43 protein-coding genes and 1 pseudogene (1 of these 44 running past the window's edge) are annotated in these 57,671 nt (G+C 71.6%); 22 read left to right on the forward strand and 22 right to left on the reverse strand.

Going from position 1 to position 57,671, the window contains the following annotated elements:
- Positions 1–261: 261 nt before the first annotated feature.
- The gene (locus ACFV5H_RS05075; RefSeq protein ID WP_385058697.1) at positions 262–504 is read right to left on the reverse strand and encodes a hypothetical protein; all 243 of its coding nucleotides are present in this window, start codon (positions 502–504) and stop codon (positions 262–264) included.
- Positions 505–547: 43 nt separating this feature from the next.
- Entirely contained in the window at positions 548–1,285 is a 738-nt protein-coding gene (locus ACFV5H_RS05080) for an XRE family transcriptional regulator (protein WP_385193109.1), read from the reverse strand.
- 767 nt (positions 1,286–2,052) lie between these two features.
- Between ACFV5H_RS05080 and ACFV5H_RS05085 the strand changes: the two genes are divergently transcribed.
- Positions 2,053–2,316: a hypothetical protein gene (locus ACFV5H_RS05085; protein WP_385192915.1), complete on the forward strand. Its 264-nt coding sequence runs from the start codon at positions 2,053–2,055 to the stop codon at positions 2,314–2,316.
- Positions 2,317–2,356: 40 nt separating this feature from the next.
- Here the strand turns inward: ACFV5H_RS05085 and ACFV5H_RS05090 are convergent, their stop codons facing one another.
- Positions 2,357–4,300, reverse strand: a complete 1,944-nt coding sequence (locus ACFV5H_RS05090) for a tetratricopeptide repeat protein (protein WP_385058700.1) — start codon at positions 4,298–4,300, stop codon at positions 2,357–2,359.
- Positions 4,301–4,433: 133 nt separating this feature from the next.
- Entirely contained in the window at positions 4,434–5,294 is an 861-nt protein-coding gene (locus ACFV5H_RS05095) for a nucleosidase (protein WP_385192917.1), read from the reverse strand.
- 33 nt (positions 5,295–5,327) lie between these two features.
- Between ACFV5H_RS05095 and ACFV5H_RS05100 the strand changes: the two genes are divergently transcribed.
- On the forward strand, positions 5,328–5,867 hold the full coding sequence (locus ACFV5H_RS05100; protein ID WP_385192919.1) for a hypothetical protein: 540 nt from the start codon (positions 5,328–5,330) through the stop codon (positions 5,865–5,867).
- A 65-nt stretch (positions 5,868–5,932) separates the two neighbouring features.
- Complete coding sequence (locus ACFV5H_RS05105; RefSeq protein WP_385192922.1) at positions 5,933–8,323, forward strand: tetratricopeptide repeat protein; 2,391 nt, start codon at positions 5,933–5,935, stop codon at positions 8,321–8,323.
- Here the strand turns inward: ACFV5H_RS05105 and ACFV5H_RS05110 are convergent.
- Both ACFV5H_RS05110 and ACFV5H_RS05115 read right to left on the reverse strand, forming a co-directional pair.
- The gene (locus ACFV5H_RS05110; protein ID WP_385192925.1) at positions 8,320–9,015 is read right to left on the reverse strand and encodes a response regulator; all 696 of its coding nucleotides are present in this window, start codon (positions 9,013–9,015) and stop codon (positions 8,320–8,322) included. The genes ACFV5H_RS05105 and ACFV5H_RS05110 overlap by 4 nt on opposite strands.
- Positions 9,012–10,649: an ATP-binding protein gene (locus ACFV5H_RS05115; protein WP_385192927.1), complete on the reverse strand. Its 1,638-nt coding sequence runs from the start codon at positions 10,647–10,649 to the stop codon at positions 9,012–9,014. Before ACFV5H_RS05115 ends, ACFV5H_RS05110 begins: the two co-directional genes overlap by 4 nt.
- 157 nt (positions 10,650–10,806) lie before the next feature.
- Between ACFV5H_RS05115 and ACFV5H_RS05120 the strand changes: the two genes are divergently transcribed.
- From ACFV5H_RS05120 to ACFV5H_RS05135, 4 genes are all read left to right on the forward strand, one after another.
- Positions 10,807–12,204, forward strand: a complete 1,398-nt coding sequence (locus tag ACFV5H_RS05120; protein WP_385058685.1) for a cation:dicarboxylate symporter family transporter — start codon at positions 10,807–10,809, stop codon at positions 12,202–12,204.
- A 210-nt stretch (positions 12,205–12,414) separates the two neighbouring features.
- A complete protein-coding gene (locus ACFV5H_RS05125; protein ID WP_385192930.1) occupies positions 12,415–12,843 on the forward strand; it encodes a MerR family transcriptional regulator in 429 nt (142 codons plus the stop codon).
- 14 nt (positions 12,844–12,857) lie between these two features.
- Complete coding sequence (locus tag ACFV5H_RS05130; RefSeq protein WP_385193111.1) at positions 12,858–13,172, forward strand: thioredoxin family protein; 315 nt, start codon at positions 12,858–12,860, stop codon at positions 13,170–13,172.
- A 214-nt stretch (positions 13,173–13,386) separates the two neighbouring features.
- The gene (locus ACFV5H_RS05135; protein WP_385059171.1) at positions 13,387–15,615 is read left to right on the forward strand and encodes a HelD family protein; all 2,229 of its coding nucleotides are present in this window, start codon (positions 13,387–13,389) and stop codon (positions 15,613–15,615) included.
- A gap of 90 nt (positions 15,616–15,705) precedes the next feature.
- Here ACFV5H_RS05135 and glgB read toward each other — a convergent pair whose 3' ends face one another.
- From glgB to ACFV5H_RS05155, 4 genes are all read right to left on the reverse strand, one after another.
- Complete coding sequence (gene glgB / locus ACFV5H_RS05140) at positions 15,706–18,210, reverse strand: 1,4-alpha-glucan branching enzyme (protein WP_385059166.1); 2,505 nt, start codon at positions 18,208–18,210, stop codon at positions 15,706–15,708.
- 32 nt (positions 18,211–18,242) lie between these two features.
- A complete protein-coding gene (locus tag ACFV5H_RS05145) occupies positions 18,243–19,661 on the reverse strand; it encodes a maltokinase (RefSeq protein WP_385059169.1) in 1,419 nt (472 codons plus the stop codon).
- 111 nt (positions 19,662–19,772) lie between these two features.
- Positions 19,773–21,473, reverse strand: coding sequence for a maltose alpha-D-glucosyltransferase (gene treS / locus ACFV5H_RS05150; RefSeq protein WP_385192932.1), 1,701 nt, complete (start codon positions 21,471–21,473; stop codon positions 19,773–19,775).
- Entirely contained in the window at positions 21,470–23,632 is a 2,163-nt protein-coding gene (locus ACFV5H_RS05155) for a maltotransferase domain-containing protein (RefSeq protein WP_385192934.1), read from the reverse strand. Before ACFV5H_RS05155 ends, treS begins: the two co-directional genes overlap by 4 nt.
- A gap of 797 nt (positions 23,633–24,429) precedes the next feature.
- On the opposite strand from ACFV5H_RS05155, the gene ACFV5H_RS05160 reads away from it, so the two are divergent.
- Positions 24,430–27,078: a glycosyltransferase family 1 protein gene (locus tag ACFV5H_RS05160; RefSeq protein WP_385192937.1), complete on the forward strand. Its 2,649-nt coding sequence runs from the start codon at positions 24,430–24,432 to the stop codon at positions 27,076–27,078.
- A gap of 364 nt (positions 27,079–27,442) precedes the next feature.
- Here ACFV5H_RS05160 and ACFV5H_RS05165 read toward each other — a convergent pair whose 3' ends face one another.
- From ACFV5H_RS05165 to glgX, 8 genes are all read right to left on the reverse strand, one after another.
- Complete coding sequence (locus tag ACFV5H_RS05165; RefSeq protein ID WP_385057876.1) at positions 27,443–27,964, reverse strand: DUF1990 family protein; 522 nt, start codon at positions 27,962–27,964, stop codon at positions 27,443–27,445.
- 120 nt (positions 27,965–28,084) lie between these two features.
- Positions 28,085–29,740, reverse strand: a complete 1,656-nt coding sequence (locus ACFV5H_RS05170) for a M4 family metallopeptidase (RefSeq protein ID WP_385057878.1) — start codon at positions 29,738–29,740, stop codon at positions 28,085–28,087.
- A gap of 286 nt (positions 29,741–30,026) precedes the next feature.
- Positions 30,027–32,075 carry a M4 family metallopeptidase gene (locus ACFV5H_RS05175; RefSeq protein ID WP_385192940.1) on the reverse strand — a complete coding sequence of 683 codons (2,049 nt, stop codon included), beginning with the start codon at positions 32,073–32,075 and terminating at the stop codon, positions 30,027–30,029.
- Positions 32,076–32,456: 381 nt separating this feature from the next.
- The gene (locus ACFV5H_RS05180) at positions 32,457–34,271 is read right to left on the reverse strand and encodes an ABC transporter ATP-binding protein (protein ID WP_385192943.1); all 1,815 of its coding nucleotides are present in this window, start codon (positions 34,269–34,271) and stop codon (positions 32,457–32,459) included.
- On the reverse strand, positions 34,268–35,989 hold the full coding sequence (locus ACFV5H_RS05185) for an ABC transporter ATP-binding protein (protein WP_385192945.1): 1,722 nt from the start codon (positions 35,987–35,989) through the stop codon (positions 34,268–34,270). Before ACFV5H_RS05185 ends, ACFV5H_RS05180 begins: the two co-directional genes overlap by 4 nt.
- Before the next feature lie 30 nt (positions 35,990–36,019).
- Positions 36,020–37,870, reverse strand: coding sequence for an ABC transporter ATP-binding protein (locus tag ACFV5H_RS05190; protein WP_385192947.1), 1,851 nt, complete (start codon positions 37,868–37,870; stop codon positions 36,020–36,022).
- On the reverse strand, positions 37,867–39,816 hold the full coding sequence (locus ACFV5H_RS05195; protein ID WP_385192949.1) for an ABC transporter ATP-binding protein: 1,950 nt from the start codon (positions 39,814–39,816) through the stop codon (positions 37,867–37,869). The genes ACFV5H_RS05190 and ACFV5H_RS05195 overlap by 4 nt, the downstream gene beginning before the upstream one ends.
- A 150-nt stretch (positions 39,817–39,966) precedes the next feature.
- The gene (gene glgX / locus ACFV5H_RS05200; RefSeq protein WP_385192951.1) at positions 39,967–42,219 is read right to left on the reverse strand and encodes a glycogen debranching protein GlgX; all 2,253 of its coding nucleotides are present in this window, start codon (positions 42,217–42,219) and stop codon (positions 39,967–39,969) included.
- Between the two features lie 189 nt (positions 42,220–42,408).
- Between glgX and ACFV5H_RS05205 the strand changes: the two genes are divergently transcribed.
- From ACFV5H_RS05205 to ACFV5H_RS05225, 5 genes are all read left to right on the forward strand, one after another.
- Positions 42,409–43,629 carry an Ig-like domain-containing protein gene (locus tag ACFV5H_RS05205; protein WP_385057892.1) on the forward strand — a complete coding sequence of 407 codons (1,221 nt, stop codon included), beginning with the start codon at positions 42,409–42,411 and terminating at the stop codon, positions 43,627–43,629.
- A gap of 150 nt (positions 43,630–43,779) precedes the next feature.
- Positions 43,780–45,030 carry an Ig-like domain-containing protein gene (locus ACFV5H_RS05210; protein WP_385057893.1) on the forward strand — a complete coding sequence of 417 codons (1,251 nt, stop codon included), beginning with the start codon at positions 43,780–43,782 and terminating at the stop codon, positions 45,028–45,030.
- A gap of 149 nt (positions 45,031–45,179) precedes the next feature.
- A complete protein-coding gene (locus ACFV5H_RS05215) occupies positions 45,180–45,791 on the forward strand; it encodes a TetR/AcrR family transcriptional regulator (protein ID WP_385192954.1) in 612 nt (203 codons plus the stop codon).
- Complete coding sequence (locus tag ACFV5H_RS05220; protein WP_385192955.1) at positions 45,788–46,198, forward strand: DUF6069 family protein; 411 nt, start codon at positions 45,788–45,790, stop codon at positions 46,196–46,198. The genes ACFV5H_RS05215 and ACFV5H_RS05220 overlap by 4 nt, the downstream gene beginning before the upstream one ends.
- A 201-nt stretch (positions 46,199–46,399) precedes the next feature.
- Entirely contained in the window at positions 46,400–47,917 is a 1,518-nt protein-coding gene (locus ACFV5H_RS05225; protein WP_385192957.1) for a hypothetical protein, read from the forward strand.
- On the opposite strand, the pseudogene ACFV5H_RS05230 reads toward ACFV5H_RS05225, so the two are convergent.
- The 3 genes and pseudogenes from ACFV5H_RS05230 to ACFV5H_RS05240 all read right to left on the reverse strand — a co-directional run.
- A pseudogene (locus ACFV5H_RS05230) lies at positions 47,889–48,273 on the reverse strand (hypothetical protein); the annotation flags it as partial. The gene ACFV5H_RS05225 and the pseudogene ACFV5H_RS05230 sit on opposite strands and share 29 nt — an antisense overlap.
- Before the next feature lie 20 nt (positions 48,274–48,293).
- Positions 48,294–49,073, reverse strand: a complete 780-nt coding sequence (locus tag ACFV5H_RS05235; RefSeq protein ID WP_385192959.1) for a GntR family transcriptional regulator — start codon at positions 49,071–49,073, stop codon at positions 48,294–48,296.
- Positions 49,070–49,612 (reverse strand): GntR family transcriptional regulator, encoded by a 543-nt coding sequence (locus ACFV5H_RS05240; protein ID WP_385192961.1) that lies wholly within the window; start codon positions 49,610–49,612, stop codon positions 49,070–49,072. Before ACFV5H_RS05240 ends, ACFV5H_RS05235 begins: the two co-directional genes overlap by 4 nt.
- Before the next feature lie 157 nt (positions 49,613–49,769).
- Between ACFV5H_RS05240 and ACFV5H_RS05245 the strand changes: the two genes are divergently transcribed.
- The 6 genes from ACFV5H_RS05245 to ACFV5H_RS05270 all read left to right on the forward strand — a co-directional run bounded on the left by ACFV5H_RS05245 (position 49,770) and on the right by ACFV5H_RS05270 (position 53,793).
- A complete protein-coding gene (locus tag ACFV5H_RS05245; RefSeq protein ID WP_385193114.1) occupies positions 49,770–50,195 on the forward strand; it encodes an ATP-binding protein in 426 nt (141 codons plus the stop codon).
- Between the two features lie 102 nt (positions 50,196–50,297).
- On the forward strand, positions 50,298–50,828 hold the full coding sequence (locus ACFV5H_RS05250; protein WP_385192963.1) for a GNAT family N-acetyltransferase: 531 nt from the start codon (positions 50,298–50,300) through the stop codon (positions 50,826–50,828).
- Between the two features lie 172 nt (positions 50,829–51,000).
- Positions 51,001–51,768: an enoyl-CoA hydratase/isomerase family protein gene (locus ACFV5H_RS05255; protein ID WP_385050208.1), complete on the forward strand. Its 768-nt coding sequence runs from the start codon at positions 51,001–51,003 to the stop codon at positions 51,766–51,768.
- A 274-nt stretch (positions 51,769–52,042) separates the two neighbouring features.
- Positions 52,043–52,546, forward strand: a complete 504-nt coding sequence (locus tag ACFV5H_RS05260) for an ATP-binding protein (RefSeq protein WP_385050210.1) — start codon at positions 52,043–52,045, stop codon at positions 52,544–52,546.
- A 70-nt stretch (positions 52,547–52,616) separates the two neighbouring features.
- A complete protein-coding gene (locus ACFV5H_RS05265) occupies positions 52,617–53,531 on the forward strand; it encodes a MerR family transcriptional regulator (protein ID WP_385050212.1) in 915 nt (304 codons plus the stop codon).
- Between the two features lie 49 nt (positions 53,532–53,580).
- Positions 53,581–53,793, forward strand: a complete 213-nt coding sequence (locus ACFV5H_RS05270) for an EF-hand domain-containing protein (protein ID WP_385050214.1) — start codon at positions 53,581–53,583, stop codon at positions 53,791–53,793.
- 14 nt (positions 53,794–53,807) lie between these two features.
- Here the strand turns inward: ACFV5H_RS05270 and ACFV5H_RS05275 are convergent, their stop codons facing one another.
- Positions 53,808–54,365 carry a glycoside hydrolase family 25 protein gene (locus tag ACFV5H_RS05275; protein ID WP_385050215.1) on the reverse strand — a complete coding sequence of 186 codons (558 nt, stop codon included), beginning with the start codon at positions 54,363–54,365 and terminating at the stop codon, positions 53,808–53,810.
- A 224-nt stretch (positions 54,366–54,589) separates the two neighbouring features.
- On the opposite strand from ACFV5H_RS05275, the gene ACFV5H_RS05280 reads away from it, so the two are divergent.
- The 3 genes in view from ACFV5H_RS05280 to ACFV5H_RS05290 are tightly spaced (at most 8 nt apart) and all read left to right on the forward strand, a layout consistent with a single transcriptional unit that may run on beyond the window.
- Positions 54,590–55,633, forward strand: a complete 1,044-nt coding sequence (locus ACFV5H_RS05280; protein ID WP_385050217.1) for a sugar-binding transcriptional regulator — start codon at positions 54,590–54,592, stop codon at positions 55,631–55,633.
- An 8-nt stretch (positions 55,634–55,641) separates the two neighbouring features.
- Entirely contained in the window at positions 55,642–56,301 is a 660-nt protein-coding gene (locus ACFV5H_RS05285; protein WP_385050218.1) for a type VII secretion system-associated protein, read from the forward strand.
- Positions 56,298–57,671: the 5' portion of a hypothetical protein gene (locus ACFV5H_RS05290; RefSeq protein WP_385192966.1), read on the forward strand. It continues 2,130 nt past the right edge of the window; 1,374 of the gene's 3,504 nt are visible here — the first part of the coding sequence; it begins with the start codon at positions 56,298–56,300; its stop codon lies beyond the right edge, outside the window. Before ACFV5H_RS05285 ends, ACFV5H_RS05290 begins: the two co-directional genes overlap by 4 nt.

Raw genomic sequence — 57,671 nt, forward strand, 5'->3', positions numbered from 1 at the left:
CGGCCGCGCACACGCGGCCGGGCCCCGGGCCGTCGAGCGGTGGGGGCCACCCGTGCCCACTCACACCGTGATGACGCCGATCGAGGGCTGTCCCGGCAGGTCCAGGGCGGCGTGAGAGCGGACAGCGTCCCCCTGCGGCTTTTTGTTCGACGGACTTGATCCGGGCTTACATCCCGTCGTCACCGTCGACGTACAGGGACAGGCCCCGGGCGCCCAGCACGAGAGTGCCTCCGGCCTGCACCCTGGCCTTGAGGCGTTTGCTCACCACTCGGATTCCGCCCGCCTCATCGCCTCGTCACCGGCCGGCCCGAACGCGCGCTCGTCGGCCTCGACGGCCTCGCGCAGCTTGGCCATGGCGAGCCACTGCTCCAGCGCCTCGGAGACGACGGCCGAGAATCCGGACTTCCCGGTCCGGACCTCGACCTCCTTGATCAACGACTGCGGCAGGGAGACGGACCGCTTACCAGCCCGCTCCGGTGTGGGGGAGGCGGCGTGAGTGCTCATGCCTGAAACGTAGCGCCGCTGGTAGGAGAATTCCGCTTGCGCTCTAGCCTTGAAGGCCTGTCGGCACTCCCTTTGACCACAGCTCTTCGGCATGTTCGGTGAACCGGGCGAACATTCCGGTACCGCCGAACCTCCGCAGGTGCAGCAGAGGTGAGTCGTGCCCGACCAGTCGGGCCAGATGGGGCGTGACAAGCGCCTCGTCGTCGAAGCGGAAGACCGACAGCGAGACGTGACTGGTCGCGTCGCTCGCCGCGGAGAAACGTGCTTCCAGGCCCTCATGCGCACCGAGCTTGCCCAGGTGCTCAAGCGTGATCCGGATGCGCGTGGAAACAGTGAGAGCCACGTCTTCGATCTGCTCGCGGTTGCGCGTTGTCTCGCCGTCGGGGTCACCCAGCAGGAAACGCACACGGCACCCGCTGTCGAGCTTCCGACGCAGGGTTGACACGAACGCGGGCTGGTCGATCCAGAGGAAGTAGTTCGTGTACCCCGCGAAGAGGATGTCCGTCGTGGACTTCTCGACGAGTTCGGCCCAGACCGTCGACGGACAGGAGGACCGGTAGGGGTAGGAGTGGATGATCTCGCGGTCCCCACCGGACTTGATTCGTTCCTTCACCGCTTTCGGCCACAGCATCTCTTCGTCAACTCCCAACGCCTTGCAGGCGTCTTCCCGGTTCCTGGCGTGCGGGATCAGTTCGGCGTCCGCCATCCACCGTTCCACGGTCTTGCCGGAAACGCCTACCCGTACCGCTAACTGCCTGGGCGACAGATTGGCCGACTGCATAGCCGATCTCAGCGCGCTGTCCAAGACTTCCCCCGAGGACGTTTGGGCGTTTTCCCGCGCTACCGCTGAAACGTCTCAGATGTCGCCAAACCTGCGTCGAAAGCTCCTTGAGGGCACGTCAGCATGGCAGACGCAAGGACCCCGGCGACCGCGCGAACGGCCCCGGGGCGTGGCCAACGCTTACGAGGAGCGTCGACGACCCATGCTTATCACGCAGTTGCTCGACTGGCTGAGAGCGGTTCTGTTCGGACCGCGTACTTCCGGCAGGCACAGCCGACGCGCAGTGGTCTCCGTGGCGCCCCGGAGGTTGCAATTCCCTCTGTCCCCATGTGTGTTGGGTGCTCGACTGGTCGCCGTGCATCGGCTCCACATGAGAGGGCGCCCGACGCCACCGCAGACGCGGACGCAGTTGCTCCGTGACGGGGAGACGGAGGAAGCCTGGGAGCCGACGGGCGTACTTGTCCGGCCCTACGTGGCACATCTGGGCGTTTCGGCCAGGACCGACCGCACGGACGCTCAGGCATGGGCGGGACCCTGGGTGAATTCCTGGGGTGATGCCCGGTGACGATGACGATCGAGGTCTACCGGATCAACCCGCGAACAGGCGTCCGTACTCAGGTCCGGCCGTTGCGGACCGTCAAACCTGCCGATGTACCGGAACTCTTCGACAGGTTCCCGCCTTGCGCCTGCCCGCGTTGCCGGGCGAGGACGGATGCGAGGCTGCGCGCCCAAGTGGCGGAAGTGAACAGGCGGAGTCGGGGGGAACTGTGACGCGCTCGATCATCAAAGCGGTTGAATGGGCGTTGGGTCCGGAAACCGGTGAGGGTGCCCCGCGGGCCATCTATTCCGCCCTGTGCATGGCGTGCGGGGCAGAGGCGCCGGCGTCGGACGATTCCCCTGAGCCTGTGGAGGTCCGGGCGCTGAAACACACGGGCCTGAATCCGGCCCATCGGCAGTACAAGGCCATGGTCGAGACCTATTGGCGGGTGACCCCGGTGGAGGGCAACCCCTACCGGGAGCTTGACGCCTGAGTACACCCGGAGGCCTACGGGGGTGGGCTCGGGTGGGGAGTTATTCCGGTTGTTCGGCAGCGCGGGCGCGGGCCTGGGCGGCTTCGGTGGGGGCGTTGGCCCGGGTGTAGGCGTCGGCGGACCGGAGGTAGGCGGCGCGGGCCTCGGCTGGACGGTGGGCGTCCTCGTGAGCGAGGGCCAGGTTGTGGAGCGTCTGCCCCTCTCCGTACCAGTCTTCGAACTCCCGGCAGATCTCCAGGTCCTTGCTGTATGCCTCGATCGCCTCCTTTGCCCGGCCTGCCTCCTGCAGGGCGTTGCCGAGATTGTTCCAAGCTGTGGCCTCGTGATGGCGGTCTCCGGTGGCCTGGAACAGGTCACGGGCCAGGGTGTGGGCGTCGATCGCCTCTTCTGCCCGGCCCGCGTTTCGCAGGGCGCTGCCGAGGTTGTTCCACGCGATGGCCTCGTTGTGGCGGTCTCCGGCGGCCTGGCACAGGTCACGATCCCGGGTGTGGGCGTCGATCGCCTCTTCTGCCCGGCCCGCCACCTGCAGGGCGAGGCCAAGGTTGTTCCACGCATTGGCTTCACGGTGGCGGTCTCCGGCGGACTGGTACAGGTCGTGGGCCAGGCTATGGGCGTTGATTGCCTCCTCTGTCCGGCCCGCATGCCGCAGTGCGAGGCCGAGGTTGTCCCACGCATCGGCCTCGCCCAGCCGGTCTCCGACAAGCCGCGCGGCCTCCCGCGCCGTCTCCGCGACGGCGATCCGGTCGTCGAAATACCGCCGCCAGGCCAGGTACACCCCCAGACACAAAGCCAGCCGCACTGCCGCGCCTGCGAACCGCTCCTCCCGTCCCCACCCCACCGCCGCCACCAGACCGGACCGCTCACTGTCCAACCACGCCAACGCCTCCCCCCGATCCCCGAACCGCTCCGGCACCGGCTTCCCCGGCAGCCACCGCAACCGGTCATCAGCCGCATCCGCCCACCGCACGTAGAACCACAGCACTCGCTCCCGCGCCACCTCCCCCTCCTCCCGCAACCCCGCATCCCCCGCCACCACGCCCGCCCCGAACACCCGCACCAAGTCATGCAACCGCCACCGCATGGCGGAAGCCGTACCGTTGCCGCCTCCCACTGGCGTGACGAGATACCTGGCGGCCAGATCCTCCAGCAGCGACAGCACGGCCCCGGTGTCGAGGTCGACAAGAGTGGCGATCGCCTCCGTGCTGGTCTCCGCACCTGGCGCGAGGCAGAGCAAGCGCAGCAGTCGGGCCTGGTCGGGCGGCAGCCGGTGATAGGAGGTCTCCAGAACAGGCCGCAGGACGAGTGAGCGTCCATAGAGGTCGGTTCCGGGACTGCCGTGGTCGAGGACGGTGGTCGCGTCCCCGGCCTCTCGGATCTCGGCCACCAGAGAAGCAATGTTCCGATGGCGACGCCGGCGCAGCATCCCCGCCGCGATCTGGAGGGCCAGGGGTAGATGACCGCAAAGATCGGCCAGCTCGCGCAGGGCTCCGGGCTCACGCGTTGGACGGTCGTCCCGTTCGTCGGTGTCGTGCAGGGCACAGGTCAGAAGGGTGACGGAGTCGTCCGGGGCGAGTGTTTCCAGGTTGATCAGACGTAGCGGAAGGGCGTCGGTGCGGTCCCGGGAGGTGATAAGCACCCGGTGGTGGTCCGTGCCGGGCAGGAGCGGCAAGTACTGGGCGGGATCCGAGGCGTTGTCCAGGATCAGCAGCATCCTGTCCCGTCGTTCGGCGAGGAGCGCGCGGTATGCGTCGTACTGGCGGTCCGCCGTCGGCGGCAGATCCCCGTCCCGCACACCGAGTGCGTCGAGCAGGGCCAGGACCGCCTGATCAGCCGTGACCGGGTCGTCGTCGTACCCACGCAGGTCCACGAAGAGTGTTCCGCCCGGGAACCAGCCCTTGCTGCGGGCCCGGTGCGCCGCCTCCACCGCCAGTGCGGTCTTGCCGACACCGCCCATGCCCGTGACGGCGAAGATGAGGAGCGGCAGCGCGGCCGTGTCGTCCTCGCTGGGGGAGAGGTGCGGGAGCAGACGGTCCAGGTCTGCCGATCGGCCGGTGAAGCCCAGGGGGCGGGGTGGGAGGGCGGCGGTCGCTCGCGGGATCGGGCCGTGGATGGTCCCCTTACCGCTGCCCTCCACTCTGCTTGCCGGCGACGGTGCCGTGGAAGGTGCCGCCCCGGAAGTCGATGTGGTCTCCGCCGTACGTCGCTCCGCCGTCCCCGTGCCGATGGGGGCTCTCCTCGGAGTCGGAGGAACCCTCGCGCGGCCGGTGCTTGTGCAGCACCGCCACCGTCACCGCGGCCGCCTGCTCGGCGGCGCGCTTCTGCGAACCCGAGGCGTCGGCCTTGTGCTTCCCGGCGTCGGCGCGGTCGCTGATGCCCCGGATCACCAGGGCGTTCAACTGACCGTTCAGGTGGGCCGCCAGAAGTGCTCCGGAGCCCTCCATCTCGATCGCGCCCGCGTCGTTGTAGTTCTTGCGAATGAACCGGGCGATCTCGGACTTGGCGTCCGCCAGGACCACGTCACCCGTGGCGATCGGCAGGAAGTGCGTCCGTACGTCGGGCATGTCCCGCACGGCGGAACGGGCCGCCTGTTCGAGCGCGTGCGAGCCCGGCAAGGCTTCCGGCCGGACCAGGAAGCCGTCCGGCGTCTGCTTGCCGCCGTGGATCTCGTACACCTTCGTGCCCACGACGACGTCACCGATCTCGACGTCGTCCTTCAGGCTGCCGGCGACACCGACGAAGAACACGGCCTCGGGGCGCAGCCAGGTGATGAGCTGGGTAGTGAGAGCGGCGGCCCGCTCGGCGCCCATGCCCAGCTCGGCGAGGGCGACGTGCCAGGAAGTGCCGGGTAGTCGGCCCTTCTCGACCCGGGTCCCGTCGCGGTGCACCAGTTCCTTCCGCTCCTCGACGTGCGCGCGGACGGCGGCGTATTCGAGCGGAAGTGCGGTCAGGACCAGAACGGTGGGCCGGGTCTCCTGCATAGTCATAAGTTACAACTGGGGGAAGGGAATCGAGTGCCGGAACAGGACCTCACCGTCGGGCAGTTGCTGCTCGCCGAGTACCAGACCGTGAAGGACGAGCAGAAGGCGAGGATCGGGTTCCGGGACAACCTCCTCTACGTGACGCTGGCCGTCGTGGCCGCCGTCATCGCCGCCGCGGCCCAGGCGAAGCAGCCCTCGATGCTCCTGGCGCTGCCGCCGGTGTGCGTCGTCCTCGGATGGACCTACCTCGTCAACGACGAGAAGATCTCGGCGATCGGCCGCTACGTCCGGGACGATCTGGGACCCAGGCTGGCGGCCCTCGCGGCGAACGGGAGCGGCTTCACGACGTTCGGGTGGGAGGCGTACCACCGGAGCGACACCCGGCGCCGGTCCCGCAAGAGGATCCAGACCGTGATCGACCTGACGGCCTTCTGCGCGGTACCGCTGGCCGCCCTGGTCGTGTTCTGGGCGAACGGCGACGGCGGAGGGCTGATGGTCACGCTGTCGGTGCTGGAGGCGCTCGCCGTGGCCGGGCTTGCCTCGCAGGTCGTGTGGTACGCGAAGGTGGCGTGAAACCCCTTCCCGAGTACTACCTTTGACGCACTGTCGTGAGTTTTTGACGGGGGCGAGTACGGCGTATGGAAGCGGCACTGCTGGCGGCCCTGGCCGAGGGCGCGGGTGGGGACGGTGGACGTCGGGCGGTGGAGAGGCTGGCGCGGGCGGTGGGGCTCGACGTCGGCGCACCCGCCCGAGAGATCGCCGAGGCGGCGGAGGAGCCGGCGCGGCGGGAGGCCGTACGGGAGTGGGGCGAGACGGTGGCCGAGCTGCTCGCCGCCGATCCGCGAGGCGTCGCCGGTGCCGTCGCGCGGGCCATGGAGCGGGCCGCGCCGGGAAGCGGAATGTCCTGGTACGACGGTGACCACACCGACTTCCGGGGTGGGGTCTTCCTGCGTGAGGTCGTCGGCGTACAGGTCGTGATCCAGCAGGGCGGGGCCGCCGTCCCGGAGGCGATGGCCGGCCTGCCGCCGAGGCCCGGCGGGTTCACGGGCCGGGAGCGCGAGACGAGGGAACTGCTGCGCGCACTGGACCCGGCCGGGGCGCGGTCGGCCGAGTCGGCGGCGACCCTCGTCGCCGCCGTGTCCGGGCTCGGCGGCATCGGCAAGACCGCGCTCGCCGTCGAGACCGCGCACCTGGCCCGTGAACGGGGCTGGTTCCCCGGCGGGGTCCTCTTCATCGACCTGCACGGCTACGACCGGGAGCCCGTCACCGCCGACCGTGCCCTCCAAGCACTGCTGCGCGCCCTCGGCACCGCGCCGGAGCACATCCCCACCACGACGGACGAGCGGGCGGCGCTCTACCGCTCCACGCTGGCCACCAGGGCTCACGAGTGCGGCCCGGTGCTGGTCCTGGCCGACAACGCCTCCTCACCGGACCAGGTGCGGCCCCTCCTGCCGGGCGACTCCCGGCACCACGTCCTGGTCACGTCACGCGACCGGCTGCCTCAACTGGGTGCGCGGCTCGTTCCCCTGGACCAGCTCAGCCCAGAGGAGGCGTACGAACTCCTCGACCGCGCCCTGCGCATCGCAGACCCGCACGACAGCAGGGTGGCCGACGCCCCCGACACGGCCGAGCGACTCGCCGGCCTCTGCGGGCACCTCCCGCTGGCCCTGCAGATCGCGGCCGCCCTGCTGGCGGAGGACCCGGGCAAACCGGTGTCCGAACTCGTGGCGGAACTGACCGAGTCCCACGACCGCCTCGACCATCTCGACGACGGCGAGCGCAGCGTCCGTGCCACCTTCGAGCTCTCCTACCGCCGGTTGCCGCCCGAGCACGCGCGGCTGCTGGGCCTGCTCGCTCTCGCGCCGGGGCCCGAGGTGAGTGACGAGATCGTCGCCGTGCTCGTCGGTACCGAGAAGTCTCCGGTGCGGGTTCTGAATGCCCTGACCCGTGCACACCTCGTGGAGAGGGGAAGCGAACGCGGATGGTGGCGGTTGCATGACTTGGTGCGGATGTTCGGGGCGGGTGTGGTGGCGGGGGATGCGGGATTGCGGGAGGAGGGGGAGGCTGCGCGGGAGCGGGTGCTGAAGTTCTACGTGCGGTGGACGTATGCGGCTGATGACCGGTTGCGGTGGCTGCCGGGGATGGCAGAGCCGGAGCGGTTCGGGGATCGAGGACAGGCACTGGCGTGGCTGGACGGTGAGCGGGCGGGTTTGGTGGCGGCGGTGGGGTGGGGGCGGGAGGAACGGTTTGCGGTTGTGGCGGTGGCACTGGCTGAGTCTCTGGGGGAGTACCTGGCCTGGCGGCGGTATTTCGACGACTTGATCTCCGTTGCGGAAGCCGCACGGGAAGCCGCGCGGTGTGCCGGAAACCGTCTGTACGAGGCCAGCGCGTGGAGCCACCTTGGTAATGCCCTGCGGAATACGAGTCGGGTGGAGGAGGCGATCGAGGCCCATATTCAAGCCCGCGACCTGTATCAGGCTGCCGGAGACCGCCACCGTGAGGCCACGGCCTGGAACAACCTCGGCCTCGCCTTGCGGGCGGCGGGCCAGGCGGGGCAGGCGATCAAGGCCCACATTCAAGCCCGTGACCTGTATCAGGCTGCCGGAGACCGCCACCGTGAGGCCACGGCCTGGAACAACCTCGGCCTCGCCTTGCGGGCGGCGGGCCAGGCGGAGGAGGCGATCAAGGCCCACATTCGGGCCCGTGACCTGTGTCGGTCTGCCGGAGACCGCCACCGTGAGGCCACAGCCTGGAACAACCTCGGCAGCGCCCTGCGGGAGTCGGGCCGGGTGGAGGAGGCGATCGAGGCGTACGGCAAGTCTCTGAAGCTCCGCCGGGAGTTTCAGGACTGGTACGGCGAGGGGCAGACCCTTCACAACCTGGCCCTCGTTCACGAGGACGCCCACCGCCCCGCCGAAGCCCGCGCCGCCTACCTCCAGGCCGCCGACGCCTTCACCCGCGCCAACGCCTCCACCGAAGCCGCCCAGGCCCGCGCCTACGCCGCCGCTCTGGACACCCCCACCCCCTAACCCCCCTTCCCCACCCCCCGAACCCACCGATAAACCAACTCCGGCCGCCCCACCTGCCCATAAACCGGAGCCCGCCCGGCCCTCCCCGCCTCCACCAGATGCTCCAGATACCGCCGGGCCGTGATCCGGGAGATCCCCACGACCTCGGCGACCCCCGCCGCGGTCAGCCCGTCCTCGACCTCCCGCAGTGCCCCCGTCACCCGCTCCAGCGTCGGTCCGCTCAGCCCCTTCGGCAGCGCGGCCGGCCCCGGCGCCCGCAGTGCCGCCAGTGCCCTGTCCACCTCGGCCTGCCCGCTGGCCTCGCCCACCGCCGAGTGGAACTCGGCGTAGCGCACCAGCCGGTCCCGCAGGGTCGCGAAGGTGAATGGCTTCAGCACGTACTGCACGACCCCCAGCGACACCCCCTCCCGTACGACCGCGAGGTCACGGGCCGACGTCACCGCGATCACGTCGGCGTGATGACCGGCCGCCCGCAGTGAGCGGGCGAGCTGGAGTCCGTGCACGTCGGGCAGGTGCAGGTCGAGCAGGAGCAGGTCGACGGGGGTGCGCTCCAGGGCCCGGCGGGCCTCCGCCCCGGTGTGCGCCTTGCCCACGGCGACGAACCCCGGCACCCGGCCGACGTACATCACATGGGCGTCGGCGGCCACCGGGTCGTCCTCGACGACCAGCACTCTGATGGGTTCCCCGCTCATACGGCGCCTCCCGTACTCTCCACGACAGTGGAGCCCCTGAGCGGCAGCCGCGCCTCGAACACCGCACCGCCCTCCTCCCCGGACGTCACCGACAGCACCCCGCCGTGCCGGCCCGCCGCCTGCCGTACGAGCGCCAGGCCCAGCCCCCGCCCGCCCGGGCCGGCCGGTTTGGTCGTGAAGCCGCGCTGGAAGACCGCCTCCGCGTGGTCCGGGTCCACTCCGGGGCCGGTGTCGGAGACGCGCAGGATCAGCTCCGAGCCGTCCTCCTCGGTCAGCGCCGTCACCGTCACGCGGGGCCGCACCCCGCCCTGTGCCGCGTCCACGGCGTTGTCGATCAGGTTGCCGAGGATGGTGACCAGGTCCCGGGCGGGCAGGGTGTCCGGGAGGAGACCGTCGTCCAGGCGGCTGTCGTCCGACACCACCAGTTCCACGCCCCGCTCGTTGGCCTGGGCGGTCTTGCCGAGCAGCAGCGCCGCGAGGACCGGCTCGCTCACCGCCGCCACCACCTGGTCGGTGAGCGCCTGTGCCAGCTCCAGCTCGGCCGTCGCGAAGTCGACCGCCTCCTCGGCCCGGCCCAGCTCGATCAGCGAGACGACGGTGTGCAGCCGGTTCGCCGCCTCGTGCGCCTGTGACCGCAGCGCCTGGGTGAAGCCTCGCTCGGAGTCCAGCTCGCCCATCAGCGACTGGAGCTCGGTCACGTCCCGCAGCGTCACCACCGAGCCGCGCTGCTGGCCGCCGGTGACCGGTGAGGTGTTCACCACCAGCACCCGGTCCGCCGTCAGGTGCACCTCGTCCACCCGGGGCTCGGAGGCCAGCAGCGCACCCGTCAGTGGTGTGGGCAGCCCCAGCTCCGCCACCGACCTGCCCACCACGTCCTCCTCCGGCGTCACGCCCAGCAGCTCCCGGCCGCCGTCGTTGATCAGCGCGATCCTGTACCGGCCGTCCAGCATCAGCAGCCCCTCGCGCACGGCGTGGAGCGCGGCCTGATGGTAGTCGTGCATGTGGCTGAGCTCGGCCGCGTTCATGCCGTGGGTGTGCCGGCGCAGCCGCGCGTTGATGACGTACGTGCCGATCGCGCCGAGCCCGAGGGCGCCGCCCGCGACCGCGAGCAGCGCCGTGAGCTGTTCCTGGGCGCGCTGGCTGATCTCCTCGACCCTTATGCCGGCGCTGACCAGGCCGACGATGCGGTCGCCGTCCCGGACCGGGGTGACCGCCCGGACCGACGGGCCGAGGGTGCCGGTGTAGGTCTCGGTGAAGGTGCGGCCCCGCAGCGCCGGGGCCGTGTTGCCCTGGAAGACCAGGCCGATCTGGTCCGGGTCGGGGTGGGTCCAGCGGATGCCCCGGGGGTCCATGATCGTGACGAAGTCGACGTCGGTGTCGCGCACCACCTCCAGCGCGTACGGCTGGAGCCGGGCCGAGGGGGCGGAGGAGCGGATCGCCTGCCGTACGGAAGGGGAGTCGGCGACCGAGCGGGCCACCGCGGTGACCTGGCGGCCCGCCGCCTCCTCGGCCTGGCTGCGGTTGCTGACGTACGTGAACAGCGCGTATCCGGCCACGACCACCGCGATGAGCACGGCCTGCATGGCGAAGAGCTGGCCCGCGAGGCTGCGGGGCCGGGGGAGGGGGATGCGCATTCAGCCAGTCTGCCTCCGGGGTCCACGGTGAACTAAATGAACGGAAGGGTGACCGCGCTCACAAGGCACGACATAGTCACGGCGTTCCCTTAAAACCCATCCCCCGGACGTGAGCCGCACGCCGGTGATGCCGACGACGTCGTCAAGGAGGGCCGCCGTGACCAGCACAGCCGCTACGGCACCTGCCGCACCCAAGGCCAAGCGGGACCGCACGCACTATCTCTACATCGCGGTGATCATCGCGGTCGCCCTCGGTATCGCCGTCGGTCTGATCGCACCCGACTTCGCGACCGAGCTGAAGCCGCTCGGCACCGGCTTCGTGAACCTGATCAAGATGATGATCTCGCCGATCATCTTCTGCACCATCGTGCTGGGCATCGGTTCCGTGCGGAAGGCCGCCAAGGTCGGCGCGGTCGGCGGTATCGCGCTCGGCTACTTCATGGTGATGTCGGTCGTCGCGCTCGCCATCGGCCTGATCGTCGGCAACATCCTGGACCCGGGTACGGGCCTCGCGGTCACCGACGCCGTCAAGGAGACCGGTCAGGCGCAGGTCGACGCGGAGGCCAAGGGCACCGTCGACTTCCTGATGGGCATCATCCCGACCACGATCGTCTCCGCGTTCACCGCCGGCGAGGTCCTGCAGACCCTGCTGGTCGCCCTGCTCTGCGGCTTCGCCCTCCAGGCCATGGGCTCCGCCGGGCAGCCCGTCCTGCGCGGCATCGAGCACATCCAGCGGCTGGTCTTCCGCGTCCTGGCGATGATCATGTGGGCGGCCCCGGTCGGTGCCTTCGGCGCCATCGCCGCGGTCACCGGCTCGGCCGGCGTCGACGCGCTCAAGAGCCTGGCCGTGCTGATGCTCGGCTTCTACACCACCTGCGTCCTGTTCATCTTCCTGGTGCTGGGCACGATGCTGCGCCTCGTCGCGGGTGTGAACGTCTTCTCGCTCTTCAAGTACCTGGGCCGCGAGTTCCTGCTGATCCTCTCCACCTCCTCGTCGGAGTCGGCGCTGCCGCGCCTCATCGCGAAGATGGAGCACCTGGGTGTCAGCAAGCCGGTGGTCGGCATCACCGTCCCGACCGGCTACTCCTTCAACCTCGACGGCACCATGATCTACATGACCATGGCCTCGCTGTTCATCGCCGACGCCATGGGCACGCCGATGTCGATCGGCGAGCAGATCCCGCTGCTGCTCTTCCTGCTGGTGGCCTCCAAGGGCGCGGCCGGTGTCTCCGGTGCGGGTCTCGCGACGCTGGCCGGTGGTCTCCAGTCGCACAAGCCGGCCCTGGTGGACGGCATCGGCCTCATCGTCGGCATCGACCGCTTCATGAGCGAGGCCCGCGCCCTCACCAACTTCGCGGGCAACGCCGTCGCCACCGTCCTGATCGGCACCTGGACCAAGGAGATCGACCGGGCCCGGGTGGACGAGGTCCTCGCCGGACGCGTCCCCTTCGACGAGAAGACGCTGCTGGACGACCACGCCGCCGGCGGCGACCCGGACGAGCCCCGCGCCGAGCTGCCCGAGCCGGGCGGCGAGAAGGAGCTGGCCAAGGCCTGACGGCCGCCGGCGTCACACGCCCCACAGCCCCGGGCGGCTGGGTACTCCCCCCGTAGCTCAGCCGCCCGGTCACCGGAGGCCCGTCGCCCGTATCCGGGCCTCCACAGCCGCCGAGCGGCCGGACTTCACCCCCGTGAGTCCGGCCGCTCGGCCGTTTCCGTCCCGTACGTCCTTGCCTTGACGCCGACGTCAGGGCTTACGTTCGTCGGCATGCGAATCGGCGAGCTGGCCGCACGGGCCGGGACCACCACGCGGACGCTGCGGTACTACGAGTCACGCGGGCTGCTGTCCGCGCGGCGCACCGGCAACGGATACCGGACCTACGACGAGAGCGATCTGAAGCTGCTGCGGCAGATCCGCACGCTCCAGGACTTCGGGTTCGACCTGGAGGAGACCCGGCCCTTCGTGGAGTGTCTGCGGGCCGGGCACCCCGAGGGCGACTCGTGCCCCGCCTCGCTCCAGGTCTACCGGCGCAAGCTGGACGAGCTCGACGCCCTGATCGGCGAGCTGCGCGCGGTGCGGGCGAAGGTCGGCGAGCAGCTGGCGCGGGCGGAGTCGGCGCGGGACGGGCTGGCCGCCGACGCGGAGGTTCCGGGCGGTCCGGAGCCGGTGTGCGAACTGGGAGGGGAGCTGTGGTGAGCAAGGCGAGCGGTGTGCCCGAGGTGACCGACGCGGACTTCGAGGAAGAGGTGATCGGGGCGGAGCTGCCGGTGCTGGTGGAGTTCACGGCCGACTGGTGCCCGCTGTGCCGGCAGATGGCGCCGGTGCTGAGCGCGCTGGCCGCCGAGGAGGAGGGCCGGCTGAAGGTCGTCCAGCTGAATGTGGACGCCAATCCCGGTACGACCAACGCCTACAAGGTGCTGTCGATGCCGACCTTCATGGTGTTCCGCGACGGGGAGCCGCTGCGGTCGATGGTGGGGGCCAGGCCCAAGCGGCGGCTCCTCGAGGAGCTGGCGGACGTGCTCTGACCTGGCACGACGACCTGGTACGGCCTGGCACGACCTGGTACGCGGTACAAGAAAACCCCCGGGCAATTGCGCCCGGGGGTTTTCTTTGCGTATATTCGTTGATTCGCGACTTCGTTTTCGGAGGAATCACGGAGGAAGTCGCAGTGAAGTTCAGTGACCACAGTATATCCGGGCGGGAGCGGAATTGTCAAACACCGAATTTCCGGACGAGGAATTGCGGCAGGAACAGCAATTCATCGACGGACTGTACGCACGCGTGGACGTCCTGCGCGGCGACGCCGAGGTGTCCGTCACGGAGGCGCTCGCCCAGGGCCACACCCCCAGGCAGGCCCGGCTGGAGCGGGACATCCTGGTCGCCGAGCGCTCCGGGCTGCTCGCCGCGCTGAACGCCGTGGACGGCTCCCTCTGCTTCGGCCGCATCGACCTCGCCTCCGGCGACACCCACCACATCGGCCGGATCGGCCTGCGCGCCGACGACGCCGAACGCACGCCCGTCCTCATCGACTGGCGGGCCGACGTCGCCCGCCCGTTCTACCTGGCCACCGGCCACACCACGATGGGGCTCAGGCGCCGCCGGCACATCTCCACCGAGGGCCGCCGGGTCACCGCCCTGCACGACGAGGTCCTCGACCTCGGCGACGAGACCCGTACCGGCCACGAGGACCCGACCGGCGACGCCGTACTGCTCGCCGCGCTGAACTCCGCGCGCACCGGCCGCATGGGCGACATCGTGCGCACCATCCAGGCCGACCAGGACCGCATCATCCGCGCCCCGCACCGCGGGGTCATGGTGGTCGAGGGCGGCCCCGGCACCGGCAAGACCGCCGTCGCCCTGCACCGCGCCGCCTACCTCCTCTACGAGCACCGCGAGCTGCTGGCCCGCCGCGCCGTCCTGATCGTCGGCCCCAACCCCGCGTTCCTCGGCTACATCGGCGAGGTGCTGCCCAGCCTCGGCGAGACCGGCGTGCTCCTGGCCACCGTCGGCGAGCTGTACCCCGGCGTGCGGACCACCCGGACCGACACCCCCGAGGCCGCCGCCGTCAAGGGCCGCGCCCAGATGGCCGGCGTCCTCGCCGACGTCGTACGCGACCGGCAGGCGCTGCCCGACCCGGTGATCGCGATCGAGCACGACCGCGAGGTCCTGATGCTCGACGACGGCCTGGTGAACGTCGCCCGTGAACGCACCCGTGCCGCCAGGCTGCCGCACAACGTGGCCCGCGAGCACTTCGAGGGCCACATCCTCAACGCGCTCACCGACATGGTCGCCGAACGCATCGGCACCGACCCCTACGACGGCTCCAACCTGCTCGACCCCAGCGACATCACCCAGATCCGCGACGAGCTCGCCGACAACCCCGAGGTCTGGTCCGCCATCGACCAGCTGTGGCCGAGGATCACCCCGCAGCAACTGGTCGCCGACTTCCTCGCCGCACCCGAGGGCCACCTCCCCGACGAGGACGCCGCCGCGGTCCGCCGCCCGGTCACCCGGCACTGGACCGTCTCCGACGTGCCCCTGCTCGACGAGGCCGCCGAACTCCTCGGCGAGGACGACCGCCTCGCACGCGAGCGCGCCGAACGCGAACGGCGGACACAGATCGCCTTCGCGCAGGGCGTCCTGGACGTGTCGTACGCCTCCCGCACCTTCGAGTTCGAGGACAAGGAGGACGCCGACCCGGACTCCTCCGAGGTGCTGTCCGCGCACGACATCATCGACGCGGAACGCTTCGCCGAACGGCACGAGGAGGACGACCACCGCAGCGCCGCCGAGCGCGCCGCCGCCGACCGCACCTGGGCGTTCGGGCACATCATCGTCGACGAGGCGCAGGAACTCTCCCCGATGGCGTGGCGGCTGCTGATGCGGCGCAGCCCCACCCGCTCGATGACCCTGGTCGGCGACCCGGCACAGACCTCCGAGGCGGGCGGCGTCGGCTCCTGGGCGGACATCCTCACCCCGTTCGTCGAGGACCGCTGGGAGCACACCCGGCTCGGCGTCAACTACCGCACCCCCGCCGAGATCATGGACGTCGCCGCGGCGGTGGTGCGCGCCGAGCACCCCGGCTTCGAGCCGCCCGGCTCCGTCCGCTCCACGGGCGTACGGCCCTGGGCCCGAGCCGCCGACGACCTGCCCGGCGCCGTCGCCGAGGCCGTCGCGGAGCTCACCCCCGACGAGGGCCGCCTCGCGGTCATCGCCCCGCGCGAGCTGCACCGGGCGCTGGCCGCGCGGCTGGACGGGGTGACGGCGGGCGGCCAGCCCGATCTGGCGCACGCCGTCGTATTGCTCGACCCGCGTCAGGCCAAGGGGCTGGAGTTCGACTCGGTACTGGTCGTGGAGCCGGGGAGGTACGGCACGAGCGATCTGTATGTGGCGCTCACCCGGGCCACCCAGCGGCTCGGCATTCTGCACGCCGAGCCGCTGCCGAAGGGGTTGGTGGATGTGGTGTAGCGGCTGCGGGCTCGTTGTGGCTGGTCGCGCAGTTCCCCGCGCCCCTAGGGCGTTGCCGGCGCGGCGCTGACGGGGCGTAACGGGGTGATCCTAGGCCGGGCGCAGCCACACCGTCGCCAGGGGCGGCAGGGTCAGGCGGATGCTCGCCGGGAACCCGTGCCGTCCCTGCGGCTCCGGCTTGACCGGGTCGGGGTGGACGACGTCACCGCCGCCGTAGCGGCCGGCGTCGGTGTTCACCACCTCGTGCCAGGCGGGCACGTCGTCGGGGACGCCGATCCGGTAGTCCTGCCGGACCACCGGGGCCAGGTGCGACACCGCGAGCAGCGGGGAGCCGTCGCTGTCGTACCGCAGGAACGCGAACACGTTGTCCTCGGCCGCGTCCCCGGTCACCCACCGGAAACCGGACGGGTCGGTGTCGCCCCGCCACAGCGCCGGGGTGTGCCCGTACACGGTGTTGAGGTCGCGCACCAGATCGCGCACCCCGCGGTGGTCGGCCTCGGCGCCGTAGTTCGGGTCGAGGAGCCACCAGTCCGGGCCGTGCGCCTCCGACCACTCCGCCCCCTGCGCGAACTCCTGCCCCATGAAGAGGAGCTGCTTGCCCGGATGGGCCCACATGAAGCCCAGGTAGGCGCGGAGGTTGGCGCGCTGCTGCCACCAGTCGCCGGGCATCTTCGACACCAGGGACCGCTTGCCGTGCACCACCTCGTCGTGGGAGATCGGCAGCACGTAGTTCTCGCTGTAGGCGTACACCATCGAGAAGGTCATCTCACCGTGGTGGTACCGGCGGTGGACCGGCTCGTGGCTCATGTACTGGAGCGAGTCGTGCATCCAGCCCATGTTCCACTTCAGCCCGAAGCCGAGCCCGCCGAAGCCGCTGGGGCCCTTGTGGTGGGTGGCCCGGGTGACGCCGTCCCAGGCCGTGGACTCCTCCGCGATCGTCACGACCCCCGGCACCCTGCGGTACACGGTGGCGTTCATCTCCTGGAGGAACGCCACCGCGTCCAGGTTCTCCCGGCCGCCGTGCTCGTTCGGCGTCCACTGGCCGGGCTCGCGCGAGTAGTCGAGGTAGAGCATCGAGGCGACCGCGTCGACGCGCAGCCCGTCGATGTGGAACTCCTCGCACCAGTAGAGGGCGTTGGCGACGAGGAAGTTGCGCACCTCGCGCCGCCCGAAGTCGAACTCCAGGGTGCCCCAGTCGGGGTGCGCGGCCCGCAGCGGGTCCTCGTGCTCGTACAGCGGCCGCCCGTCGAACTCCGCCAGCGCCCACTCGTCGCGCGGGAAGTGCGCCGGCACCCAGTCCATCAGCACCCCGATCCCGGCCCGGTGCAGGGCGTCGACCAGGTACCGGAAGTCGTCCGGGGTACCGAGGCGGGCCGTGGGCGCGTAGAACCCGGTGACCTGGTAACCCCACGAGCCGCCGAAGGGGTGCTCGGCGACCGGCATCAGCTCCACGTGGGTGAAGCCGAGGTCCTTGACGTACGCGGGGAGCTGCTCGGCGAGCTGCCGGTACGTCAGCCCCGGCCGCCAGGAAGGCAGGTGCACCTCGTAGACGGAGAACGGCGCCCGGTGCGCGGGCACGGCCGCCCGGCGCTCCAGCCATTCCGCGTCGCCCCACTCGTACGCCGACGACGTGACGATCGACGACGTGGCCGGCGGCACCTCCGTACGGCGGGCCAGCGGGTCGGCGCGCAGGGTCTTCGAACCGTCGGGACGGGTGATCTCGAACTTGTACAGCTCGCCCTCGCCGATCCCCGGCACGAACAGCTCCCACACCCCCGTCGAGCCCAGCGACCGCATGGGGAAGCCGGTGCCGTCCCAGAAGTTGAAGGTGCCGGACACCCGCACCCCGCGCGCGTTCGGCGCCCACACCGTGAAGCGGGTGCCGGTGACGCCCTGGTGGGTCGTCGGGTGCGCGCCGAGGACCGTCCACAGCTCCTCGTGCCGGCCCTCGCCGATCAGATGCAGGTCGAGCTCGCCGAGCGTGGGCAGGAACCGGTACGCGTCCTCCGTCTCCTGCACCGTCCCCTCGTACGTCACGAGCAGCCGGTACGCCGGGACCTCGCCCAGCGGCAGCAGCCCCGAGAAGAAGCCGTCACCGTCGTCGTGCAGCTCGACGGTGAGGCCCCCGGAGACGACGGTCACCGCGAGGGCGTACGGCCGGAACGCCCGGAAGACGACCCCGCCGGGCACCGGATGCGCGCCGAGCACGGAGTGCGGGGCGTGATGCGTCCCGCTCAGCAGCCGCTCCCGGTCGGCGGCGTCCACGGCGGGGGAGACGGCGATCTCCATCTCGGGCGGGGCGGGCTGTGCGGCGGGGGCGGCCTTCGCCGCCGTCTTCTTCGCCGCGGTCTTCCTGGCGGTGGTCTTCTTGGCCGGGGTCTTCTTCGCGGCCTTCTTCGCCGGGCTCTTGGCGGCGGCCTTCTGCACTGCGGCCTTCTTCACCGTCGCTTTCTCGGTCGCCGCCTTCTTGGCCACGGCCTTCGCCGCCGCGGTGGTCTTCTTCGCGGTGGCCTTCTTCACCGGCTCGGCTGCCGCGGGCTGCCGCTCGGCCGGCTGCTCCGGATGCGAACCGCTGGACTCGGGGCGGGGGGTCACGGGCGAAGCCTCCTGGACGCGGGTCGGATGGGTCAGATCAGGTCGGTCGAGGCGAGCCGGTGCACGGCGGCCAGCGGTACGGACAGCCACTCGGGACGGTGCCGGGCCTCGTAGACCACTTCGTAGACCGCCTTGTCGGTCTCGTACGCGCGCAGCAGCACCGGATCGGTGCGCGGATCCCGGCCGGCCGCCTCCGCGTAGCCGGAGCAGTACGCCGCCCGGCACCGCACGGCCCAGTCCGGCTGCGGCGGGTCCACCGAACGCGCCGCGTAGTCGAAGGACCGCAGCATGCCGGCGACGTCCCGCACCACCGGCTGCGGCATCCGCCGCTCGGCCAGCGGACGGGCCGGCTCCCCCTCGAAGTCGATCAGCGACCACTCCCCGGCCGGGGAGCGCAGGCACTGCCCGAGGTGCAGATCGCCGTGCACCCGCTGGGCGGTCCAGACCTGCCCCTCGGCGGCCAGATCGTCCAGCGCCGTGAACGCCGAGCGCAGCCCGTCCGCGTACGGCCGCAGCGCGGGCACCGCGTGCACGGCCGCCTCCAGTCGCTCGGTCATGCCGGCGACCAGGGAGCGGAGCTGGGCGTGCCCCAGCGTGACCGTGGGCAGCGCGCGGGCCAGTGCGGTGTGCACCTCGGCGGTGGCCCGCCCGAGGGCCCGTGACTCGGCGACGAAGTCCTCCCCCTTGGCCAGCTCCCGCAGCGCCAGTTCCCAGCCGTCCGTCGCACCCTGCACGAACGGCTGGAGCACCCCCAGGACGTACGGCTCGGCCGGGGGCGGCGGGCCGGGGGATTCATCGGGCTCCGCGACCAGCCAGGCCGTCGGTGAGGGCACCCGGGGGCAGCCCACGCGGGCCAGCGCCAGCGGCAGCTCCAGGTCGGGGTTGATCCCGGGCACGATCCGGCGCAACAGCTTCAGGATGAACGTATCTCCGTAGACGACCGACGAGTTCGACTGCTCGGCGGTCACCAGGCGCGGCACCAGACCGGACCGGATCTCCTGGCGCGGGTCCCGCTCGAAGCGAAGCCCGCCGATCCGGGCCTGGGTGCGCAGGGCCTCCAGGAGCAGCTCGGCGGGCCGGGTGTCGTGCAGGGCCTCGTAGACCGTCCGTCCGGCCAGCGGGCCCCGCGTCACATGACCGATCAGCGCGGGCGCGAGCCGGGGCGGCAGCGCCTCGCGCACGCCTATGAGCAGCTGGTAGCAGTCGCCGGGCTGCTCGGGACCGCCGTGGCCCGGCCGGCTCGGCTGGTGCGCGCGCACCAGCAGGTGGTACAGGCCCAGCTTGGCCGTGGGCGGCAGCAGTTCGGTGGCCGCGACCATGGAGAACCCGGTGACCGGGCGGCCCTTGCCCGCGAACCAGCGCTGCCGCGGCAGCCACTCCCTCAGCAGTGGATCCAGTGACGCAAGGAGGCCGGGCGGGGTCGTGACGGTGCGTGTGACGGCTTCCGACATGGCGTCGCGTCCTTTCCCCTCTTTCGGCGCGCCCACGGGGCGCCGCCGGTGGGCGGGGTGCTACTCATGCGTGCCCCGGGCGGAGCGGCGGAAACCGCCCCGCCCCGGGTTCTACGCGGCGTCCTTGCGGAGCCGGAACCAGTAGAAGCCGTGGCCCCCGAGGGTCAGCAGGTACGGCAGTTCGCCGACGGCCGGGAAGCGCACCCCGCCGAACAGCTCGACCGGGTGCCGTCCCCCGAAGGCGCTGAGATCGAGCTCGGTGGGCTGTGCGAAGCGTGAGAAGTTGTTGACGCAGAGCACCAGGTCGTCCTCGTACTCGCGCAGGAAGGCGAGGACGGCCGGGTTGGAGGACGGCAGCTCGGTGTAGGAGCCGAGGCCGAACGCCGGGTTCTGCTTGCGGATCTCGATCATCCGGCGGGTCCAGTGCAGCAGCGACGAGGGCGAGGCCATGGAGGCCTCGACGTTGGTGACCTGGTAGCCGTAGACCGGGTCCATGATGGTCGGCAGGAACAGCCGGCCCGGGTCGCTGGAGGAGAATCCGGCGTTCCGGTCGGGCGTCCACTGCATCGGTGTGCGGACCGCGTCGCGGTCGCCGAGCCAGATGTTGTCGCCCATGCCGATCTCGTCGCCGTAGTAGATGATCGGCGAACCGGGGAGCGACAGCAGCAGGGCGGTGAAGAGTTCGATCTGGTTGCGGTCGTTGTCCAGCAGCGGCGCGAGCCGGCGGCGGATGCCGATGTTGGCGCGCATGCGGGGGTCCTTGGCGTACTCCGCCCACATGTAGTCGCGTTCCTCGTCGGTGACCATCTCCAGGGTCAGCTCGTCGTGGTTGCGCAGGAAGATGCCCCACTGGCAGCCCGACGGGATGGCGGGAGTCTTGGCGAGGATCTCGGAGACGGGGTAGCGGGACTCACGGCGCACGGCCATGAAGATGCGCGGCATGACCGGGAAGTGGAAGGCCATGTGGCACTCGTCGCCCCCGGCGGCGTAGTCGCCGAAGTAGTCGACGACGTCCTCCGGCCACTGGTTCGCCTCCGCCAGCACCACCGTGTCCGGGTACTGGGTGTCGATCTCCTTGCGGACCCGCTTCAGGAAGGCGTGGGTCTCCGGGAGGTTCTCGCAGTTCGTCCCCTCCTGCTGGTACAGGTACGGCACCGCGTCCAGCCGGAAGCCGTCGATCCCCAGGTCCAGCCAGAACTTCAGCGCGGAGATCATCTCCTCCTGGACCGCCGGGTTCTCGTAGTTGAGGTCCGGCTGGTGGGAGAAGAAGCGGTGCCAGTAGTACTGCTTGCGCACCGGGTCGTACGTCCAGTTCGACGCCTCGGTGTCGACGAAGATGATCCGGGCGTCCTGGAACTGCTTGTCGTCGTCCGCCCATACGTAGTAGTCGCCGTAGGGGCCGTCGGGGTCCTTCCTCGACTCCTGGAACCACGGGTGCTGGTCGCTGGTGTGGTTCATGACGAAGTCGATGATCACGCGCATCCCGCGCTGGTGCGCCGCGTCGACGAACTCCACGAAGTCGGCGAGGTCGCCGAAGTCGGGGAGGACGGCGGTGTAGTCGGCCACGTCGTAACCGCCATCACGCAGCGGGGACTTGAAGAAGGGCGGCAGCCAGAGGCAGTCGACGCCCAGCCACTGCAGGTAGTCCAGTTTGGCGGTCAGACCCTTCAGGTCGCCGATGCCGTCACCGTTGCTGTCCTGGAAGGAGCGGACGAGGACCTCGTAGAAGACGGCTCGTTTGAACCAGTCCGGGTCCCGGTCCTTTGCGGGGGTGTCCTCGAAGGTGTCCGGGACGGGTTCGTTGACGATCATGTTGTGGGTGACCCTCCGATCGACGGGCTGGACGGTCGCAGAACACGGCTGTGCTCGCCCGGGGGCTCACTCCCGGATGCCCGGCCGACGACGAGCACATGCGCTCCCCCCGGCTCCAGGCGCACATAGTTGGCCCTGCCCCATTGATAGGTCTCGCCGGTGAGCTCGTCGCGCACCGGTACCGACTCGTGCCAGTCCAGGCCGAGTTGCGGCATGTCCAACGAGACCGTGGCCTCCTGGGTGTGGTGGGGGTCGAGGTTGGCGACCACCAGAACCGTGTTCGAACCCCGCCGCTTCGAGTAGGCGATGACCTCCTCCTTGTCGGCGTGGTGGAAGTGGATGTCGCGCAGTTGCCGCAGGGCCGGGTTCTCGCGCCGGATGGTGTTGAGCCGGGTGATGAGGGGGGTGATGGTGCGACCCTCGCGTTCGGCGGTCTCCCAGTCCCGGTGTCTGAGCTGGTACTTCTCGGAGTGGAGGTATTCCTCGCTGCCGTCGCGCAGGGGGGTGTTCTCGCAGAGTTCGTAGCCGCTGTAGATGCCCCAGGTGGGGGAGAGGGTGGCGGCCAGGACGGCGCGGACCTCGAAGGCGGCACGTCCGCCGTGCTGGAGGTAGGCGTGCAGGATGTCGGGGGTGTTGACGAAGAAGTTGGGCCGCATGTAGGAGGCGGCCTCCCCCGACAGTTCGGTGAGGTACTCGGTCAGTTCCCGCTTGGTGGTGCGCCAGGTGAAGTAGGTGTAGGACTGCTGGAAGCCGATCTGGGCCAGGGTGTGCATCATCGCGGGGCGGGTGAACGCCTCCGCCAGGAAGATCACGTCGGGGTCGGCGCGGTTGATCTCGCCGATCACCCGCTCCCAGAAGACCACCGGTTTGGTGTGCGGGTTGTCGACGCGGAAGATCCGCACCCCCGTGTCCATCCAGTGCCGCAGCACCCGGACGGTCTCGGCGACCAGGCCGTCGAGGTCGGCGTCGAAGGCGATGGGGTAGATGTCCTGGTACTTCTTCGGCGGGTTCTCCGCGTAGGCGATGGAGCCGTCGGGGCGGTGGTGGAACCACTCCGGGTGCTTGTGCACCCAGGGGTGGTCCGGGGAGCACTGCAGCGCGAAGTCGAGGGCCACCTCCAGCCCCAGCTCACCGGCCCGGGCGACGAACCGGGCGAAGTCCTCCGGGGTGCCCAGGTCGGGGTGGACGGCGTCGTGGCCGCCCTCCGGGGAGCCGATCGCCCACGGCACCCCGACGTCGTCCGGGCCGGCGCCGAGCGTGTTGTCGGGGCCCTTGCGGTGGGTGGTGCCGATCGGGTGGATCGGCGGGAGGTAGACCACGTCGAAGCCCATCGCGGCGATCGCGGGCAGGCGGCGGGCGGCGGACTCGAAGGTGCCGTGCGGCCGGGCGGGGGTGCCCTCGGAGCGGGGGAAGAACTCGTACCAGGCCCCGTACAGGGCCCGCTCGCGTTCCACCAGCAGCGGCAGCGGCTCACTGCTGGTGACCAGCTCCCGCAGCGGATGCCGGGCCAGCACCGCGTCCACCTCCGGCGTCAACGCCGCCGCCAGCCGGGAAGCCGCCGGACGGCTCTCGTCGCGCAGGGCGTCCACGGCGGAGAGGAGGACGCCTCTGGGCCCGGAGCCGGGCACCCCGGCCGCCGCCCGCTCGTGCAGCCGGGCGCCCTCCTCCAGGACGACCTCGGTGTCCATGCCCGCCGGGATCTTGATCTGCGCGTGGTGCCGCCAGGTGGTGACCGGGTCGCCCCACGCCTCCACGGTGTACGTCCACAGCCCCGGCTCCCCGGCGGTGACGGTCGCCCCCCATCTGTCCGTGCCGGGCGCGAGCTCCCGCATCGGCGTGAACGGCCCCGGACGTCCCGCGGGGTCCTTCAGCACCACATCGGCGGCCACCGCGTCGTGGCCCTCCCGGAACACGGTCGCCGAGATCTCGAACGTCTCACCGGTCACGGCCTTCGCCGGCCGGCGCCCCTGCCGGACCATCGGCCGGACGTCGAGGACGGGAATGCGCCCCACGGCGGTCGCGGGGGCCGGTGTCACAGGGACGGGCGGCGGGGGACCGGTCTCGGCCGGGCGGACCGGAGACGATCCGGCGCCGCGCTTCAGGGGTGTCCGGGCGGTGCCTGGTGTCGGAGGGGATGACGAGTGGTGCTTGGCGGGCATGACCGCTCCTGTCCGCGTCAACGTGGGTGGGCGGATGACTGTGGGGAGGTGGGTCCTGCGTGGTGTTGCTGAGGGGGTACCCGCAGGAGCCTTCCCACACTGTTCGGGTGGGCAATCCGGCACGTTGTTAACTACTCACGCGTATGTCGACACACAAGACCGGCCCCGTCCGCGCAGGGCGGGTCCGGCCCGTGGTGGGCCCGCTCCCACGGCCGGAGGCGCCCCCCGGCCGGGTTGTCGGCACGGTCCCGGAACCCGGAGCGCCCGATGCGGCGAACCGGCCCCACGTCCGCTCGCCTTTCCGCTCGTCGCCCCCTTGACCAGCGCGTTCGCCCTCCGTACCGGGTCCACCCGCCGGTGCTGGGCGGGTACGGCGCCGCCGCGCCCGCCGGGTGCGGGGACACCGTCGGCACACCCGGGGAGGTGACCGGCGCGGTGCCGCCCACGGCGGAGGGCGGGGTGACCGGGGCCCCCGGGGCGAACGGACCGAGGGCGGAAAAGGCCGGTTTCTTGTCCTGCCGGCCGGCCGGCCGCGCCGGCCCGTCCCACGCCCGGCGGGAGTGTGGTGCGGGCCGTCGGCACGCCGGAGGGGAGACGTCCGGTGCGAGGCGGAGCGCGGACAAGAACGCCCATGAGGGGCGGAATCGGCCATGTCCGCCATGAGGTGAATCGTTTGGACGGGGGTACGGAGGTACCCGTGTCCCCCAGCTTCCCGCGCGGCGCGTGTCCGCGCCGGTACTGTCGGCAACGATGCCCGGACGCACACCGCGTCTCTCACGAACGCGCCGAGGTGACTTGTGAAGGCGATCCGTCGATTCACCGTCCGACCCGTGCTCCCCGAACCCCTGCGCCCCCTGAGCGACCTGGCCCGCAATCTGCGCTGGTCCTGGCACACCGGGACCCGTGACCTGTTCCGCTCCGTCGACCCCGAACGCTGGGCCGCCGCCGGCTGCGACCCCGTACGGCTGCTCGGCAGCGTGGCGACCGAGCGGCTCACCGAGCTGGCCGGTGACCGCGACTTCCTGGACCGCCTCGACACGGTCGCCGCCGATCTGGACGCCTATATGACCGGCGACCGCTGGTACCAGGCGCAGACCGACCGGCTGCCCGCCGCCGTCGCCTACTTCTCCCCGGAGTTCGGCATCACGGCCGCCCTGCCGCAGTACTCCGGAGGACTCGGCATCCTCGCCGGCGACCATCTCAAGGCCGCCAGCGACCTGGGCGCCCCCCTCATCGGCGTCGGCCTGCTCTACCGGCACGGCTACTTCCGCCAGTCCCTGTCCCGGGACGGCTGGCAGCAGGAGCACTACCCCGTGCTCGACCCCAACGAGCTGCCCCTGGACCAGCTCGAGGAGCCCGACGGCACCCCCGCCCAGGTCACCCTCGCCCTGCCCGGCGACCGATCGCTACGGGCGCGGATCTGGCTGGCCCAGGTGGGCAGGATCCCGCTGCTCCTGCTGGACTCCGACGTCGAGGAGAACGACCTCGGCGGACGCGGGGTGACCGACCGGCTCTACGGCGGCGGCAGCGAACACCGCCTGCTCCAGGAGATGCTGCTCGGCATAGGAGGGGTCCGGGCGGTACGTACGTACTGCGAGCTGACCGGGCACGCCGCGCCCGAGGTGTTCCACACCAACGAGGGCCACGCGGGCTTCCTCGGACTGGAGCGCATCGCCGAACTGCGCGCGGACGGGCTGGACTTCGACGCGGCGTTGGAGGCGGTCCGCGCGGGGACCGTGTTCACCACCCACACGCCCGTCCCGGCCGGCATCGACCGCTTCGACCGCGAACTGGTCGCCCGGCACTTCGGCCCGCACGCGGAACTGCCGAACATGGAGGTCGACCGCATCCTCCGGCTCGGCATGGAGAGCTACCCCGGCGGTGAGCCCGGCCTGTTCAACATGGCCGTGATGGGCCTGCGCCTGGCCCAGCGCGCCAACGGCGTCTCCCTGCTGCACGGCAACGTCAGCCGTGAGATGTTCGCCGGACTCTGGCCGGGCTTCGACCCCGAGGAGGTGCCCATCACCTCCGTGACGAACGGGGTGCACGCGCCCACCTGGGTCGCTCCCGAGGTGTTCCGGCTCGGCGCCCGGCAGATCGGCGCCCAGCGCACCGAGGAGGCGCTGAGCGTCGGCGACTCCGACCGCTGGGACTCCGTCGCGGACATCGCCGACCAGGACATCTGGGAGCTGCGCCGGTCCCTGCGGGAACTGCTGGTCCTCGAGGTGCGCGAGCGGCTGCGCGCCTCCTGGCGGCAGCGCGGTGCCGGCACGGCCGAGCTGGGCTGGATCGACGGGGTGCTCGACCCGGACGTGCTGACCATCGGCTTCGCCCGGCGCGTCCCGTCGTACAAACGGCTGACGCTGATGCTGCGCGACCGGGACCGGCTGACGGAGCTGCTGCTGCACCCCGAGCGGCCGGTGCAGATCGTGGTCGCGGGCAAGGCGCACCCGGCGGACGACGGCGGCAAGCGGCTCATCCAGGAACTGGTCCGCTTCGCCGACGACCCGCGCGTACGGCACCGGATCGTGTTCCTGCCCGACTACGGCATGGCGATGGCGCAGAAGCTCTACCCCGGCTGTGACATCTGGCTGAACAATCCGCTGCGGCCGCTGGAGGCGTGCGGGACCAGCGGGATGAAGGCCGCGCTCAACGGCTGTCTCAACCTGTCCGTGCTCGACGGCTGGTGGGACGAGTGGTTCCAGCCCGACTTCGGCTGGGCGATCCCCACGGCGGACGGGGGCGGTGGGGGTACCCCCACGCTTTCGGCAGTGGGGGACGATCCGGAACGGCGCGACGCCATAGAGGCCGCGGCGCTGTACGACCTGCTGGAGCAGCGGATCACCCCGTGCTTCTACGGCCGGGGGCGGGACGGGCTGCCGGACCGGTGGATCGAGATGGTGCGGCGGACGCTGAGCCTGCTCGGGCCGAAGGTGCTGGCCGGGCGGATGGTCCGGGAGTACGTGGAGCGGCTGTACGTGCCCGCCGCGCACGCCCATCGTGCGATGGACGCGGAGTCCGCGCGTGCGCTCGCCGGGTGGAAGGCGCGGGTGCGGGCCGCTTGGCACGGGGTGACCGTCGACCATGTCGAGACGTCCGTGACGGCGGCCACCGCGGAACTCGGCAGCACGCTCGCGCTGCGGGTGCGGGTGGGGCTGGGGGGTCTGAAGCCGGAGGACGTCGAGGTGCAGGCGGTGTCCGGGCGGGTGGACGGGGAGGACCGGATCACCGGTGCGACGGCTGTGCCGCTGAAGCCTGTGGGTGCGCCGGACGCGGAGGGGCGGTGGGTGTACGAGGGGCCGCTGACCCTGGACCGGACGGGGCCCTTCGGGTACACGGTGCGGATCCTGCCCGGGCACCGGCTGTTGGCGTCAGGGGCGGAGCTGGGGCTGGTGGCGGTGCCGTCGGAGGATGTGGTGGAGGGGGCGGGACTGCTGATGCGGTGAGGTGACGTACCAGCCCGTCCGGCGCTTGAGGACGAGGCCCGAAGGGCCGAAGGGGGTCTGGGGGTGCAGCCCCCAGGGACGGGAAGGGAAGGGGCGGCGGGGGCGACGAACAGCGCCGGGCGGAGGCGACGGCGCGGCCCGCTGAGGGGGTGCCTCCCCCAGAGGGGGTATACCCCCAGCGCCCACCCGTGCCGTCCTGGGGGTACCTCCCAGGCCTTTAAAGCACTGGGGGAGGCGCGACTGCCCGCAGGCTGCGGTGATTGCGACTGCCCGCGGGCTGCGGTGATTGCGGCTGTCCGCAGGCCAGGGAGCCGGCGGGCTGAGTCGCGGCTGCCAGCAGGCCAGGGCGTCGGTATGGAGGACGTCAGTCCTGTTCGATGCCCTTCGTGGCCAGCCGGCGCAGGACCTTGCCGCAGCGGCGGGCGTAGGCGTGCTGCATCGCGCGGGTGGCCGGCCCGCCCGCGCGGGCGTACCAGCGGGCCGGCCGGCTGAACGCCTCCACCGTCAGCCACACCGTCCCGTCGCCGGTGCGGTCCACGACGAAGGACTCCTCGCCGCACTCGGGGTGCCCGGTCAGGGTGCCGTACGCCCAGCCGGCCCTGCGGTGCTCCTCCACCGTCCACACCACACGGCAGGGCGCCTTCACGACCCCGGCGAGGACGATGGTGACGTCGACGTCCGGGGCCGCGCGGTCGGCGGCGGTCTCGACGCCGACCCCCAGTTCCCGGTGCAGCTCCCAGGTGAGCAGCGCCTGGGCCGCCTGCCGGAAGACCGCCTCGCCCTCGCCGAGGCGGGTGCGGACACGCATCGGGTGGAAGCCGGGAGGGCAGAAACCGGGTTCCCGGGTCGCGCCGACGTGGTCGTAGGTGAAGTCCGCCGAAGACATGGGACCCAAGAGTAGAGGGGACCCGGAACCATGGGGCCGAAGCCCCCGGGACGCGTCCGGGGCGGCACCCGGAGCGGGGGAAACGCTCCGGGTGCCGCCCGGTGTGCGAGGGGGACGGGATCAGCTGACGTTGATCGCGGTCCAGGCGGCCGCGACCGCCTTGTACTCGGTGCTGGTGGAGCCGTACAGGGCCGACGCCGCGTTCAGGGTGCCCGTGCGGGCCGCCTTGTAGTTGGTGGTCGACGTGAAGTACGTGGTCAGCGCCTTGTACCAGATCTGCAGCGCCTTGGCGCGGCCGATGCCGGTGACGGTGGAGCCGTTGTACGTCGGCGAGTTGTAGGTCACGCCGTTGATGGTCTTGGTGCCGCTGCCCTCGGCCAGCAGGTAGAAGAAGTGGTTCGCGGGGCCCGAGGAGTAGTGCACGTCGACCGAACCGAGGCCGGAGGACCAGTAGTCCTTCGAGGCGCCGTCCTTGCTCGGCTTGTCCATGTAGCGCAGCGGGGTGCCGTCGCCGTTGATGTTGATCTTCTCGCCGATGAGGTAGTCACCGGTGTCGGAGGAGTTGGCCGCGTAGAACTCGGCGCCCGTGCCGAAGATGTCGCTGGTCGCCTCGTTCAGACCGCCGGACTCGCCGCTGTAGTTGAGGCCCGCGGTGTTGGAGGTGACGCCGTGGCTCATCTCGTGGCCGGCCACGTCCAGCGAGGTCAGCGGGTGGGTGTTGCCGGAGCCGTCGCCGTAGGTCATGCAGAAGCAGCTGTCGGACCAGAAGGCGTTGACGTAGGAGCTGCCGTAGTGGACCCGGGAGTAGGCCGCCGTGCCGTTGTTCTTGATGCCGTTGCGGCCGAAGGTGTTCTTGTAGAAGTCCCAGGTCACCTGGGCGCCGTAGGCGGCGTCCACGGCCGCGGTCTGGTCGGTGGAGGAGCTGGAGGCGGTGCCGGTGCCCCACGTGTCGTCCGCGTCGGTGAACAGGGTGCCGGTGCCGGAGGTGCCGCGCGCCAGGTTGTAGGTCCTGTGGCCGCCGCGGCCGGTGTCGTACAGCTGGTACGTCGTCCCCGACTTGTAGGTGCCCAGGGTGACCGTGCCCGAGTACAGGCCCTTGCCGGTGCCGGTGTGGACGCCCTGCCACTCGTGCAGCTTCTCGCCGGTGGCGGCGTCGGTGATCACGTGCAGCTCGTTGGGGGTGCCGTCGTCCTGCAGGCCCCCGACCACGGTCTCGTAGGCCAGGACGGGCGTGCCGTCGGCGGCCCAGACCACCTTGCGGGGCGCGGAGTCGGCCTCCGTCTTCTCCGACCCGGCCGCCTCCGCGGCGGCGACCGCCTGCTTCTCGGCCTTGCCCGCGGCGATCCTCGGCGTCACGGAGGACACCTTGACGGCCGCCTCGACGGCCTTGGTCACGGTCCTGGCGCCGCCGGAGGCCGGCTCGTGCACGACCAGGTCGCCGCCGAGCACGGGCAGCCCGTCGTAGGTGCGCTCGTAGCGGGTGTGGACCGTGCCGTCGGCGTCCTTCACGACGTCCTTGACGACCAGCTTCTCCTTGGCGCCGAGACCTATCTCGCCGGCGGTCTCGGTGGCCGACGCCTGCTGCTCCTGGATGAGGGAGGTGCGGGCGGCGGCGGACAGCAGCACCGGGGCGCCGGCCAGGGCCGGCTTGCCGACGGGCGCGGAGTCGGCGGCTGCGGTACCGGTGGTCGGACCGGTGGTGAGCAGGGCTCCGGCCACGACGGTGGTGGCGACGGCCAGAGCGGTGCGCTGGTGACGCGCGTAGAGGGGAGTCACTCGAGCTCCTTGTGTCAAGTGGGGGCCCGGACGGTTGGGGGCCGGCCGGGGTGGTGCGGTGGTGCTGTGGTGCGTCGAGCGAAGGAAGAGTGACACCAACGACGCGTACATGTCATGAGGGTCGAATGATGTTGGCCGAAAACGATCGCCGAGGTGAACATTGCGTGCGTGTAAAACGTCCTGACCTCGGTAAAAGCCCAACCAGGGGAATGTATGGGCTCGGCAAAAAAGGGGCGTCGCCCCGGGGGTGTCGGACCACCCGGGGCGACGCTCTGACCACGGCTCTTTACAGGAAGGTGAGCTTCCAGCCGTTGATGTAGCCGGTGTCGTACCGCGCCCGGTCCTGTACGCGCAGCTGCCAGGTGCCGTTGGCGGCCTCGGAGGAGGCGTTGACCGTGAAGGTCTGGTTGATGTTGTCCGCGGAGCCGCCGGTGCGGTTGCGCAGGTTGTACACCGTGCCGTCCGGGGCCAGCAGGTCGACGACCAGGTCACCGCTGTAGGTGTGCACGATGTCGACCGAGACCTGGAGGTTGGACGGCGCGTTGCCCGTCCGCCCGGAGACGGCGATCGAGGACGTCACCGCGGAGCCGTAGTCCGGGATGGTCACGTCGGTGCTGCTCTCGAAGGACGTACCGCCACCGCCGCCGCCGTCACCGGAGCGCGAGCCGACGTTGATGCCCGCCCACGCGTCCTGCACCGCCTTGTACTCGGCGCTGTCCGTGCCGTACAGCTCACCGGTCGCCGCCAGGGTGCCGGTGCGGGCGCCCGCGTAGTTGGTGGTGGAGGTGAACTTGGTGGTCAGCGCGCGGAACCAGATCTTCTCCGCCTTGGCGCGGCCGATGCCGGTGACCGGGAGGCCGTCCGAGGTGGGCGAGTCGTAGGTGACACCGTTGATGGTCTTGGTGCCGCTGCCCTCGCTCAGCAGGTAGAAGAAGTGGTTGGCGGGGCCGGACGAGTAGTGCACGTCGATCGAGCCGATGCCGGAGTACCAGCTGTCCTTGGACGCGCCGTCCTTGCTCGGCTTGTCCATGTAGCGCAACGGGGTGCCGTCGCCGTTGATGTCGATCTCCTCGCCGATGAGGTAGTCACCGACGTCGGAGGAGTTGTTGGCGTAGAACTCGACGGTCGAGCCGAAGATGTCGCTGGTCGCCTCGTTCAGACCGCCGGACTCGCCGCTGTAGTTGAGGCCCGCGGTGTTCGAGGTGAGACCGTGGGTCATCTCGTGCGCGGCCACGTCGATCGCGGTGAGCGGGTTGGCGTTGCCGGAGCCGTCGCCGTAGGTCATGCAGAAGCAGCTGTCGGACCAGAAGGCGTTGACGTAGTTGTTGCCGTAGTGGACCCGGGAGTAGGCGCCCACGCCGTCGCCGCGGATGCCGCTGCGGCCGTGCACGTTCTTGTAGTAGTCCCAGGTCAGCGCGGCCCCGTAGTGGGCGTCGGCGGCGGCCGACTCCAGGTTGGACGGGCTGCCGTTGCCCCAGACGTCGTCGGAGCCGGAGAACAGCGTGCCGGTGCCGGAGGTGCCCCGGTTGAGGTTGTACGTCTTGTGCCCGCCGCGCGCCCCGTCGGTGAGGTTGTACGACGACCCGGACTGGGTGGTGGTCAGGTCGACGGTGCCGCTGTAGACGGTGTGGCCGGTTCCGTTCTGGATGGCCTCCCACTCGTACAGCTTCTCGCCCGTGGTGGCGTCGGTGACGACGTGCAGTTCCTGTGGGGTGCCGTCGTGCTGGAGGCCGCCGACGACCGTCTCGTACGCCACGACCGGCTTGCCCTCGGCGGCCCAGATCACCTTGCGCGGGGCCCGGTCGACGTCGGCGCCCTCGGCCTTCTCGGCCTTCGCGGCGGACAGGGCCTGCTGCTCGGCCTCGGCGGCCGGCACCTTGGCGGTGGTGGTCGCGGGCTTCACCGCGGTCCGGGTGGCCTTGACGACGGAGTCGGCCGCGCCGGGCGTCCCGCCCTGGACGACCAGGTCGCCGCCGAGGACGGGCAGACCGTCGTAGGTGCGCTCGTAGCGGACGTGCACGGTGCCGTCGCGGTCCTTGAGGACGTCACGGACGACGAGCTTCTCCTTCGCACCCAGACCGAGGTCCTCGGCGGTCTCCGCCTTGGCGGCGTTCGCCTCGCGGATCAGCGCGGCGCGCTGGGCGGGGGTGAGCCTGACCGACTCGGAACCGGGCTTCGCCCTGCTCGCCGCCGCGGGTGTCTGCTCGGGGGCGGCGGTGGCACTGCCGGACTGCACGGCCGTGGCGATCAGCGCGGCCACCCCGGCGAGGGCGACGGCGGCGGCACGGCGGTGCGTGGCGTGGGGGGTGCGTCTGTGGGACGACCTGCTTCTCAACGCGGACTCCTTCTGCGTGGCCGCGGGTCGCGCGGCCTGGGGAGAACCGGACGGCGGGTGGGCCGGCCGGGCAGAACGGAAGTGCTCTTCGCTGTGGCCGCCGCGTGCAGCGGTGGATGTCGCTGTGGGGTTGCTGTTGAGCGGCCGTGGGAAGAGTGGCAGGTGATCGCGGTTTCTGTCAGGGGCGCGTCAGGAAATTGGCCGGAAACCGTTCGTTGTCCGGGAGTTCGGGTTCGGTATACGAACAGTTGGGAGGGCTGCAGTGGCTGTGACGGATCGAAGGGGGGCGGGTTTTTGGATTTCGCCCCCGCCGCCCCTTCCCGTCCCGTCCCCGGGGGCTGTGCCCCCGGACCCCCCTTCGGCCCTGGACGGGCCTCGTCCTCAAACGCCGGACGGGCTGGTTGTGTCGGACGGGCTGGTTGCGTTGGGCGGGCCGGTTGTGTCGGACGGGTGGTCGCCGTGCCAGGAGTGCCACAGGGCCGCGTACGCCCCGTCGGCCGTCACCAGGGCGTCGTGTGTGCCGAGTTCGGTCAGGCGGCCGTTCTCCATGACGGCCACGCGGTCGGCGTCGTGCGCGGTGTGCAGCCGGTGCGCGACGGCGATGACCGTACGGCCCCGGAGGACGGCCGCCAGCGCGCGCTCGGTGTGCCGGGCGGTGGCCGGGTCGAGCAGGGCGGTGGCCTCGTCGAGGATCAGCGTGTGCGGATCGGCCAGCACCACCCGCGCCAGCGCGAGCTGCTGCGCCTGTGAACCGTCGGTGGCGTGGCCGCCCCCGCCCAGCTCCGTGTCCAGCCCCTCCGGCAGCTCCCGCACCCACGCCTCGGCGCCGACCACGGCCAGCGCCGCCCACAACTCCTCGTCCCCGGCGTCCGGTTCGGCGATGCGCAGATTGTCGCGGACCGATCCCAGGAACACATGGTGCTCCTGGGTGACCAGCACCACCTGCCGCCGCAGCCGCTCCGGGTCCAGACCCGCCACCGGCACCCCGCCCACCGTCACGCTTCCCGAGGTCGGCGCGTCCACGCCGGCGAGCAGCCGGCTCAACGTGGTCTTGCCCGCCCCGGACGGCCCCACCACCGCGAGCCGCTCGCCCGGCGTCACCGTCAGATCGACCCCGCGCAGCACCTCGACGCCCCCGTCGTAGGCGTAGCGCACCCCGGTCACGTCGATGCGGTCGTCAGCCGGATCCGGACTGTCGCCCCGCTCCGCCGCGCGCGGCGCCCGGGCCAGCCCCTCCACCCGGGCGAACGACGCCCCGCTGCTCTGCAACTGCTCGACCCGCATCAGCACCTCGTCCAGCGGCCCGCTCAGCTGCAGCAGATACAGGGACGCGCTCACCACCGCCCCGAGGCTCACCGCGCCCCGTTCGTGCAGCACCCCGCCGATCAGCAGCACCCCGGCCACCGGCACGGCGTACGACACCTCGACCACCGGGAAGAACACCGTGCGCAGGAACAGCGTGTGGAACCGGGCGCGGCGGGAGGTCTCCAGCGCGTCCCGGCCGGCCCGGACCCGCCGCTCCTCCAGCCGGAACGCCTCCACCGTGCGGGCCCCCGCCGCCGTCGCCGCGACGATCTCCGCCACGTCCGAGTTGGCCGCGCCCTCGGCGAGGTAGGCGTCGCGCGCCCGGCGCAGATACCAGCGCACCGCGAGCCAGATCGGCGTGAGACACAGCAGCCCGAGGGCGCCGAGCAGCGGATCCACCACCACGACCGCCGCCATCACGAACAGCGACTGCACCCCGTTGACCAGCAGTGAGGGCCCGGCGTCGCGCAGGGTCGTACCGACGACGGTCACGTCCGCCGTCCCCCGCGCGGTCAGATCACCGGTGCCCGCCCGCTCCACCACCGACGACGGCAGCCCCAGCGCCCGGTCCACGAACCGCTCCCGCACCCGCGCCAGTGTCCGCTCCCCGAAGCGGTGCCCCACGTACCGGGCCCAGCGGGACAGCAGCAACTGGGTGACCGCGCACACCACGATGACCGGCGCCAGCCGGTCCACCACCGCCACCCCGCCCCCGTCGCGCACCTCGTCGACGATCCGTCCCAGCAGCCAGGGCCCGGCCAGCCCCGCCACGGCCGCCAGCGCGTTCAGGACCAGTACGCCGGCGAAGGCCCGCCCGTCCGCCCGCACCAGCCCCGCGGCGGCCCGGCGCACATCGGCGGGCCCGGCCAGGGGGAGTCGTTCCCCGCTCATCGCACGGCCTCCTCGGCGGCGCCCTCGCCGGCGTCCCTGGCCACCAGATCCCGGTATCCGGGCTCGCTGTCGAGCAGTTCACGGTGGCTGCCGCTCGCCACCACCTTCCCGTCGGCCAGGAAGAGCACCCGGTCGGCCCGGTCCAGCACCAGCGGTGAGGTGGTGGCCAGCAGCGTCGTACGTCCCTTCCGGGCCGTGCGCAGCCGGTCGGCGACCGTGGCCTCGGTGTGCGCGTCGAGCGCCGAGGTGGGCTCCACGGCCAGCAGCACCTCCGGGTCGGCCAGCAACGCCCGCGCCAGCCGCACCCGTTGCCGCTGACCGCCGGAGAGGCTGCGGCCCTGCGCGGACACGACCGAGTCCAGCCCCTCGGGCAGCCCCCGCACGATGTCCTCGGCGGCGGCCGAGCGCAGCGCCCGCAGCACGTCCTCGTCGGCCGGATCCCCGCGCCCGGCCACCACCTCCCGCAGCGGACCGGCGAACAGATCGGCCTCCGGGTCGGCGACCAGGATCCGCTCCCGCACCCGCGCGAGCGCGATCCCGTCCAGCCGGACCCCGCCCCAGGTGACCGCCGACGGCGTGTAGCGCCCGAGCCGGTCCACCACGGTGAGCGCGTCGGCGGGGTGTACGGCGGTGAGCGCGGTCAGCCGCCCCGGCAGCACCCGCACCCCCGACTCCGGATCGTCCAGCACGGACGGCTCGGCCGGCGGATCGGCGGTGGCGGCGTCGGCCGGCGGCTCGAGGCGCAGCAGCGCCGTCACCCGCCGGGCGGCCACCACACCCCGGCTCAGCTGGTAACCGCACTCGATGAGGAACATCACCGGCCACACCAGTACGGCCACATAGCCGTACACCGACACCAGCTCGCCCACACTGATCTGCCCCTGCGCGGCCAGCCGGGCCGCGATCCAGGTCACCCCCGCGAGGAACAGCGTCGGCAGTCCGGCGGCGAGCGCCTGCATCCAGCTCGTCACCGCCCCGACCCGGTACCCCTGCTCCCGCAGCCGCCCCGAGTCCCGGCGGAACGCGTCGGAGACCAGGTTCTTCCCGCCCAGCCCGCTCAGCACCCGCAGCCCGCCCGCCAGATCCCCGATCCGCGCGGTCAGCACGCCCTGCCGTTCCCGGTACTCCGTCTCCGTGCCCTGCAACCGCCCCGCCAGCGGTCCCACGACGAGACCGATCACCGGCACCCCGAGCAGTACCACCACCGCCAGCAGCGGCGACACCGCCAGCAGCAGCCCCGCCACCACCCCGTACGCCACGACCGCGCCGATCCCCGGCCCGACCGCCGTGAGCGACTGGGCGATCGTCTGCACGTCACCCACCCCGATGGTGACGACCTCCCCGGCCCCGGCCCGCCGCTCCAGCGAGGCCCCCAGCCGCACCGTCTGCCCGACGACCACCTTGACCGTGCGGAAGTTGGCGTCCATCCGCACCCGTGTCATCGTGCGGTGCCGCATGACGCTCAGCCAGGAGTTGACCCCGTTCACCACGAACAGGGCCCCGGTCCACAGCGCCAGCGCCCCCATGTCCCCCGGACCCAGCCCGTCGTCCACGGCCCGCGACATCGCGTACGGCGTCGCCGCCAGCAGCACCATCCAGACGCTGCCGAACACCGCCCCCGCCGCACACCGCCCCGGCTGCCGCATGACCAGCCACCACAGATACCGGGCCCCGCCCCGCCGGTCGGGCGTGCCGGGGTCCTCGTACGCGTCGATCACCGTTCGTTCTCCCCCTGTGCGCCGTCGCGGCTACGCCAGACTGTCCCGCCAGGCCCGGTGCAGGTCGGCGAACCTGCCCGTCCCGGCGACGAGTCCGGCCGGGCTGCCGTCCTCCACGATCCGTCCGTGCTCCATGACCAGCACCCGGTCGGCGATCTCCACGGTCGACAGCCGGTGGGCGATCACCACCGCCGTACGCCCCTTCAGCACCGTCGCCATCGCCCGCTGCACCGCCCGCTCGCCGGGGATGTCCAGCGAACTGGTCGCCTCGTCGAGGATGAGGACCGCCGGGTCCGCGAGCAGCGCCCGCGCGAAGGCGACCAACTGGCGCTGACCGGCCGAGATACGGCCGCCCCGCTTGCGTACGTCGGTGTCGTAGCCGTCGGGGAGCGCGGCGATGAAGTCGTGCGCGCCGATCTCCTTCGCCGCCTGCTCGATCTCCTGGCGGGTGGCGTCCGGCCGGCCGATCGAGATGTTCTCGGCGACCGTGCCGGAGAACAGGAACGCCTCCTGCGTCACCATCACCACCTCGCGCCGCAGATCGCGTCCCGCGAGGTCGCGCAGGTCCACCCCGTCGAGCAGCACCCGGCCGTCGGTGGGGTCGTAGAAGCGGGCGAGCAGCTTCGCCAGCGTCGACTTGCCCGCGCCGGTCGAGCCGACGACCGCCACCGTCTGCCCGGCCGGCAGGGTGAGGCCGAAGCGGGGCAGCACCTCGCCGCCGGTGCGGTACGCGAACCGGACGTCGTCGAAGACGACCTCGCGGCCGGGGAGCCCGGAACGCCGCTCCGGCAGCTCGCGGGGGGCCGACGGCTCGGGCACGGACGGGGTCTGCGCCAGCAGGCCGGCGATCTTCTCCAGCGAGGCCGCCGCCGACTGGTAGGAGTTCAGGAACATGCCGAGCCGGTCGATCGGGTCGTACAGCCGGCGCAGGTACAGGACCGCCGCCGCCAGTACGCCCAGCTCCAGCGACTCGTCCGCGACCCGGTGGGCGCCCCACAGCACGATCAGCGCGACGGTGGTGTTGGCGGTGATCCGGGAGCCGACGACGTAGCGGGCCATCTCAAGGAGCGCGTCGCCGTTGGTCCGCTCGTGCCGCCGGTTCAGCACCGCGAACTCGGCGTCGTTGGCGGCCTCCCGGCGGAAGGCGCGCACCGGCCGGATGCCGTTCATCGTCTCGACGAACTTCACGATCACCGCCGCGATGGCCGTCGACCGCTTCCGGTACACCCGCCCCGCCCGCCGCCGGTACGACCGTACGAGCAGGTACAGCGGCACGAACGACGCCACCGCGACGGCACCGAGCCCCAGGTCCAGCCAGAGCAGCAGCACCGAGATGTAGACGGCCGACAGGATGACCATCACCAGTTCCTGAAGGCCCTCCTCCAGCAGCTCGCGCAGCGACTCGACGTCCGTGGTGGAGCGGGAGATCAGCCGGCCCGAGGTGTAGCGCTCGTGGAAGTCGACGCTGAGCGCCTGCGCGTGCCGGAAGATACGGCCGCGCAGATCGAGCAGCACGTCCTGGCTGACCCGTGCGGAGGCGGTGACGAACCCGTACTGCAGCGCGCCGGCCGCCACCGCGCACAGCAGGTAGCCCACCGCCACCGCGATCAGCGGCCCGTTGTCGTCGCCGCGGAACGCCGGCACGGCCCGGTCGATGGCGTACGCCACCAGCAGCGGGCCGGCCTGCACGGCGGCCTGCTGGAGCAGCAGCAACAGCGCGGTGACGGCGACCCTGCCGCGCATGGGGGAGAGCAGGGAACGCAGCAGTACGCCGGTGGCGCCCGGGGGAGTGGGCAGCTGGTCCTGGTCGAAGGGGTCGTCGGACGGCGGGGTCCGGTCGTCGTCCTCGTCCCGGGCGGGGGCGGTGGTGGTCGCCGTCATCGCTCGTCCTCCTCCTGGTTCCCCGCGGGGGCGCCGGACATGAGGTGCGCGTACTCGGGGTTGTCGCGCAGCAGTTCGTGGTGGGTGCCGACCGCGGTGATCCGGCCGCCGGAGAGCAGGGCCACGCGGTCGGCGAGCAGGACCGTGGAGGGTCGGTGGGCCACGATGAGGGCGGTGGTGTCCACGAGCACCCGGCGCAGGGCGGCCTCGACGGCGGCCTCGGTGTGCACGTCGAGCGCGGACAGGGGGTCGTCGAGGACCAGGAAGTCGGGGCGTCCGACGACGGCGCGGGCCAGCGCGAGGCGCTGGCGCTGGCCGCCGGAGAGGCTGAGGCCCTGTTCGCCGACCTGGGTGTCGGTGCCCTGGGGGAGTGCGTGGGCGAAGCCGGCCTGGGCGACGGCGAGGGCGCGCTCCAGGTCTTCGTCCCCGGTGCCGCCGCCCATCAGTACGTTCTCGCCGACGCTGGCCGAGAAGAGGGTGGGTTCCTCGAAGGCGACGGCGACGCGGGAGCGCAGTTCCTCGCGGGACATCTCCGCGATGTCCGCCCCGCTGAGCGTGATCCGCCCCGAGGTCACCTCGTGCAACCGGGGCACGAGGGCGGTGAGCGTGGTCTTGCCGCTGCCGGTGGCGCCGACGAGGGCGAGGGATTCACCGGGCCGGATGTGCAGGTCGATGCGGTCCAGCACGGGTGTCGACCCGTCGGGTGCGTCGGGGTACCGGAAGCTGACGTTCTCGAACCTTAGGCCTTCGATGCTGCCGGTGCCGGTGCCGGTGTTGGTGTCGGTGTCGGCCGGGGGGTGGGTGCGCCGCTCGGCGCTACGAGGTGCCGCCGCGCCCACCCGTGCCGCCCCAGCGGCACGACTGCCCGCGGCTGCGGTGGCACGACTGTCCGCGGCTGTGGTGGCACGACTGTCCGCGGCTGTGGCGGCACGACTGCCCGCAGTTGCGGAGGACTCCGGCTCCGCGTCCATCACCTCGAAGTAGCGTTCCGTCGCCGTCGCCGCCTCCTGGCTCATGGCCAGGAGGAAGCCGATCGAGTCCACCGGCCAGCGCAGCGCCAACGCCGTGGACAGGAATGCCACCAGCGTTCCCGCGGACAGCGATCCGTCCGCCACCCGCACGGCCCCCAGCACCAACGCCGCCCCGATGGCGAGTTCCGGCAGCGTCACGATGACGCCCAGGATCGTCGCCAGCAGCCGCGCCTTGTACAGCTCCGTCCCCCGCAGCTTCCCCGCCAGCTCCCGGAACGCCCGCGCCTGGCTGCGGTGCCGCCCGAACCCCTTGATGATCCGGATGCCGAGCACGCCCTCCTCGACGACCGTCGTCAGATCACCCACCTGGTCCTGCGCCAGCCGCGCCGCACCTGAGTACCGCTTCTCGAACACCACGCACGTGACCATCACCGGCACGGCCGGCACCAGGATGACCAGCCCCAGCGTCCAGTCCTGGATCAGCATGATGATCACACCGACCAGGATCGTCACGCCGTTGACCAGCAGGAACGTCAGCGGGAAGGCCAGGAACATCCGCAGCAGCATCAGATCCGTCGTGGCCCGCGACAGCAACTGCCCCGACGGCCACCGGTCGTGGAACGCGACCGGCAGCCGCTGCAGATGCCGGTACAGCCCCGCCCGCATCTCCGCCTCGACGTGCGACAGCGGACGCGCCACCAGCCACCGCCGGAACCCGAACAGCAGCGCCTCCGCCAGCCCGAGCAGCAGCAGGTACAGCGCGCCCAGCCACACCCCCGCCGGATCCCGGTCGGCGATCGGGCCGTCCACCATCCACTTCAGGACGAGCGGGATGACCAGCCCGATGCAGGAGGCGACGATCGCGACGAACGCGGCGCTGAACAGCCGCACCCGCACGGGCCGCACATACGGCCACAGCCGCAGCAGCGTACGCACGGTGGAGCGGGATTCCGGGGGAGAAGGTGTAGTGGGCATCAGCAGCGAGCCTACGGATCGCCGCTGACACTGCCCACCGAGTTTCGGCCGGACCACCCTCCGCCGCTGGTCCTACGACCTGCGGCTGCGGCGAAGCCGTACGCACCGCGTCAGCCGATCGGCCGATACCCGTTCGTGTGTCACGGACGGTCAGGTCCGCACCCGCAGCAGCAGTACCGTCCGGCCCGGCACCGTGATCCGTGTCCCCGCGCGGTGCTCCGCGCCCGGCGCCCGGTCCTGCTCCTCCCGCGCGGTGTCCACGACCACCTCGTACCGCTCCGCCCACGGCGGCCCCGGCAGCTCGAACTCCACCGGGTCGTGCCCCGCGTGCAGGACGGCCAGGAAGCTGTCGTCGAGGATCGGCGCCCCGTGCTCGTCGCGCCCCGGGATGTCCCGCCCGGAGAGGTACATGCCGAGCGTGGCGGCCGGCGCGTACCAGTCGTCCTCGGTCATCTCCGTGCCGCGCGGGGTGAACCAGGCCAGGTCGCGCAGCCCGTCCGCGGAGTGCGCGCGGCCGGAGAAGAAGGCCCGGCGGCGCAGCACCGGGTGCTGGTGGCGCAGGGCGATCAGCCGGGAGGTCAGCTCCAGCAGGGGCCGCCAGTCCGGGTCGTCCACGAGCGCCCAGTCCACCCAGCCGATCTCGTTGTCCTGGCAGTAGGCGTTGTTGTTGCCCCGCTGGGTGCGGCCCATCTCGTCACCGGCGACCAGCATCGGCACGCCCGTCGACAGCAGCAGCGTGGTGAGCAGGTTGCGCAACTGCCGTCGTCGTAGCGCCCGTACGTCCTCGTCGTCCGTCTCTCCCTCCGCGCCGCCGTTCCAGGACCGGTTGTCGTCCGTGCCGTCCCGGTTGCCCTCGCCGTTCGCCTCGTTGTGCTTGCGCCCGTACGACACGAGGTCGCGCAGGGTGAAACCGTCGTGCGCGGTGACGTAGTTGACCGAGGCGTACGGCCGTCGCCCGCCCCAGGCGTACAGGTCGCTGGAGCCGGACAGCCGGTAGCCCATCTCCCGTACGTCCGGCAGCGCGTGCCGCCAGAAGTCCCGTACGGCGTCGCGGTAGCGGTCGTTCCACTCCGTCCACAGCGGCGGGAACGCGCCCACCTGGTATCCCCCGGAGCCCACGTCCCACGGCTCGGCGATCAGCTTCACCCGGCGCAGCACCGGGTCCTGCGCGATCACCGCGAGGAACGGGGAGAGCATGTCGACGTCGTGCATCGAGCGGGCCAGCGCCGCCGCCAGGTCGAAGCGGAAGCCGTCGACGCCCATCTCGGTCACCCAGTAGCGCAGGGAGTCCGTGATCAGGCGCAGCACGTGCGGCTGGACGACGTGGAGGGTGTTGCCGCAGCCCGTGTAGTCGGCGTACCGGCGGGCGTCGGGCTGGAGGCGGTAGTAGCCGCGGTTGTCGACGCCCTTCAGGGAGAGCGTGGGGCCCAGCTCGCCCGCCTCCGCCGTGTGGTTGTAGACCACGTCGAGGATCACCTCGATCCCGGCCGCGTGCAGGGCCCGCACCATCCGCTTGAACTCGCCGACCTGCTGCCCCCTCGTCCCGGAGGCCGCGTACCCGGCGTGCGGGGCGAAGTAGCCGATGGAGTTGTACCCCCAGTAGTTGCGCAGCCCCCGGCGCAGCAGGTGGTCCTCGTGCGCGAACTGGTGCACCGGCAGCAGCTCCACGGCCGTGACGCCCAGCTTCACCAGGTGCTCGATCGCGGCGGGGTGCGCCAGCCCCGCGTACGTGCCGCGCAGCTCCTCGGGGATGCCGGGGTGCCGCCGCGTGAAGCCCTTGACGTGCAGTTCGTAGATCACCGAGTCCGCCCAGGGCGTCTTCGGCCGGCGGTCGTCCGCCCAGTCGTCGTCATCGTGGACGACGACGCCCTTGGGGACGTACGGCGCGGAGTCCCGGTCGTCGCGCACGGTGTCCGCGACATGCTGCTCCGGCCAGTCGCGGACGTGCCCGTACACCTCCGGCGGCAGCTCGAAGTCTCCGTCCACCGCACGCGCGTACGGATCCAGGAGCAGCTTCGCCGGATTCCAGCGGGCGCCCGTCCACGGGTCCCAGCGGCCGTGCACCCGGTAGCCGTACCGCTGCCCCGGCAGCACACCCGGCACGAAGCCGTGCCAGATCTCGTGCGTCAGTTCGGTGAGCCGGGCCCTACTCTCCCTGCCCCGCTCGTCGAACAGACACAGCTCGACCCCCTCCGCCCCTCCCGCCCACAACGCGAAGTTGGTCCCCGCCACCCCGTCCGGGCCGACCCGGAACCGGGCGCCCAGCGGCGTCGGCCGGCCCGGCCGCACGGGCACCGTGGGCACGGGCGGCGCCGGCCGCACGCCGTTCACGACGGCGGCCGGTCGCCCGTCCCCGGTGGCCCGCTCTGCGGCCACCGCCTCCTGCTCGGCTGCGCTGGACACCTGTCAGCCTCCCGCGGCTCGTGAGGGGACGGCGGCGGACAGGGGTGTACGGCCCTTTCCATCGGCTCGGCCGCGGCTCCCCGGCGCGTCGTCCTCCCACTGTTCTGCCCAGAGCGTGCCTCGCACTCACGTTTCCCCGGGGGGCGGCATGGTCGTTTCCCGGAGGCGAGGCCCGTCGTTGGGCATCGCGTGAGGTACGTACAAGGGCGCGCACGGCGCGCGAGGGCCGTGCTGGCCGCCGTAGTGACATGGGCAGGACTGCTGACCGGAGCCGCCGGCTGCACCGCGGACGGCACCGTCGGCGGGGCGTTCGGGCCCCCGGCCGCCGAGGACGTCATCCGCGTGTCGCCCGACGACGGCAGCAAGGACGTACGCCCCGACTCGGCGCTGCGGGTGCGCGTGCCGGACGGACGGCTGGAGTCGGTGGAGGTCGTCGCGGAGCAGGACGCGCGGGAGTCGCCGGTCCCCGGACGGATCTCCGCCGACGGGCTGACCTGGAAGCCCGACGACGCGCGGCTGGCGCTGGCCGCGAAGTACACCGTCGACGCGGTGGCCGTGGACGGCGACGGCCGCCGCTCCGCCCGGCACACCACCTTCACCACCTTTGTCCCGGAGGAACGCTTCATCGGCTACGTCGCCCCGGAGGACCGCTCCACCGTCGGCACCGGGATGATCGTCTCCCTGGAGTTCAACCGGAAGATCGCCCACCGCGCGGCCGTCGAACGAGCCGTCCGCGTCACCGCCCGCCCGGCCGTCGAGATCCGCCCGCACTGGTTCGGCGACTCCCGCCTCGACTTCCGCCCCGAGCGGTACTGGAAACCCGGCACCGAGGTCACCGTCGACCTGAACCTGCGCGACGTCGAGGGGGCGCCGGGTGTCTACGGCCTCCAGCACCGCACCTTCACCTTCACCGTGGGCCGCAGTCAGGTGTCGGTGGTGGACGCCGCCGGGCACACCATGCGGGTGCGCCGGGACGGGGAACTGCTGGCCACGGTTCCGATCACGGCGGGCGCGCGGAAGACGCCCACGTACAACGGCAAAATGGTGATCAGCGAGATGCTCGAGGTCACCCGCATGAACAGCCGCACGGTCGGCTTCGGCGGCGAGTACGACATCCCCGACGTCCCGCACGCCATCCGCCTGACCAGCTCAGGGACCTTCCTGCACGGCAACTACTGGGCCGACACCGACGTCTTCGGCGACTCCAACGTCAGCCACGGCTGCATCGGACTGCGCGACGTGAAGGGCGGCGGGGCGGACACCCCGGCGGGCTGGTTCTTCGACCGCAGCCTCATCGGCGACGTCGTCGAGGTTGTCAACAGCAAGGACAGGAAGGTCGCCCCCGACAACGGCCTCGGCGGCTGGAACATGAACTGGAAGAAGTGGAAGGCGGGCGGCGCGGTGAAGTGACTCCTCCGGCGGGCCGTTGAACTTGGAACGGAACGGTGACAAACCCGCCGCCTCGAACCCCTCTGGCCTGTGGTTACTATGCCCGAGCGCGCGAGGGGCGCGCGGGGGCGCGGGTCCGGCAGGGACTGGGCCCGCCGAGGGGAGAAACAAGTGAACGTGGGGCCCATATCGGGGGCGGCGCCGGTCGGCGCCCGGGGGCGCGGCGGCCGGAAGCTGGCGGCACTGGCGCTCGGCGTGATGCTGGCGGTGACCGCCTGCGGCGGTGGAGGCTCGGACTCGGGTACCGGCTCGGGTGACGGCAAGGGCAAGGGCAAGGACTCCACCGCGGCGCAGAGCAAGCAGTCCGAGGCCGTGGTCGGCATCGCGCCCGAGGACGGCGCGAAGTCCGTCGAGACCAGCGGCGCGCTGAAGGTGAACGCGAGCAAGGGCAAGCTGACCGAGGTCGTCGTCAAGAACCCGGACGGCGACAAGGTCGAGGGCGAGATATCCGGCGACGGCGCCACCTGGACGCCGTCCACCCATCTGGCCGCCTCCACCGAGTACACGGTGCACGCGGTCGCCAAGGACTCCGAGGGCCGCACCGCGGCCGAGGACTCCAGCTTCACCACGCTGACGCCGAAGAACACCTTCATCGGGCACTTCACGCCCGAGGACGGTTCCGAGGTCGGCGTCGGCATGCCGTTCTCGCTCCGCTTCACCCGGGGCATCACCAACCCCGAGGACGTGGAGAAGGCCGTCCGCATCACCACCGAGCCGGCCGTCGAGGTCGAGGGCCACTGGTTCGGCAACGACCGCCTCGACTTCCGCCCGGAGAAGTACTGGAAGGCCGGCACCAAGGTCACCGTCGACCTCAACCTCGACGGGGTCGAGGGCCGCGACGGCGTCTACGGCGAGCAGTCCAAGAAGGTCTCCTTCACCATCGGCCGCGAGCAGGTCTCCGTCGTCGACGCCAAGAAGCTCACGATGAAGGTCATGCGGGACGGCAAGCTCCTCAAGACCGTCCCGGTCACCACCGGCGCCCCCGGCTACGAGACCTGGAACGGCAAGATGGTCATCAGCGAGAAGCTGACGGTCACCCGGATGAACGGCGAGACGGTCGGCTACGGCGGCGAGTACGACATCAAGGACGTCCCGCACGCCATGCGCCTGTCCACCTCCGGCACCTTCCTGCACGGCAACTACTGGGGCGGCGACGCCTTCGGCAACCGCAACGCCAGCCACGGCTGCGTCGGCCTGCGCGACGTCCGCGGCGGCTGGGACAAGGAGGCCCCGGCCGCCTGGTTCTTCAACCAGTCGATGATCGGTGACGTCGTGGTCGTCAAGAACTCCAACGACGCCACCATCGCCCCGGACAACGGCCTCAACGGCTGGAACATGTCCTGGGAGAAGTGGAAGGCGTAAGCACTCGGGGCACTCCGTGCCCGATCGGCGACGGCGGGGCCGCACGGCCCCGCCGTCGCTTTTTCCTGTCCGGGCGCGAAAAGGGGAAGTGGACGGAGTGAGTGCTCACTCATTGACGGAGTGAGCACTCACTCCGTACTCTCGCCGTCATGACACCACCCAAGGAGAACCAGACCGCCCGCCGTCGCGCCGCCGCCATGTCACCGGAGCAGCGCCGCGAGATGATCATCCAGACCGCGATCCCGCTGATCACCGAGTACGGCGCCGCGGTGACGACCGCGAAGATCGCCCGCGCCGCGGGCATCGGCGAGGGCACGATCTTCCGGGTCTTCGCCGACAAGGACGAACTGCTGCAGGCCTGCGTGGCCGAGGCGCTCTCCCCCGAGCACGCGGTCCGCGAGCTCGACGCGATCGACGTCTCCCAGCCGCTGCCCGACCGGCTCACGGAGGCGGCCGAGGCGCTGCAGGCGCACATGTCCAGGATGGGCGCGATCATGGGCTCGCTGGGGCACCGAGGCGGCAAGCACCCCGGCACGGTGCGCGGCGCGGGCCGCGAAGAGTCGACGGCCCGTATCCGCGCGGCCCTCGCGGAGCTGCTGGAGCCCGAGAAGGCCGCCCTGCGCCGGCCGCCGGAGCAGATCGCGGCCCTCTTCTTCGGGCTGCTCTTCGTCCAGCCGCGTACGGAGGACGAGCCCGACCTGACCCCGCGGGAGCTGGTGGAGGTCTTCCTGCACGGGGCGCTCTCGGGGAACACCGAGTGAGCGCGCGGAGAAGGCGCCCGGTGGTCACGGCCCTGGCCGTCCTGGCCCCCGTCCTGGTGTGGCTGGTCACGGACCCGCTGCTGGGGCACCGGCTGCGGATCGCCGACGGCGAGCGGACGCTCGACATCGGCGCGGTGCCCGTGGCGGTCGTCGCCCTGCTCGCGTCGCTCTCCGGCTGGGGACTGCTGGCCGCCCTGGAGCGGTCCGGGGCGCGGCGCGCCCGCGCCGTCTGGACCGGGATCGCCGGCGCCGTACTGGCCGTGTCCTTCCTGCCGTTGGCCGGCGACGGCATGGACGGCGGCACCCGGGCCGCGCTGGCCCTGATGCACCTGGCGGTGGCGGCGGTGCTGATCCCGGGTCTGGGCGGCAGGCCCCCCACGGCGGGAACCGGTGCCGCTGAGGGGTGACCGCCGGCACCAGGGCACTCAGCTCGCGAACGCCGTCCTCACCCGCCGGGGACACCATCTGAAGGAGAGCCCGGAGGAAGCACCGGCCGATGTCGTACCCCTTCATCAGCACCGCGCTCGGGACGTGCCTGAGTGTCGCCGACGGCCCGTGGACACCGAAATCCACGGGTTGTTCGGTCACGTTCCAGGCAGGATGCCTCCGTGAACCATGTTCTGTGCGGGCTTGCCGCCAACGTAAGTCTGCCGTCCGAGCTGATCGACCGTCTGATCGCGGTCGCGGACGCCGACATCGCTGCGGACCTCGCTCGTCGAGCGGACCTCAGCCACGCGCAGGCGGTGGCGCTGGCCTCGCGTGTCGAGGAAAGCGCTGTGTCGCTTGCGTACGCAGGCCTGCTGACCGCCGCGGACATCGATCCCGCGACACAACCGGACGGCGCGCTCGCCCTGCTTGCCGAGCGCGCCGGAAACCCGGAATGGGCGCGCCTCTTCGCGGAAGATCCGGTCGTCGAGCGCCGGGAGAAGCTGGCCGGCTGCTCCGGCCTCCCGCCCGATGTGGTGGAGACGCTGGCCGCCGACTCGGACGTACGGGTCGTCGCGGAGCTCGCGTTGTGGGCGACACCGGAGACGGCCACCGGACTTGCGGCGCATCCGCATGCCGAGGTCCGCCGCGCGGTGGCGGCCAACGAGGCGACACCGCCGGCCGTACTGGCGGCGCTGCTCACCGGCGAGGGGCTGCCTCCCGCGCAGCGGTGTCTGGTCTGCGACCGTGAGGAGGTGCCGTTCGCGCACGATCCGCAATGCTCGCGACTCGACTGCGATCTGCCGTCCGGCGCCTCCTGCGACGGCTCCCACGAGTCCACCAGGCACGAGACGCAGCAGATGGCGATTCGGAATCCGGCCACACCCACCGAAGCCGTCGTCGGCTTCGTCGGCCACCCTTCGCTGCTGCTGCGCTGGGCGCTCGCCGGCCGCCCCGATCTGCCGTCGGAGGTCTGCGCTCGGCTCGCCGTGGATTCGAATTCCGGCGTTCGAGCCGACCTCGCCGAAAATCCGGCGATCGACGACGCCCTGATCCGCGTACTGGCCACCGACCGTGACCACGAAGTGCGGCGCAGGCTCGCCCACAACCCGCTCATACCGCTCGACGTGCTGACCCACCTCGCCGGCGCCACCAGGATCGGCGCCACCCTGCTGCCGCGGATCGCCTCCGCGTCCCCCGAGGAGGCCGAGAAGCTGGCCGGATCACCGAACCCGGCCGCGCGGATGCTCATAGCCCAGCGACGCGATCTGCCACCCGCTGTACGCGACGCGCTGGCCGCCGACTCCGACGCGAAAGTGGTCAAGTCCATCGCCCCGCACCCAGGTCTCTCGGAAGGCCGACTGCGCACCATGCTCGACCGGCACGGAGTCCGGGTCGTGGCCAAGGTGGCCGCCAATCCGGACGCGACTCCGGCACTTCTGGAGGACCTTGCCCGGCACGAACCACCGATGCGGAAGGCGTTCCGCGAGATCGCCCGGCATCGCGATGCGCCGGCACCAGCACTGCTCGCCTGCCTGGCGGACACACAGGCGAGACCTATAGCCGCCAGTCACGCGGCACTTCCGCCGCCCATCATCGAAGAGCTGCTCACCGACGCCGACTGGCAGGTGGTGGAGGCGGCAGCCGCCAATCCTTCGCTGCCCCTCGCTGTCATGTCGGATCTGATACCCCGGCTGTAAGACCTGGTGAATCGAAGCCTCGGCCCGCCGGCTCAAGCGCTGCCTGGTCCAGCGGCAGCACCTCGTGCACGACCGTGCGCAAGTCCCCGTGCGCGGCATCGGCGAACTGGGACGACCGTACGGCCTGCCGGTCGGGTATGGCGCCGGAGCTGAAAGTGGCGAACGACAATGACCTGCGGAAGGCGTCCATCAGCCGCATGCCGAAGTCCGCCGGTGGCTGCCCGCCGACCACGCCGACCACGCCATGCCACCCGTTGGAGTTCAGCTTGCCCAGGAAAATGGGGAAGCCGGGGCCCCACGACATCGAGCATCACGTCGAAACCCGCCGGTACGTCCGGGCCGCCCTCGCCGGAGCGGCTGTTCTGCGAGGACAAGCTCAGCCAGGTGTGAACTCGTACTGGAGCTCGTACAGATGGCCCGCCTTGACCATGACGGTGGCTTCCACGGGGCGTTCGTCGTCGCTGTAGACGACGCGCAGGGTGCGGAGCACAGGGAGATCGCTGGGCAGGTTCAGGGCCTGGTAGTGCTCCTGGGTGGGGACCCTGGCCGAGACCCGGTCCACGCTCAGGCGTGGCGGGAAACCGAGTTGGCCGAGGAGCGTCGGGGTGCCGCCCTTGATCTTCCGCTTGGCCGTGAGAGCGGTGTCCTGGGCGATGGACAAGGGGTAGTAGGACTTGACCAGTTCGACCGGTTCCCCGTCGATCGACAGGATCTGATGACGTAGGACCGTGGTCTCGACGTCGTCGAGACCCAGCGCGGACGCGACGTCGGTCGGAGGGCGGGTCTCAACCACGTCGAGCAGCGTGCTGTGCGCCGGGGCGCCGAGTTTCGCGGCCTCGGCCAGCCAGCGGTACGGCTTTCCCGGCTCCGCGGGAGCCATGTACGCGGCCGGGCGCACCGTTCGCTGCCGGTGTTCGCGAACGGTGACGGCGGCCCCGGCGCGACCCACCACGAGCTGCTCGTCCTTGAGGAGTTGCAGCGCTTTCTGGATCGTCGCGTTCGAGGCGTCGAATCTCTCCTTGAGCTGTGCCGTGGAGGGCAGGTTGGCGCCCGGTGCCAGGTCGCCGCTCATGATTTCGTCGCGGAGATCGGCGGCGATCCGCTCATGGAGCGACCGTCGGTCCGGCGAGTCGGTGTGGGTGATGGGCACAGTCATCCGATCCGGATCTCGTAGCGCAGGCGTTGCCGGTGTGCCGGCATGACCATCATGTCGACCTGAAAGGGACGGTCGTCGCTGTCGAGTGTGACCCGGCTCAGTCGGAGAACCGGTTCGTCCGGGCCCAGGTGCAGGACTTCGCGTTCCTCCGCGTCAGGCATCCGCGCGGTCACGTCCTCGTGTACGCGGGCGCCGACGTGCCCACGTTCGGCGAGGAAGGTCACGGCGCCGCCCGGGATTTTCCTCGCCTCGGCGAGGCGGGTGCCCCGGGCGAGGGGCGCGGGGTAGTAGGTGTCCGTCAGCTCGCACGGCTCTCCATCGAGTTCGATCACCCGGCGGCGCACGATCACCGTCGCTTCCGTGGGCAGCCCGAGAAGCGTGGCGACCTCCTCCGGGGCCGACGTCTCGCCGGCGTACGTGATGCGCTGCGTGCCCTTGCCTCCACGGGACTCGGCTTCGGCCGCCCAAGCGTCCGGTCGCCCCTTCTCCCGTGCGGTCAGGTACGGCAGCGAGGTACTGACCCAGGTGCTGTCGCTCACTGTGTCCTCCATGGAGGGGCGAATGTTCGAGCTTGCCGCTTTACACATTAAGCGAGTCGCTCAGGATCATCACCTCCACTCCTCACCTATCTGCTTTTTGCGAATAGTGGTACGGTGTTCCGGACCGTACACCACTGGATCAAGGCGGTGGCTCACCGTGTCTCTGTCACGGCAACGTCGATTTCCGCGGGCGCGTCGCTCCGTGCCCGCCGCGCGCGCGTTCGCTCTCGAAACACTCATGGAGTGGGGCTACCGGGACCGGCAGGACGATGTGCGTCTCTGCGTGTCGGAGTTGGCGACGAACGCTCTGCTGCACGGCGTCCCACCGGGGCGTGAGTTCTCCCTCGCGCTGACTGGAGACGGCCCCCTCGTCCGCGTCGAGGTACGCGACAGTGGAGAGGGAAGCCCGCGGGTGAGAGAGGCGGAGGCGGACGACTGCGGAGGCAGGGGGCTCCACCTCGTCATGGCTCTCGCCGACGACTTCGGCGTGACACCGCACCATCCCGGCAAAACCGTCTGGGCGGTGCTCAAGATGGAACCCTCGAAGGTGGAGGCGGCGGTGGAAGCAGCTGGGTGCACGTGACTCAACGCCCGCTTCGGGCGTATCTCCTCCCAACTGGAATGCCGGGTTCAACCGCGTGCTCTCGGCTCGTGCCCACGAAGCCGCCCGTGCGAGGATCGCGACGTGAACGACCTGCGCTTCCGCCTCGCCGAGGAGGCCGACCTCGCCGCTCTCGTCCGGCTGCGTGACGACGCCGCCCGCTGGATGCGCGCCCAGGGCATCACCGGCCAGTGGCGGCCCGGTCAGCTCGACGAGGACCACTTCCGCGGGGTCATGGTGAGCGGTGAGGTCTGGCTCGCCGAGGCCGACGGCCGTGTGGCCGGGGCGTGGGAGCTGTGGTGGGAGGACGAGGACGCCTGGGGGCCTCAGTCGCCGGTGGCCGGCTACGTGCATCGGCTGATGGTGGACCGCGGCAACGCCCGGCCGGGGACGGGGCGGTTCCTGCTGCGTGCCGCGGAGCGCCGCATCGCCGCGGCGGGTCGGGCGTTCGTGCGTCTGGACTGTCTGGCCGGCAACGCGCGCCTGAACGCCTACTACCTGGACGCCGGCTACCGGGTCGTCGGCCACAAGGCGGGCAAGCCGCAGCCGGGCGGGGCACCCAAGTCGTTCACCCTCCTGGAGAAGGCCTGCGAACCGGTCGTAGTGGCTGAGTGACTGTGGCCAAGGGGGCGACGCCCCCCCCGCTGAGGGCCACGACGGCGGGAGAGCCGCTGACGGAATCGAGGACGAGGCCCTGCGCGGTGGCGCGAGCCTGCTTCGGCTCGGTGGAGGTCGGCCGGGCGGCCCGAGGTGTCCCCGGGTGTGAACGCCCGCTAACCTGCGGAGCATGACCGTACATCTCGAAGTCGCCGAAGGCGTCGGCACGCTGCGGCTGGAGCGGCCGCCCATGAACGCGCTGGACGTCGCCACGCAGGACCGGTTGAAGGAGCTCGCCGAGGAGGCCGCGCGGCGTGAGGACGTGCGTGCCGTGGTGATCTACGGCGGGGAGAAGGTGTTCGCGGCGGGCGCGGACATCAAGGAGATGCAGGCCATGGACCACGCGGCCATGGTGCTGCGCTCCAAGGCCCTTCAGGACTCCTTCACGGCCGTGGCCCGCATCCCCAAGCCGGTCGTGGCCGCCGTCACCGGCTACGCGCTCGGCGGCGGATGCGAGCTGGCGCTCTGCGCCGACTACCGGATCGCCGGGGAGAACGCCAAGCTGGGCCAGCCCGAGATCCTGCTCGGCCTGATCCCGGGCGCGGGCGGCACCCAGCGGCTGTCCCGGCTGATCGGCCCCTCCAAGGCCAAGGACCTCATCTTCACGGGACGCCAGGTGCGGGCCGACGAGGCGCTGGCGCTCGGCCTGGTGGACCGGGTGGTGCCCGCCGACGAGGTCTACGCGCAGGCGCACGCGTGGGCCGCGAAGCTGGCCCAGGGTCCGGCGATCGCGCTGCGCGCGGCCAAGGAGGCGGTCGACACCGGTCTCGAGACGGACATCGACACCGGCCTCGCCGTCGAGCGCAACTGGTTCGCGGGCCTGTTCGCCACCGAGGACCGCGAGCGGGGGATGCGCAGCTTCGTGGAGGAGGGGCCGGGCAAGGCGAAGTTCCTGTGAAATCTCTTACGAGCCCTTGCAATTGACACGATGTCTGATTCCGGGTCCCTCGATGGGGCGGTTCATGGGAGCCTTGGGGCACCCTTAAGCCGTTCGTGTCGAGGGAGTCCGTCGATTGCCTGAGCGCGAGCCGTTTCCCCAGGTCGGGCGGCATTTCGGAGGATCCGAAATGCCTTCGGCGCATGTCGGCGTCCCCTTGTCGGACGGGGGCGTACGGGGGGCGTATTCCCCCGGAACGGCCCCCGGGGGTCCCTCGGACGGCCATGATGGGGGCATGGCGGGGCTGGATGGCAGGGAACAGCCGCGGGGAGACGGACGTGCGACCGCGTCGCGCTGGTCGCCGACGGTCGAGGACGAACGCGCGCTGAAGGCGCTGGAGTTGTTCGGCAATCCGACGGAGGCGGAAGTTCCGCTGCCGTCCCGTCCCGAGTCCGCCGCCACCGCCCGCCGGCTCGCCCAGGTGGTCATCCTGCGGGAGTGGGGTCTCACCGCCAAGACCGCCGAGGACGCCGTCCTGCTCGTCTCCGAACTGGTCGGCAACGCCGTACGGCACACCGGCGCCAGAGTCTTCGGCCTCCGCATGCGCCACCGGCGCGGCTGGATCCGGATCGAGGTCCGCGACCCGTCCCGCGGACTGCCCTGTCTCATGCCGGTCCAGGAGATGGACATCAGCGGCCGGGGCCTCTTCCTCGTCGACAAGCTCGCCGACCGCTGGGGCGTGGACCTGCTGCCCCGCGGCAAGACCACCTGGTTCGAGATCCGCGTGATGGACCGCTGAGGGTCCCCGAAGGGCTTCCTCACCTGCGTGGCTTGAGTCTCCAGCCACTGGAGGGCCCAGACTCCCGGACATGACCGACGACGGCACCGGACTTCTCACCATCGGCGAGCTCGCCCGGGCGACCGGGATGTCCGTGCGCACCATCCGCTACTGGTCGGACGAGGGCGCCCTGCCCCCGGTGGCCCGTTCGGCGGGCGGGTACCGGCTCTACGACGCCGGCTCCGTCGCCCGCCTGGAACTGGTCCGCACCCTGCGCGAGCTGGGCCTCGGCCTCACCGACGTACGCCGGGTGCTGACCGGTGAGACGACGGTCGCGCAGGTCGCGGCGGCGCACGTGGCCGCGCTGGACGCGCGGATCCGGTCGCTGAAGGTGACCCGCGCGGTGCTGTCGACCGTGGCACGACGCGGCTCGACCGCGGAGGAGACGACGCTCATGAACAAGCTGGCACGGCTGTCCACCGCCGAGCGCAAGCGGATCATCGAGGACTTCATGGCGGAGGTCTTCGACGGCATCGACACCGCGGACCCCGACATCCGCACCCGCCTGCGTTTCGCCGCGGCCGACCTGCCCGACGACCCCACCCCCGAGCAGGTGGACGCCTGGGTGGAGCTGGCCGAGCTGATCCAGGACCCGGAGTTCCGGACCACCATGCGCAGGATGATCGAGTTCAACGCGGCGGACCGGGGGCCGGACGTCCCCTCCGGCAGCTCCCTGTGGTTCATGAGCCGGTTGGTGCGGCTCGCGGGCGGGGCGATCGGGGACGGCATCGCGCCGGACTCGCCGCGGGCCGCCGGTGTGCTGCGCGAGCTGATCGGGGACGCCGACCCGGCCGCCGTACTGGAACGCCTCGTGGCGGCGACGAACGTGCGCCTCGCCCGCTACCGCGTGCTGTCCGCGATCGTGAACGGTCTGGAGCCGCCCTCCGCCCACGAGGAGCGGTTCGGGTGGGTGGTCGCCGCACTGGAGTCTCAGCTGGCCCGATAATCTGACCTGCGTCAGCAAGACGGCAAAGTACGAGATGAGGGGCGGACCGGTGGCGGACATCGAGGAAGCGCGCAAGCAGTTCGAGCGGATCGACACGGACGGGGACGGGTTCATCACCGCTGCCGAGTTCAAGGCCGCCCTGGCGCAGGGCGGGGACTGGAACGTCACCGAGGCGGTCGCCGAGGCCGTGATCAAGTCCCAGGACCTGAACGGCGACAAGGTCCTGTCGTTCGACGAGTTCTGGGCGCACCTGAACAAGTAGGCGTGGTCCGAGGGCTAGGCGTCCTCGGCCCACTCCTGCAACGCCGACCTGCTGGAGAAGTCCGCGACGTTCTTGTCCAGCGGGTCGTCGGTGTACTGGTGGAAGCGCCACTTCGCCTGGATGCGGGGCTTCCCGGCGGTGACGTAGTCGGCGATCCAGAGGCCGTCGCCGTCGTAGGACGTCGTGTCGACGTTCAGCCAGAAATCCCGATTGCAGTACAGAATCACCCTGTGGTGCGGGCGTAGCTCCTTCACCTTCCTGATGAAGCGGTCCTTCTCCGCGTTGCTCGCCCGTGTTCCCCCGCCCGTGGTCTCCCAGTCGACCGCGAGGACGTCACCCCGCTTCTCCGGGGTCCTGCTCACGAAGTACTCCGCCTGGGCCGTGAGGTCGCCCGGCCAGAGGAAGTGGTAGAAACCGACGACCAGGTCGGCGTCGCGGGCCCGCTCCGTCTGGGCCGAGAGCTTGGGGTTGGTGTACGAACGGCCCTCCGTCGCCTTGATGAAGACGAAGGACAGGCCGTCGGTGTCGTACGAGGACGGCTGGTACGCACTCACGTCGATGCCGCGCAGCATGGGGCTCCCTGAGGTGCTGGTGGGGGGAGGGGAGTCGGACGATTCCTTCCCCACCCTGACACGGGCGACCCGTCCAACAGGTGGAAAGTCCGGTTCCGGCGGTCACTGACGCCCCTGGTGTCACTCCTATGTCGCTTCCCCGTCATGTACTGCTCACTTCGCACAGATGAACTAGCCGGAGAAGTGACGTGAGTCGACGACCGATGAGAGCGCGGAGAGACGACATGGCCGAACCGGCTGAGGTGGTGGCGTTACCCGCGCCGATCGACACGCTCCTCGCCGCCGCCGTCGCCCGGCGCTTCTACCTGGAGCACCGGTCGAAGGTGGAGATCGCCAAGGAGCTCGGCATCAGCCGGTTCAAGGTGGCCCGCCTCCTCGACGCGGCCGTGGCCCACGACATCGTGCGGATCGACATCACCGTCCCGGCCGAGATCGACGTCCCGCTCGGACGGGCACTGACCGAGCGGTTCGGACTCCGGCACGGCATCGTTGTCAACCTGGGCCGCGGCGAGGGCGGTACGGCGGCGCCGGCGGACCAGCGGCAGAGCGGGCGCTGGCTCGGCACGGCGGCGGCCCGGCTGATCTCGGAGATCGCCGAGGAGGGCGACGTCCTCGGACTGGACGGCAGCCACGCGGTGGACGCGCTCAGCGAGGCGGTCACCCGGCTGCCGCCGTGCGACGTGGTCCAGCTGACCGGGGTGCACGGGCGGGACCTCGCCCATGACGCCGCGATCACCGCGGTCCGCCGTACGGCCGCGGCGGGCGGGGGCAGGGCGTTCCCGCTCCACACCCCGTTCCTGCTGCCCGACGCGGTGACGGCCGCCGTCCTGCGCAGCCAGCCCGCCACCGCCGAGACGCTGGACCGGTTCGGCCTGGTCACCAAGGCCGTCGTCGGCATCGCGGCGTGGGACGCACCGCACTCCACGGTGTACGACGCCCTGTCCGAGCGGGAGCGGGAGACGCTCCGGGAGGCGGGAGCGTGCGCCGAGGTGGCCGGCCATGTCCTGGACGCCGCGGGCCGGGTGATCCCCACCGAGCTGAACGCCCGCACGATCGCCGTCAGCGCCGACGAACTCCGTGGCGTCACCGAGCTGATCGGCGTCACGGCCGGTGGACGCGGCACCGGGGCGGTCCGCGCCGTACTGAGCTCCGGACTGCTCACCGGAGTCGTCACGGACGCCACGACCGCGCGCCGCCTCCTCTGGCACGACGACCCGGACGACCCGGCGCGGACCGCATCCGCGCCGTCGTCCCGATCCACCGAATGAGGACAGCGATGAGCCAGCAGGACGAGGCGCTTCCGCCCGTTCCGGACGACATCCGCGAGGCGGGCCGCCTCGCCCCGGACCACTGGCTGGGGGTGGTCGACCCGATGTGGTCCGGGGAGGGGAAGCCCCCGGAGTGGGCGATGACCGGCCGGTGGCGGTCCGGGCTCGACGGCGAGATCGTCGAGTGGGAGGACAACCCCGAGTACCGGCCGTCCCCGCGCGCGCTCGGCTGGCCCGAACCGGAGGACGAGGTGGACCGCGCCGTCCAGCTCGCGTCCACCGGATACGGGCCCGGCGAGGCGGTGCCGGCCGCGCTGGTGGGGCGCGAGGTGGCCGTGCTGACGGCGCCGGGCGGCGGTCCGCTGAGTGCGGCGGCGCCGGACGGGACGCCGGTCGTGCCGGTGTTCACCTCGTCGGTGTTCCTGCACACGGCGGGGCGGTTCGCCTTCGAACTCGTCGGCGTCGACGACCTGGTGACGCGCGTCCCCGAGGGGCACGTGCTGTATCTGAACCCCTCGGCCGCGGTGGGCATGCTGCTGGACCTCGACGCCGTACGCGACGCGGTCCGGGGCGGTGCGGAGGAGCGGCCCGCCGCCACCACCGCCGTCGGGCGCACGGCGCCGGTGGTCACCGAGGCCGTTCACCCGGTCCGGGGGACGGACGCGTGAGCCGCTGGTCGTCCGTGATGCCGGGCCGGGGACGCAGGTCCGGCTCCGGCAGGGGCCGCGGCGGTACGGCGGCCCCGGCCGGCGGTGCGAACGGCACCGGGAACCGGGGCGTCGGCGGGCCCCCGGTCGAGGACGTCGACGGTGTGCTGCTGGTGCGCTCGGTCGAGGACGACTCGTTCCCGCTGGACGTCGTCGCCGAGGTGGCGGGCGCCGTCGGGCGGGAGGAGGACGTCGTCACGGTGATCGTGGGCTCCGCCGCCGGGGGCGGGGCGCCCGACGCCGACCACTGGGCACGGCTGGGCACGCTCCTCGACTCCCTCCGCGCGCGGGGCACCGACCGGGTCCGGCTCGTCATGTCCGGCGCCGGTGACGACCGGCCGGACCGGCCCAGCGTCGCCCGCAGGATCGCGGACGCCTGGGAACTGGAGGTGACGGCTCCGGACGGGGCCGTCCTGATCACGCCCGGGGGCACGCTCTTCGTCCACGGCGACTCCCGCCCCGGCTGTGCCTGGTGGCGGTTCGCGCCCGGTGCGGAGCCCCGGAAGGCGGGCCGGCGGGCGCCGGCCCCCGCCTGGGAGGAGGCGCTGGACGGGGTGCCCGCGCGCACGGCCGGCGGCTGTGTCGTGGACCGTGTCCCGGCGGGCGTGGTGATCCGCCCGGCCGAGGCCCCCGGGCCCGCCCCCGACGACCTGTGCTTCTCCGTGCCCGTCGACTTCGAACGGTTGACGGTGCTGGTCGGTGCCCCGCAGGCGGAGGACGTCGGCGCCGACGAGGTGGCCGCCGTGCTCGCGGGGCTGCCGGAGGCGGAGCGCGCCCGCACCCGGCTCGCGCCCGGCGGCCGACGCGACCTGCTGCGGCTCGGGCAGTCGGTCGCCGACCTGCTGGGCACCGAGGTGGAGGTGCTCACCGGCCTGCCGCTGCTCGACGACCACGCACCGCCCGGAACCCCTCCCCGGCCCACGCTGGTCGGGCTGGACGGGAGGCCGAGCTGGCGGCCGTTCGTGTCGTCCGTGGTCTGCGGACCGGTCGACGCCGAGGGGCGGGCTCCCGTCCCCAGGCCGGTGGAGATCCACCCGCCCGACTGGATCCTCGGCGGCGGCGAACGGGGGACGGTACGGCTGACGGACCACTGGCAGGCGACGGTGACCCGGGCCGGCCTCGCCCTGTGGGCACCGGACGGACCCCGCCCGGGGCCGCTCGGACCGGCCGTCGACCCGGAGGCGTGCGCCATCGAACTGGGCATGCCGGGACAGCCGTTGGACGACTCCCTGCTGCCCGCGCTGTCCCGCCTCGTGCGCGGCCTCGGCACCGACGTCCGCGCACGCACCAACCTGCTGGTCCGCGGCAGACTCCTGGCGGGCGACGGCGCC

The sequence above is a fragment of the Streptomyces sp. NPDC059787 genome, assembly GCF_042732315.1.
In the GTDB taxonomy this organism is placed as follows: domain Bacteria; phylum Actinomycetota; class Actinomycetes; order Streptomycetales; family Streptomycetaceae; genus Streptomyces; species Streptomyces atrovirens.

What these genes read in the sequence shown, in the direction of transcription:
- ACFV5H_RS05075 (WP_385058697.1), bottom strand. Translation starts at nt 504, where the DNA reads ATGAGCACTCACGCCGCCTCCCCCACACCGGAGCGGGCTGGTAAGCGG.
- ACFV5H_RS05080 (WP_385193109.1), bottom strand. Translation starts at nt 1,285, where the DNA reads ATGCAGTCGGCCAATCTGTCGCCCAGGCAGTTAGCGGTACGGGTAGGC.
- ACFV5H_RS05095 (WP_385192917.1), bottom strand. Translation starts at nt 5,294, where the DNA reads ATGCAGGAGACCCGGCCCACCGTTCTGGTCCTGACCGCACTTCCGCTC.
- ACFV5H_RS05105 (WP_385192922.1), top strand. Translation starts at nt 5,933, where the DNA reads ATGGAAGCGGCACTGCTGGCGGCCCTGGCCGAGGGCGCGGGTGGGGAC.
- ACFV5H_RS05110 (WP_385192925.1), bottom strand. Translation starts at nt 9,015, where the DNA reads ATGAGCGGGGAACCCATCAGAGTGCTGGTCGTCGAGGACGACCCGGTG.
- ACFV5H_RS05115 (WP_385192927.1), bottom strand. Translation starts at nt 10,649, where the DNA reads ATGCGCATCCCCCTCCCCCGGCCCCGCAGCCTCGCGGGCCAGCTCTTC.
- ACFV5H_RS05125 (WP_385192930.1), top strand. Translation starts at nt 12,415, where the DNA reads ATGCGAATCGGCGAGCTGGCCGCACGGGCCGGGACCACCACGCGGACG.
- ACFV5H_RS05145 (WP_385059169.1), bottom strand. Translation starts at nt 19,661, where the DNA reads ATGTCGGAAGCCGTCACACGCACCGTCACGACCCCGCCCGGCCTCCTT.
- treS (WP_385192932.1), bottom strand. Translation starts at nt 21,473, where the DNA reads ATGATCGTCAACGAACCCGTCCCGGACACCTTCGAGGACACCCCCGCA.
- ACFV5H_RS05155 (WP_385192934.1), bottom strand. Translation starts at nt 23,632, where the DNA reads ATGCCCGCCAAGCACCACTCGTCATCCCCTCCGACACCAGGCACCGCC.
- ACFV5H_RS05165 (WP_385057876.1), bottom strand. Translation starts at nt 27,964, where the DNA reads ATGTCTTCGGCGGACTTCACCTACGACCACGTCGGCGCGACCCGGGAA.
- ACFV5H_RS05180 (WP_385192943.1), bottom strand. Translation starts at nt 34,271, where the DNA reads ATGAGCGGGGAACGACTCCCCCTGGCCGGGCCCGCCGATGTGCGCCGG.
- ACFV5H_RS05190 (WP_385192947.1), bottom strand. Translation starts at nt 37,870, where the DNA reads ATGACGGCGACCACCACCGCCCCCGCCCGGGACGAGGACGACGACCGG.
- ACFV5H_RS05195 (WP_385192949.1), bottom strand. Translation starts at nt 39,816, where the DNA reads ATGCCCACTACACCTTCTCCCCCGGAATCCCGCTCCACCGTGCGTACG.
- ACFV5H_RS05215 (WP_385192954.1), top strand. Translation starts at nt 45,180, where the DNA reads ATGACACCACCCAAGGAGAACCAGACCGCCCGCCGTCGCGCCGCCGCC.
- ACFV5H_RS05235 (WP_385192959.1), bottom strand. Translation starts at nt 49,073, where the DNA reads ATGACTGTGCCCATCACCCACACCGACTCGCCGGACCGACGGTCGCTC.
- ACFV5H_RS05255 (WP_385050208.1), top strand. Translation starts at nt 51,001, where the DNA reads ATGACCGTACATCTCGAAGTCGCCGAAGGCGTCGGCACGCTGCGGCTG.
- ACFV5H_RS05260 (WP_385050210.1), top strand. Translation starts at nt 52,043, where the DNA reads ATGGCGGGGCTGGATGGCAGGGAACAGCCGCGGGGAGACGGACGTGCG.
- ACFV5H_RS05265 (WP_385050212.1), top strand. Translation starts at nt 52,617, where the DNA reads ATGACCGACGACGGCACCGGACTTCTCACCATCGGCGAGCTCGCCCGG.
- ACFV5H_RS05275 (WP_385050215.1), bottom strand. Translation starts at nt 54,365, where the DNA reads ATGCTGCGCGGCATCGACGTGAGTGCGTACCAGCCGTCCTCGTACGAC.
- ACFV5H_RS05280 (WP_385050217.1), top strand. Translation starts at nt 54,590, where the DNA reads ATGGCCGAACCGGCTGAGGTGGTGGCGTTACCCGCGCCGATCGACACG.
- ACFV5H_RS05285 (WP_385050218.1), top strand. Translation starts at nt 55,642, where the DNA reads ATGAGCCAGCAGGACGAGGCGCTTCCGCCCGTTCCGGACGACATCCGC.